Annotated in this window: 44 protein-coding genes; 23 read left to right on the top strand and 21 right to left on the bottom strand. The window is 56.4% G+C overall.

Translation table 11 applies throughout. The annotated features are described in order from the left end of the window. Positions 1-137: 137 nt before the first annotated feature. The 10 genes from GGR27_RS15980 to ruvA form a co-directional block, all read right to left on the bottom strand. Complete coding sequence (locus GGR27_RS15980; RefSeq protein WP_168039150.1) at positions 138-743, bottom strand: transposase; 606 nt, start codon at positions 741-743, stop codon at positions 138-140. A gap of 417 nt (positions 744-1,160) precedes the next feature. Further along, a complete protein-coding gene (locus GGR27_RS15975) occupies positions 1,161-1,712 on the bottom strand; it encodes a hypothetical protein (RefSeq protein ID WP_168039148.1) in 552 nt (183 codons plus the stop codon). 29 nt (positions 1,713-1,741) lie between these two features. Beyond that, a complete protein-coding gene (locus GGR27_RS15970) occupies positions 1,742-2,941 on the bottom strand; it encodes a restriction endonuclease subunit S (RefSeq protein ID WP_245184713.1) in 1,200 nt (399 codons plus the stop codon). Next, positions 2,941-5,751, bottom strand: a complete 2,811-nt coding sequence (locus GGR27_RS15965; RefSeq protein ID WP_209037965.1) for a type I restriction endonuclease subunit R — start codon at positions 5,749-5,751, stop codon at positions 2,941-2,943. Before GGR27_RS15965 ends, GGR27_RS15970 begins: the two co-directional genes overlap by 1 nt. Positions 5,752-5,977: 226 nt before the next feature. After that, a complete protein-coding gene (locus tag GGR27_RS15960; protein WP_168039142.1) occupies positions 5,978-6,712 on the bottom strand; it encodes a hypothetical protein in 735 nt (244 codons plus the stop codon). A gap of 359 nt (positions 6,713-7,071) precedes the next feature. Beyond that, positions 7,072-9,888 carry a M16 family metallopeptidase gene (locus tag GGR27_RS15955; RefSeq protein WP_168039140.1) on the bottom strand — a complete coding sequence of 939 codons (2,817 nt, stop codon included), beginning with the start codon at positions 9,886-9,888 and terminating at the stop codon, positions 7,072-7,074. Between the two features lie 180 nt (positions 9,889-10,068). Then, complete coding sequence (locus tag GGR27_RS15950; RefSeq protein WP_168039138.1) at positions 10,069-12,177, bottom strand: OmpA family protein; 2,109 nt, start codon at positions 12,175-12,177, stop codon at positions 10,069-10,071. 244 nt (positions 12,178-12,421) lie between these two features. Next, a complete protein-coding gene (locus GGR27_RS15945; protein WP_168039136.1) occupies positions 12,422-13,537 on the bottom strand; it encodes a ferredoxin--NADP reductase in 1,116 nt (371 codons plus the stop codon). A 267-nt stretch (positions 13,538-13,804) separates the two neighbouring features. Next, the gene (sov, locus tag GGR27_RS15940; protein WP_168039134.1) at positions 13,805-21,463 is read right to left on the bottom strand and encodes a T9SS outer membrane translocon Sov/SprA; all 7,659 of its coding nucleotides are present in this window, start codon (positions 21,461-21,463) and stop codon (positions 13,805-13,807) included. A gap of 147 nt (positions 21,464-21,610) precedes the next feature. Beyond that, positions 21,611-22,201 carry a Holliday junction branch migration protein RuvA gene (gene ruvA, locus GGR27_RS15935; protein WP_168039132.1) on the bottom strand — a complete coding sequence of 197 codons (591 nt, stop codon included), beginning with the start codon at positions 22,199-22,201 and terminating at the stop codon, positions 21,611-21,613. Between the two features lie 492 nt (positions 22,202-22,693). Here ruvA and GGR27_RS15930 point away from each other — a divergent pair, with 492 nt between their 5' ends. Both GGR27_RS15930 and GGR27_RS15925 read left to right on the top strand, forming a co-directional pair. After that, positions 22,694-24,463 carry a glycosyltransferase family 39 protein gene (locus tag GGR27_RS15930; RefSeq protein WP_245184704.1) on the top strand — a complete coding sequence of 590 codons (1,770 nt, stop codon included), beginning with the start codon at positions 22,694-22,696 and terminating at the stop codon, positions 24,461-24,463. After that, complete coding sequence (locus GGR27_RS15925; RefSeq protein WP_168039130.1) at positions 24,456-25,184, top strand: glycosyltransferase family 2 protein; 729 nt, start codon at positions 24,456-24,458, stop codon at positions 25,182-25,184. The genes GGR27_RS15930 and GGR27_RS15925 overlap by 8 nt, the downstream gene beginning before the upstream one ends. A gap of 180 nt (positions 25,185-25,364) precedes the next feature. On the opposite strand, the gene GGR27_RS15920 is transcribed toward GGR27_RS15925, so the two are convergent. The 3 genes from GGR27_RS15920 to GGR27_RS15910 all read right to left on the bottom strand — a co-directional run bounded on the left by GGR27_RS15920 (position 25,365) and on the right by GGR27_RS15910 (position 30,192). After that, entirely contained in the window at positions 25,365-25,946 is a 582-nt protein-coding gene (locus tag GGR27_RS15920) for a Uma2 family endonuclease (protein WP_168039128.1), read from the bottom strand. A 188-nt stretch (positions 25,947-26,134) separates the two neighbouring features. Next, positions 26,135-28,759, bottom strand: a complete 2,625-nt coding sequence (gene clpB / locus GGR27_RS15915; RefSeq protein WP_168039127.1) for an ATP-dependent chaperone ClpB — start codon at positions 28,757-28,759, stop codon at positions 26,135-26,137. Between the two features lie 218 nt (positions 28,760-28,977). Further along, positions 28,978-30,192, bottom strand: coding sequence for a hypothetical protein (locus tag GGR27_RS15910; protein WP_168039125.1), 1,215 nt, complete (start codon positions 30,190-30,192; stop codon positions 28,978-28,980). Between the two features lie 193 nt (positions 30,193-30,385). Here GGR27_RS15910 and GGR27_RS15905 point away from each other — a divergent pair, with 193 nt between their 5' ends. Together GGR27_RS15905 and GGR27_RS15900 are read left to right on the top strand one after the other, a co-directional pair. Next, a complete protein-coding gene (locus GGR27_RS15905) occupies positions 30,386-31,654 on the top strand; it encodes a carboxypeptidase-like regulatory domain-containing protein (protein ID WP_168039123.1) in 1,269 nt (422 codons plus the stop codon). A 76-nt stretch (positions 31,655-31,730) separates the two neighbouring features. Then, a complete protein-coding gene (locus tag GGR27_RS15900; RefSeq protein ID WP_168039122.1) occupies positions 31,731-32,831 on the top strand; it encodes a Fic family protein in 1,101 nt (366 codons plus the stop codon). Positions 32,832-32,904: 73 nt separating this feature from the next. On the opposite strand, the gene bshA is transcribed toward GGR27_RS15900, so the two are convergent. Both bshA and GGR27_RS15890 read right to left on the bottom strand, forming a co-directional pair. After that, the gene (gene bshA / locus GGR27_RS15895) at positions 32,905-34,071 is read right to left on the bottom strand and encodes an N-acetyl-alpha-D-glucosaminyl L-malate synthase BshA (RefSeq protein ID WP_168039119.1); all 1,167 of its coding nucleotides are present in this window, start codon (positions 34,069-34,071) and stop codon (positions 32,905-32,907) included. A gap of 176 nt (positions 34,072-34,247) precedes the next feature. Further along, on the bottom strand, positions 34,248-37,016 hold the full coding sequence (locus GGR27_RS15890; protein ID WP_168039117.1) for a T9SS type A sorting domain-containing protein: 2,769 nt from the start codon (positions 37,014-37,016) through the stop codon (positions 34,248-34,250). A gap of 307 nt (positions 37,017-37,323) precedes the next feature. Here GGR27_RS15890 and GGR27_RS15885 point away from each other — a divergent pair, with 307 nt between their 5' ends. Beyond that, positions 37,324-38,259: a MerR family transcriptional regulator gene (locus tag GGR27_RS15885; protein ID WP_209037964.1), complete on the top strand. Its 936-nt coding sequence runs from the start codon at positions 37,324-37,326 to the stop codon at positions 38,257-38,259. Between the two features lie 95 nt (positions 38,260-38,354). Then, positions 38,355-38,891 (top strand): hypothetical protein, encoded by a 537-nt coding sequence (locus GGR27_RS15880; protein ID WP_168039115.1) that lies wholly within the window; start codon positions 38,355-38,357, stop codon positions 38,889-38,891. A 227-nt stretch (positions 38,892-39,118) separates the two neighbouring features. On the opposite strand, the gene GGR27_RS15875 is transcribed toward GGR27_RS15880, so the two are convergent. Continuing rightward, complete coding sequence (locus GGR27_RS15875) at positions 39,119-39,619, bottom strand: OmpH family outer membrane protein (protein WP_168039113.1); 501 nt, start codon at positions 39,617-39,619, stop codon at positions 39,119-39,121. Between the two features lie 144 nt (positions 39,620-39,763). Between GGR27_RS15875 and GGR27_RS15870 the strand changes: the two genes are divergently transcribed. Continuing rightward, positions 39,764-40,519, top strand: coding sequence for a glycoside hydrolase family 73 protein (locus GGR27_RS15870; protein ID WP_168039111.1), 756 nt, complete (start codon positions 39,764-39,766; stop codon positions 40,517-40,519). 315 nt (positions 40,520-40,834) lie between these two features. On the opposite strand, the gene GGR27_RS15865 is transcribed toward GGR27_RS15870, so the two are convergent. Next, on the bottom strand, positions 40,835-42,019 hold the full coding sequence (locus GGR27_RS15865; protein WP_168039109.1) for an acyl-CoA dehydrogenase family protein: 1,185 nt from the start codon (positions 42,017-42,019) through the stop codon (positions 40,835-40,837). 143 nt (positions 42,020-42,162) lie between these two features. Then, positions 42,163-43,248, bottom strand: a complete 1,086-nt coding sequence (locus GGR27_RS15860) for an alkane 1-monooxygenase (protein ID WP_168039107.1) — start codon at positions 43,246-43,248, stop codon at positions 42,163-42,165. A gap of 300 nt (positions 43,249-43,548) precedes the next feature. Between GGR27_RS15860 and era the strand changes: the two genes are divergently transcribed. From era to GGR27_RS15830, 6 genes are all read left to right on the top strand, one after another. Next, complete coding sequence (gene era, locus GGR27_RS15855; protein WP_168039105.1) at positions 43,549-44,445, top strand: GTPase Era; 897 nt, start codon at positions 43,549-43,551, stop codon at positions 44,443-44,445. Positions 44,446-44,709: 264 nt separating this feature from the next. Further along, a complete protein-coding gene (locus GGR27_RS15850; RefSeq protein ID WP_168039103.1) occupies positions 44,710-45,435 on the top strand; it encodes a hypothetical protein in 726 nt (241 codons plus the stop codon). A 402-nt stretch (positions 45,436-45,837) separates the two neighbouring features. Next, a complete protein-coding gene (locus GGR27_RS15845; protein WP_168039101.1) occupies positions 45,838-47,091 on the top strand; it encodes a competence/damage-inducible protein A in 1,254 nt (417 codons plus the stop codon). A gap of 69 nt (positions 47,092-47,160) precedes the next feature. Further along, on the top strand, positions 47,161-48,561 hold the full coding sequence (locus GGR27_RS15840; RefSeq protein WP_168039099.1) for a dihydrolipoamide acetyltransferase family protein: 1,401 nt from the start codon (positions 47,161-47,163) through the stop codon (positions 48,559-48,561). 137 nt (positions 48,562-48,698) lie between these two features. Then, a complete protein-coding gene (locus GGR27_RS15835; protein WP_168039097.1) occupies positions 48,699-49,967 on the top strand; it encodes a PD40 domain-containing protein in 1,269 nt (422 codons plus the stop codon). Positions 49,968-49,999: 32 nt separating this feature from the next. Next, the gene (locus GGR27_RS15830) at positions 50,000-50,518 is read left to right on the top strand and encodes a DUF6155 family protein (protein WP_168039095.1); all 519 of its coding nucleotides are present in this window, start codon (positions 50,000-50,002) and stop codon (positions 50,516-50,518) included. Between the two features lie 269 nt (positions 50,519-50,787). Here GGR27_RS15830 and GGR27_RS15825 read toward each other — a convergent pair whose 3' ends face one another. Together GGR27_RS15825 and GGR27_RS15820 are read right to left on the bottom strand one after the other, a co-directional pair. Beyond that, positions 50,788-51,369, bottom strand: a complete 582-nt coding sequence (locus tag GGR27_RS15825; RefSeq protein WP_245184703.1) for a DUF2911 domain-containing protein — start codon at positions 51,367-51,369, stop codon at positions 50,788-50,790. Between the two features lie 118 nt (positions 51,370-51,487). Further along, a complete protein-coding gene (locus tag GGR27_RS15820; RefSeq protein WP_168039093.1) occupies positions 51,488-52,315 on the bottom strand; it encodes an alpha/beta hydrolase in 828 nt (275 codons plus the stop codon). Positions 52,316-52,471: 156 nt separating this feature from the next. Here GGR27_RS15820 and GGR27_RS15815 point away from each other — a divergent pair, with 156 nt between their 5' ends. Together GGR27_RS15815 and GGR27_RS15810 are read left to right on the top strand one after the other, a co-directional pair. Further along, a complete protein-coding gene (locus tag GGR27_RS15815; RefSeq protein WP_168039091.1) occupies positions 52,472-53,176 on the top strand; it encodes an alpha/beta hydrolase-fold protein in 705 nt (234 codons plus the stop codon). Positions 53,177-53,426: 250 nt separating this feature from the next. Beyond that, complete coding sequence (locus tag GGR27_RS15810) at positions 53,427-53,930, top strand: DUF1572 family protein (RefSeq protein WP_168039089.1); 504 nt, start codon at positions 53,427-53,429, stop codon at positions 53,928-53,930. Positions 53,931-54,115: 185 nt separating this feature from the next. On the opposite strand, the gene GGR27_RS15805 is transcribed toward GGR27_RS15810, so the two are convergent. Beyond that, the gene (locus GGR27_RS15805; protein WP_168039087.1) at positions 54,116-54,898 is read right to left on the bottom strand and encodes an SAM hydrolase/SAM-dependent halogenase family protein; all 783 of its coding nucleotides are present in this window, start codon (positions 54,896-54,898) and stop codon (positions 54,116-54,118) included. Between the two features lie 230 nt (positions 54,899-55,128). Here GGR27_RS15805 and GGR27_RS15800 point away from each other — a divergent pair, with 230 nt between their 5' ends. The 8 genes from GGR27_RS15800 (at position 55,129) to GGR27_RS15765 (ending at position 57,560) form a co-directional block, all read left to right on the top strand. Beyond that, positions 55,129-56,181, top strand: a complete 1,053-nt coding sequence (locus GGR27_RS15800) for a PhoH family protein (RefSeq protein WP_245184702.1) — start codon at positions 55,129-55,131, stop codon at positions 56,179-56,181. A 215-nt stretch (positions 56,182-56,396) separates the two neighbouring features. Then, positions 56,397-56,543, top strand: a complete 147-nt coding sequence (locus tag GGR27_RS15795; RefSeq protein ID WP_168039085.1) for a hypothetical protein — start codon at positions 56,397-56,399, stop codon at positions 56,541-56,543. 23 nt (positions 56,544-56,566) lie between these two features. Beyond that, entirely contained in the window at positions 56,567-56,713 is a 147-nt protein-coding gene (locus GGR27_RS15790) for a hypothetical protein (protein ID WP_168039083.1), read from the top strand. Positions 56,714-56,733: 20 nt separating this feature from the next. Further along, positions 56,734-56,880 (top strand): hypothetical protein, encoded by a 147-nt coding sequence (locus tag GGR27_RS15785; RefSeq protein ID WP_168039081.1) that lies wholly within the window; start codon positions 56,734-56,736, stop codon positions 56,878-56,880. Positions 56,881-56,904: 24 nt separating this feature from the next. Continuing rightward, entirely contained in the window at positions 56,905-57,051 is a 147-nt protein-coding gene (locus tag GGR27_RS15780) for a hypothetical protein (RefSeq protein WP_168039079.1), read from the top strand. Positions 57,052-57,075: 24 nt separating this feature from the next. Then, positions 57,076-57,222 (top strand): hypothetical protein, encoded by a 147-nt coding sequence (locus GGR27_RS15775; RefSeq protein WP_168039079.1) that lies wholly within the window; start codon positions 57,076-57,078, stop codon positions 57,220-57,222. 22 nt (positions 57,223-57,244) lie between these two features. After that, entirely contained in the window at positions 57,245-57,391 is a 147-nt protein-coding gene (locus tag GGR27_RS15770) for a hypothetical protein (RefSeq protein WP_168039077.1), read from the top strand. A gap of 22 nt (positions 57,392-57,413) precedes the next feature. Continuing rightward, positions 57,414-57,560, top strand: a complete 147-nt coding sequence (locus GGR27_RS15765; protein WP_168039077.1) for a hypothetical protein — start codon at positions 57,414-57,416, stop codon at positions 57,558-57,560. Positions 57,561-57,671: the final 111 nt, after the last annotated feature.

The raw sequence follows: 57,671 nt of genomic DNA, 5'->3' as shown, positions 1-57,671 counted from the left end.
AGCAAGCTCACTTGTTGATCGACAGAATGCCTTGGGTCGTAAGTTGGCTTGATTTGCGTGAACGTCACCGGGCGCTCGGAGAACCTCCGTTCGTCTACTCGCTGCGCTGTTGGATGGGCGGCCCCGCTCTGAGACCCTTAAACTTCGAAAGCAAATTCAAAATTCGCCATCGCAAAAGGAACTTCCGTATCATGCGCGGCAAAGAAAGCTTGAGGGCCGCCGAATTTCGCCAGCGTCAGTTCTTTGGCTACGTGGCACGTCACGAGCGGGTTGGCAAACTCCTGGTAAGACGTCCAGAAATAAGACCGATAATCGTCCACCACGCCATGCTTTCTCGGGTTGCGGTGCTGGTAAACGATTAAGTCCAGTAGGTACCGCAGCGAGTCAACTTCCTTACGTTCAAATCTCGCTTCGAATAGTCCACTTACCGTCCCGTATTTGAAATTAAAGTAATTCGCGTAAGCATTCTGCAAATGCCCGAACGTCCGACCCAGTGTGTGCTCGGTTCGCAACAGCTTCGGCGGGATGTCCGCGGCGGGGTTCATCAACACCGTCAGGTGAAAATGATCACGCATCAGCGCATAAGACAATAGCTGACCCGCCTGCGCCAGGTATTTATCACAGAGCATCAAGAAATGCAGAAAATCGCTGTCCTTTCTAAAGATCGTCCGCCGGTTGACACCCCGGTTGTAAATGTGGTAATAAGCGTTGGGCCGAATCACGGGCCGGGGAGCTTGCGGCATGGCGGGGAGTATTGAGTCCTGCTCAAGATAACGGATAATCTCTAGGGTCTCGGAGCGGCCCCTGGGTTTTCGCCAGCGCAGCCAGCGAGGGCCCGGGGGTTCTCTGAGCGCCCGGGTTCCTGGCAGCACTCAACCCCAATCACCCACCACCCACCCGGGCGCTCGGAGAACCCCCACCCGCCAACTCGCTACGCGAGTGCGCGCGCGGGGGCCGCTCCGAGACCCTAAACCCTCCCCCACCGCCGGAGGTAGCAACGTGGCTAAACCAACGCTCCCAAAAAAGTCCGCCGCAAAACCTTAATGTTTAAATGCCTATCGGTGATGACTTCAACGCAGTTCATATGCGCGAATCTGACCGTGGCGCTACCCCCTTAGGGGACTTTTACCCACCCGCCCGTCATGGCCACGTAAGCCTTTTTACTCATTTTCGAAATTTTTTATCGTTTCATAAATCGCTTCCGCCGTAGCGTATGCCCCTTCCTGATTGCTAAAGTGTATTTCATTCTGGTAAGCAGGCCACTTACCATCATTAGCTCGGATGATGTGCACCAGATCACCCTCTACTCCTTCGATAACACATCTGTAATCAGCATCATTGAAGTCCGCGCCGAACATAAATGCGTCGACGGTTAGACTATTGGCATCTTCTGGTTCAATAAGATCAATCCACTTATAACCTTTGTATCCACCTCTTGCATGCCCTGTTCTAGCGTAATGCCTTCTTGGCACAAAGCCTCGGCTCATTCTGGTTTTGAGGTCGGTGTACGCTTCTCCGACGTAGACCACTTCGGTTTCAGTACTGACAACATAAACCATTCGTGTTTCACTTTCCAACGCGACTTGCCTCTCTGAATCAACTGGCATAAGTATAAAATTTATACGCTGAGCATCCGTATGATGCTCATTTGCTTTTGTAGGTCTTGTTAGTGCTCGCGATAAGGTGTATCGCTCGTGTATGTATTCAATCATAAGTTTCGTATTTTAAAGATCACATTTTTTCAAACCAACGCCCCCAAAAAAGCCCGCTTCAAAATCCCCATCCGCAACCCCGCCGCCCGCAACAACCCAGCCCGCAACCCCCGCTCCAACACCTCCGCCACCGAAAAACGCGACTCGATCTCGGCTACGATCTGCTGCTGCTCGGGGAGGGAGGGGAGCGGGATCTGAAGTTTTTTAAATCGATTCTGAGTTAGGTTGAGCCCGCTATCACTGCCGCCTGTTTTAATCTTATCCAGAGCGTTGAGGAGTTTAGGAGAATTCAGTACATATTGAAAATAATCTCCAGTAATTAAATCTTCTTGAACCTTTATGCGATAAACCTTGTCGCAATTAATCAACTTCACAGCAGTAGTCTTGACTTTACAACAAACACCCACGCGGGGCCGGGGACCTGCACGGGTTATTAGAATATCTCCATTTTCAATTTCGTGCTGAAATCTAGGTTCAAGATTATTTGGCAATTCTTTGTTCTGGTCCGCAACGAACGCCATAGCTTGAATAGCTGATGTTTTGATCACCGCCCAATCATTCTCATTCGTTCGCTGAGTACGTTTGCATTTTGGACTCCATCCTTGTGACAGATCTGCAATTACGGTCGACACTGTGACTTTCTTAAATCCATCAGTTAACTCATCCAAAACCCCCATCCGATAAACCCCCACCTTCCCCAACGCCACCTCCAGCTCCACAACACTCCGGTCCAACTCCGAAAACAACGCCTCCAACTTCGCTACGATGGCGCGCTGCTCGGGGAGGGGTGGAGCAGGAAACTCAATTTCTTTTAAATTATTTAACCGTACACCCAAGACAGTAGTACCACTAGATATTTTTATTATTTCTCGTTCCAAAGATTGAAAAGCATATAGCATGAATTTAGTATCCATTTCAATTTTAGGCGTGACAATCTTTAAATCTTGGTTAATTGCGGTTCTAATGTTCGTCAAGATTGGACGTCCAGGAGTTATACGTGTAGCAAGAATTAGGCTGCCCGCCTCGGCAATGTTCGTTGAACTTTCTTGGACTGCCGTTTCTGTGATTGAATCAATGGTCGAGTTAAGAACATCTCCCTTTATATCTTTTATAGATGCCCAGGGTATGTCGCCAGTCCAATAAGCCTTATTTGCTTTACTTGGAGTTCCACCACCTTTGAAGTCGCATACTTCTCCAAGTGGCAAAGTTTTTAGTTTAATAGTTCCCATCACGCCACCAATATTTCATTCATTTCCAAAATAACCCCCGCATACCCCTTCCCAAACGCCGCATAAAACCCACCGATCCCACCCTTCCCGTCAAACGGGTGCAAGTCGAAATCGTCCCGTTCCAAATGAAAGGATTGTTTGACGTGGTCGCGGATCATCCGCAGCCACGTCAGTTGTTCTTCGCTGAATTTCTCGGCGGCCGTGTTGTTGTGGTTGAAGATCCAGGTCTGGAAATTGCGGTCCACGCGGCCGGCGTAGTTCGTCAGGCGCTCGTCGAGGCCGGCGACGCGGCGGACGAGGCTGACCAGCGCGATCAGCTCGCTTTCGGGGCGGGCGTCGCTGACGTCCTCCAGTTTGTTGTAGGCTTCCCAGACGTAGTGCGGGGCCATCGCCGGGCGGTCGACCTTCAGCCGCTCGACGAGGCTTTTGACCATCCGGAAGGTGACCTCGCGGCGGCGGTGGGGCTCGTTGAAGTAAATGGCCAGGGCGGTGAACTCGTCCGTATTTTCCCGCAGGTAGGCTTCGAAACCGGCCACGACTTCGCGGCTCCGCTCGGTGCTGAAGCTGTCGGCTTCACTACGCAGGACGGTGTCGCGGCTCACGTTGTCGATCACTTGGCTGTGGACTTTGCGGACGTTCTCTACGTAATCCGCCAAAGCCCCGTTGAAAATACGGGCGGCGTCGATCTGCAAGTCGTTTTCGGCTTCGTCCATCGCGGTCTCGATCGCGGCGGGGCTTTGCCCCACTAACTCCCTTTGCACCCGCGACCGCGCCCCTTCAATCACGTCCGGGTCGAAGGCGGCCAGTAGCTTGCGGACGGTTTGCTTGATGTCGCGGCCCTTGGCCAGTTCCTTAAAGCCCTCTTTTTCGGCGGGCGTGATCTGCTTGTCGAGCCGGATCAGCCGGTTGGCGAGCGACGAAAATAAGTCCTCGTCGCGCGCGCCCATTTTGATGGCGTGCAGGAGATCTTTAAGCGGCACGCCGGGCTTGCGTTCGAGGGGCCGACTGAGGGTTTTCTTAGACTTCGTGGCCCCGACGGCGTCGACGATCACGAAGTGGGTCTTGGTACTCTTGGCCGTGTTGCTCGTCCGTTTGAGGTCGTCGAGCGAGATGGTGCGGGTGCCGCGGCCCTTCATCTGCTCGAAGTAGTTGGCGCTCTTGACGTCGCGCAGGAACAGCAGCACTTCGAGGGGTTTGACGTCGGTGCCGGTGGCGATCATGTCGACCGTTACGGCGATGCGCGGCGCCCAGCCGTTGCGGAACTGGTTGAGGATGCTCTTCGGGTCTTCCTCGACCTTGTAGGTCACCTTTTTGCAAAAGTCGTTGCCCTCCCCCATTTCCTCGCGGACGATCTGGATGATGTCGTCGGCGTGGCTGTCCGTCTTGGCGAACACCAGTGTTTTGGGGACCTCGAACTCGCCGCGCGCGTCGTGCCGGTCCGGGAACAGCCCGGGCAGGATGCGGCGGTATTCGCGGATGATGGTGCGGATCTGGTCGGGCGTCACCACGTCGCGGTCCAGCTGACGGGCTTCGTATTCGAGGTCTTCGTCGAGCTGTTCCCAGCGTTTGCGGCGGCTCAGCTTTTCGCGGTGCTCCACGCCCCGGGCGCTCTTGGGGATGATCGCTCCGCCGGCCGTGATGGCCGTCTCGATGGTGTACACGTCGAAGGGCACGTTGACGCCGTCGGCCACCGATTCTTCGTAGGTGTATTCGCTCACCACGTTACCGTTGAAAAACCCGTAGGTGCGGCTGTCGGGCGTGGCGGTGAGGCCGATCAAATAGGCATCGTAGTATTCGAGCACCTGCCGCCAGAGGTTGTAAATGCTGCGGTGGGCTTCGTCGATGACGATAAAATCGAACTGGCCGACGGGGTTGGCGGGGTTGTACACGACGGGCAGCGGTTCCTTCCTTTGCCAGCGGTCGTTTTCGTGTGGGTTGTCGTCTTCCGCCCCCTCGGCGAGCTCCTCCCCCTTCAGGATGGAATACAGCCGCTGTATCGTGGAGATGCACACCTGGCAGTCGTTCGGGATGTGGCTGCTCGTGAGCCGTTGCACGCCGTAGAGCTCGGTGAATTTTCGGTTATCGTCGCGCGGCTGGTAGCTCATGAATTCCTGCTCGGCCTGTTCGCCGAGGTTCTTGGTGTCCACCAGAAACAGGATGCGGCGGGCGCGGGCGTGCTTCAGCAGACGGTAAGCGAAGGTGCAGGCGGTAAAGGTTTTGCCCGCCCCGGTGGCCATCTGGATGAGCGCGCGCGGCTTATTGTCGGCGAAGCTTTTTTCCAGGTTGTGGATGGCTTCGATTTGCGCGGGGCGGAGGCCGGTCTCGTCGAGCGGCGGCAAGTTATTTAGGCGCTGACGCAGGGATGCAGAGTTTCTCTGGAGAGCGAGCAGTGTTAGTGGGCGGTGAAAACTGAAGACTTCGCGGCTGCGCGGTTTGGGGTCGCGGTGGTCCGTAAAACGGGTAATGACGCCGGTGCTTTCGTAGGTAAAATCGAGCCGGGTGGTGTCGACAAATTTGATCTCGGCCCGCGCGTAGCCCAGGCTCTGTTCTTCGACTTCCGTGATCTTGTGTCCTAAATCCTCCCGCTTGGCCTCGATGATGCCGATTGGTTGCGTCTTAACGAACAGCACGTAGTCGGCCGGCCCCACCGAAGTGTGGTGTTCGCGCACCGCGACGCCATCGTTTTCGTAGAGGTCGACTTCTCCTTTGCCCTGCACCGCCCAGCCGGCGGCGCGGAGTTGGGCGTCGATCTGGTCGCGGGCGAGTTGTTCGGGGTGTTGGTTGTTCGAGGGGCGGGCTAAGGTAGCCAATGTCAGAATAACCGGAGGTGCGCCTAACGTTAGTGCGGGGTGCAGCCCCATACTTTTGTTGTGTAACGCTGATGATTAACTACGGGATAATCCGTCACATGAGCTAACAAAAACAGGAACACAGAATGAAGAATAAAAGAAGGGGCACACATACTTTAACTTGTATTCTTTCTTGTGCTTTTCCGTTTCTTTTGTGCTTTGTGTGTTCAAAATCTGACGTGCGTGCCTAAACCAAAAAATCCTCATCATAAAGCACCTGCTTCACGTCCGCATTGATTTGGTCGCGGCTCGTTAGGTCCAGCGTATCTATCCGCTGGTAAGCCTCCATTAGTACGTACTGCTTGTAGCTATCGCCCGGCCGTTTGATGTACACGACGTCGATGATGCCCTGCTCCCGGAAGTGCTTCATTTCGCGCGACAGCAGTTCCCAGGTTAGGCCCGTCGTCACCATCAGTTTGTGGGGGCTCACTTTGTAGTCGTAGGCGATGAAGATTTCTTGCAAGTCCTCAATGGTCAGGTAGGCCTCGCCGGAAAGACGCAGTTCGGGAGCGGCCTCCAGCGGGGCGGAAAGCTCGAAGAAGCGGCGCGCGCCACCGGGGTTCGACCCCGCCCGGAGTAAGCCGCCGATGTTTAAGGTATTGAGCCGCACCCCGGCTTCGAGCGGGGTCAGGCCGGTTTTCCGCACGACCATTTCTTTCGACAACAAGCCCCCGGGTTGGCGCTCGAACAGACGCAGCAGGTCCAGGTCGTGGATCACGCTTTGCGTGTCGCGACCGCCGTGGACACCACTGGGGTCCGTCAGTGATGCATTGGCCGCTACGAGCGAGAATACACCCATGCCGCTCATCATCACCGCCACCTTATAAAAGATAGGGTCGTGCATGCCGAGCATGGACGTGATGAACAGCATGAAGGTGCCCAGTAGGATCAACGCGATGGGACCTGCTTTCTGTGGATTCATGTAAAGAAAATAGAGTTTAGGGGGATTCGGTTCTGTCTTTTTGCCGTCAATGCGGGGGGGAACGTGTTTTAATTTCGGTCCGTACTTTTTTTCGCTCGGTGGCGAGTGGCAGCGGTAATTTGGGAACGAGAATTGGCGACCGAGTATGCGGGCAAATACCGGCAAAAATCCTCGAAAGCTCACGGTAATCTCGCTTCTTCGTCGCACCACACCATGCAGTGCCGCCCACGTCTAAATCCCGGTCGTAGCGAGCAAAGTCACGTAGCTGGCGGGCTAATTAACCCTATACCCGCGACGCGATAGCTAGTCCCGCACTTAGTCGGGACGACCGCGCCCCGCTATCTAATTAAATCCCCTACTTACTCCAGCAAAACCACCTCCCCGTACCCCAATTCCCTCATCCGCCCCAACTGCGTAGCCGCGTCCCCGACCACCAGCCAAATCATCTTCTCCGGCCGCAAGTACTGATTGGCGATCCGCTTCACATCCTCGACCTCGGTGTTCCGAACCACGTCTTCCCGCTCCCGCACGTAATCGGCCGACCAGCCGTATTCCGCCATGTCGTCCAGCAGGCCGAGTTTGGCGCCGGCCGTCTCGAAAGCGCGGGCATTGCTTTTGGTCAGGTAGCTACGGGTCGTTTCCAGGTCCTGCTCCGAAAAGGTCTCCGGGTAGGCTTCCAGGATTTGCTTGATCGCCTGCGCGGATTCCAGGGTAACGTTACTCCGCACGCTGGTGCTGATGGCAAAAACACCCGTTTCCTTACCGCCGTTGAAACCGGAATTGATCCCGTACGTATAGCCTTTCCCCTCCCGCAACTCTTGCGTCAGGCGCGAAGCGAAACCGCCGCCGCCCAGGATGTAGTTCATGATCTGCGTGGGGTAGTAGTCGCGGTCGGTCGCGGCCAGGGAGGGGTTGCCGACGTACAGCACGGATTGCTTGGCACCGGGGACGTCGTAAAAGTAAACCTTCGCCGCGTCGATCTCCCGCGCTAGCGGCCACTGCGGGGCGGTCGTCTCGCGGGCGGACCAGCCGTCGGTCAGGCGGTCGAAGGGGGCAAGAACATCCGCTTGATTCAGTGCCCCGACCACGTTCAGGTTAGCCTCGCTGGGGGAAATAAAGGATTCGTAGTAATCCTTCAGGTCGTCCATGGTGATGTTCGCTACCGTCTCCGCCGTGCCCAGGCGGGAGTAAGCGCGGATATTGTCTTCTCCGTAAAGCAATTCGTCAAAAGCTTTGTCGGCGATGGCGTTCGGGGAGGCGGCGTTCTGCTCGATCCGGCTGAGAACTCCCCGGCGGGCGATGGCCAGTTCTTCCTCATCCCAGCGGGGTTCCAGCATAATCTCCGTCAGCAGCGCAATCGTGGCGGGGTAATTACGGGCGAGCGTGTTACCGGATACGCGGATGTCGGTGCCCGTCGCGTACACGTTGATGCGCGCGCCGAGTTGCTGAATGGCGTCTTCCAGCTCTTCGGGGCTTTTGTTTTTGGTGCCCTTGGTGAGTAGCGTAGCCATCAGGTTGGCCACGCCGGCCTTACCGAGCGTCTCGTTGAGTTGGCCGCCGGGGATGGCCAGGTTGAAATTGATCAGCGGGACTTCGTTGTTCTCGATGCCCCGGACGGTCACGCCGTTGGCGAGCTCTTCCGTCCAGACGGTCGGGGGAACGGTACTGATTTCCGCGCCGTAATTCGGCTCCGCCGCCCGGTCGAAGGAGGAAGCCGTCCGCTCGTATTCGGCAGCAATACCGGCGTCGAATTCTTCTTCCGCACCCTGCTCGATGGGCTCTTCCACCACGTCCGCTTTGGTGCTACCCGTGAGGATCAGGTCCGTTTGCCCCTTCGGTACGAAGCTAGTCGCCACGAAAGGTTGCCCTTTTAAGTATTGATCGTAAACCCGCATCACGTCCGCCGTCGTCACCGCCAGGATGTTCTCGATGTCCTGTTCCACGAAGCCCGGGTCACCGGCGAAGATGTTGTACTGCGCCAGGTTGAAGCCTTTACCCAGCACGCTGGACAAACCGTTGTAGAAATTCGTTTCCTGGCCGGCTTTGATTCGGTCCAGGTCCTTTTCGGAAATTCCCGCTGTCTCGAATCGTTTAAACCCTTCCACGATGGCCGCCGCTACGGTATCCAACGGCGTGTCCGGAAAGGCGCGCACGGAGATGTAGGCCGTCCCCGCTAACTCGGAACCGTAGTTATAGGCCTGCACGTTCGCGGCCAGTTCTTTTTGCTCGACGATCACTTTGTACAGGGGCGCGCGTTTGCCGTTGCTGAGGTAGTCCAGCAGTACGTCCAGCGCGTAACCGTCTGAGTTATACTGCTCCACCGTCGGCCAGGCCATCGTCAGTTCGGGGAGGCGGGCGAAATTATCTTCGTGGTAGAGCTTTTTTGTGGTGGCGAGAGTGACCGGCGCCAGGTCCATCCGCTCCACCGCTTCGCCGCGGGGAATCTCGTCAAAATACTTTTTCACCAACCTCTTAACTTCCACCGGGTCGAAGTTGCCGGAGATCGTCAGCGTCACGTTGTTCGGTACGTACCAGCGGCGAAAAAATTCTTTTACGTCGGGCAGGGTCGCCGCGTCCAGGTCTTCCAGCGAGCCGATGACCTGCCAGTTGTAGGGGTGGTCGGCGGGGTACAGCGCCTTGTCGATCACGTAGCGCGTGTGGCCGTAGGGCCTATTATCGACACCCTGCCGTTTCTCGTTTTTGACGACTTGCTTCTCCTTGGCCAGCACCGGCTCGGTCACCGTATTGATGAAGTAACCCAGTTTGTCAGCCTCGGCCCAGATCATTTTTTCCAGCGCATCCTGCGGGACGGTCTGGAAGTAGTTCGTCCGGTCCCGGCTGGTGGAGCCGTTCGCGCCGGAGCCGCCGATGCGGGCGCTCATGGCGTCGAGGCCGCCCTTACCTAAGTTTTCGGATTCGAGGAAAAGCAGGTGCTCGAAGAGGTGGGCAAAGCCCGTTCGCCCTTCCTTTTCCCGGGCGCTGCCCACGTGGGCGGTCAACGCCACGGCCACCACGGGGTCGGATTCGTCGACGTGCAGCACGACGTCCAGGCCGTTTTCCAGTTCAAATTTTTCGAAGGGGACGGAGAATTTACCCTGGGCTACGGAAGGCTCCCGATCACCGTTACAGGCGGCCAGGCTGAGGAAAGTAAGGCAAACAAGAATTCTGGAGATCATGGGTAGCGCGGGTTTTGGTCACGAAAGGTAATCATGCACAAAGAATACCAGCTTTAGCCTGGGCGTGAACCCACTAAATGCGAAGTACGGCTTTGGTTTGTTTTAACCAAAAAGCCTGCCCGTTTCTTGTCTTCTTAAGAATTAAGTGTTGCCCTCAGACGGAAATCAGCGATCGCCCCGTCACCAAATCTCTACCCTTTCCCCACCCTTCCCGGTCAGGTTATTGCCGTAGCCGAGCACGTGAAAATGCCGCTCCGCAATGCCCCGCTCCCGTAAATAATTGCCAATCTTCACCGCTCGCTCCTCACTCAGCAGTTGCGCCGGGCGCTTTTCCAGGTCGGCCCGCGTGTGCACCACGATGGTTACCGGGGCGCGGGCAGCCTCCACGGCGCGGCAGATCTGCTCCAGGCCGTCGTAGCCGCCCCCGTCGACGTAGGCCGTATTCGGGATAAAGGTCACGTCCGTCCGCGTTTTTTGGCCGGATCTTTTGGCGGCGGGGGGCGCGGTCGCGGGTGCCGGGTTGGTGGGATATGCGGTGTTCATGGGCGCTTCCGCGGTGCTCGGTGCGGGCGTCCGGGAAGTCCAGTCCCGATCGGCCGGGGGTACGTAGCCGGAAGGAGTACCGTACGCCTCGGGAGCCGGGGCGGGGCGCTCGGTATCCTGTTGCGTACGCAGACGAACGACTTCTTCCCGTAAGGCCGCTAACTCCGCGAGTTGCTGGTCGTACCGTGCGTCGCTTTGGTTAGTGGCCGACGTTGGTTCGGAGTTATTGACCGGCAGATCACGCTGGGCGGCGTATTCCCAGGCTTGCTTTTTTTGTTTACGCTCGCCGTCGGAGCGCCGGGTGGCCGCGCGGTCCAGGCTATCCCGCCGCTGTCTTTCCCTAATTTCCGCTAAATAACCAGTTTGGTCGGAAGAGCCACCGCGCGGGCGGGCACTCCCATCAGTGGTAGCTTTCTCGCGCGACGACCGCCGGCCCCGGGAGGCATCCTGCGTGGAGGACGTTCGCGCGGATTTCCGGGAGCCACCGGCCGCCACCCGCTGGCGTTCTTCCTGTTGGCGACGGAATTTTTCCTTCAGTATCTCCAGCTCGGATAAGTCTTCCGCGTACCGGTCGCGCGTGCCGGAGCCCTTCGGTAAAGTATCCAGTTGTGCCGGACCTAATTCGGACGTCCGTGACCCAGCCAGTTGCGCCCCGTCGGACACGTACCGTTGCTCTTCGATCAACTTCCGCAACGCGGATTCCCGCTCGGCAACCTGGCTTTCCAACTGATTAATTTTTTGCTCCGGGCGGGCAACCATACTTACGGCGGTTGTTCCCCCGACGGGGACGCCGATTTGGTTGAGGTCCGCTAACTCTTGCCCGTCAACCAATCGCTCGTCAGATCTGAGGAACAGCCCGATTTTACTACCGTCCGGCGACAGACCGTCGATCCTCACCCCGGTAGTCGTCATCACGGGCAAATCACCGGGCGCAACGCGCACCACCCGCCCGGGGGCGGGGTGATCGTTCTCCGCAACCAGCATCCCCCGTAGCTCCCCGCGCTTACCCGGGCCGGGAAGTTCCACCACGGACTGCATCCGGCGGGCGTCTCCGTTCAGACCTACGGCAAACCGTTTGCTAAAAATCGGTACGCGCGTCAGCGTGGGCTCGACTGCGCGGTCGACTTGCTTAAACCAGCCTGCGTTTGCCCGGAAGAAGTAGAGCGTCCGCCCGTCGGAACCGAAGCTCGATCGGCTTTCGTTGGCGGCTGTGTTTAACTTGGTGAGTGGCTGGGCGGCGGACCATTCTCCGTCCGTGCCTAATTGCGTGAGGTACAAATCTTGGTCGTCGGTACCGGAGCCCCGCACGAAGATGAGCTCACCCGTCAGAACGTTGTACCCGATGTCCTTGCTCTCACCCACTTCCCCCGGCACCCGCGACAGCGCCACCCTGACCCAGCTACGGCCGTTGCGCTGCAGGGTTTCGATCTCCAGGTGGTCGCCCGCCCGCAAAACGGCGAGCGTATTCCCGTCCGGACTGAGGCCCAGCGCGCGGTCGGCGGCGTACGAATTGATGGGAGAACCCGGGTTAATGGCCCGGTTCCAGCGGCCGTTGGCGGCGCGCGTCCGTAGCCAAATGTCGGCGGCGTCGTCCCGTCCCTGATTATTCCTGTGGTCCGGGCGCGTGAAGTACAACTCCGAGCCATCCGGGCTCAGCACCGGGCCCGTTTCGATCGACTTACCCGTGCCGATGCGCCCGTCCGCCGCCGACTGCGCCCGTCCGAACTGCACCTGCAGTAAGACCAAAAAAATTAAAAAAGTAAGCGATTTTGCACAATAGTTCACGACCGAAGCTTTATCCGTTTGACGGTAAAAGATACGGATAGTAACCTTACCGCGCGGAAACGAGCGAAGTAATTAAGTACTTGGATAAATTTGTTATCACTTCTTTCTTGCTCCAACGGCTATCGCGTCCCCCCTCTACCTTCGGAGAGGGGCCGGGGGAGAGGATGGCTTGGCAAGACCAACCCGGACTATGCCGTGCGAAATCTTATTCCGCCGCATCGAAGTCCACGTACACCTCGGCCGTCGTCGCGTGCGACTGGCACGTGAGCACGAAGCCGTTGGCTACCTCATCGTCGTCGAGCGCAAAGCAGACTTCCATCTTGACGCCACCTTTATTGACTTTGGCGATGCAGGTGCTACACGCACCGGCCAGGCAGCTATAGGGCGGCTGCGATCCATTTTCCAGCAGCGCGTCGAGAATCGTTTGTCCCGGTTTAAGGTCAACGACGTGTTCCTTACCACTGATTTTGGCCGTTACCGTGGCCGCTACCACCTCGCCACTCACGGGTGCCTTGGCCTTAGTGCTGCTCGCACTGGCGAAGCGCTCCGTGTGCACGTGCTTTTTCAGTACGCCGAGGCCCAACAGGGCTTGCTCCACGTCGTCGATCATCTGACCGGGGCCGCAGATGTAGTACGCTCGGTCTTCCACCAGCGCCGGGTGGCGTTGCATGAATTCCTGAACGGCCTTGATGCTGATTCGCCCCGTCGCGCCGCGCCACTGCGGCTTCCCGCGCGAGAACAGCCCCCGCAGACCGCTCTGCTTAAATTTCTCCGGCCGGGACAGCGTGTGTTCCACTTCTAGCTGCCCTTCGTAGCGCTCCTGCAGCGACTCGAGTTTTTTCTCAAAGATGATGTTCTTCTCGTCCCGATTACCGTAAAACAGGTGCACTTTCGACTGCGGCTCCCGCTCCAGCACGGACTGCAGAATCGACATCAACGGTGTGATGCCACTGCCGGCGCCGAACAGGAAATATTCGCGGCGGCGGGCGTGGTCCGTGTCCACCAGGAAGCGTCCCTGGGGCGGCATCACTTCCACGGTATCCCCCGCTTTTAGTTGATCGGCGATGTAGTTACTCACTACCCCACCCCGCACGCGTTTGACCGTCACGGCGATCTCGTCCTCGTGCGGCGCGGAACACATGCTGTACGCGCGGCGCTCTTCCTTGCCGTTGACGGTAAACTTCAGCGTCAGGTACTGCCCGGCTTTGTATGCAAACTGGTCGGCGAGTTCCTCGGGGACGTCGAAGGCAACGGTGGCGGCGCTATCGGTTTCCGGGGTGATGGAAGCGACGGGAAGGGAATAAAAAGTAGGTTGGCTCATGCTGGTTCTTTCGCGACACAAAGGTCTGCAAGGGGAAGGGGTTTTTCCCGGTCTGGGTTCTGTTCCCGGCTTAAATATGACTTTTGGGGGACTAGGGAGGTTAGGCGGTAGGGAAGGTAGGCGGTAGGCTGGTAGGCGGTAGGCGGTAGGCTGGTAGGCTGGTAGGCTGGTAGGCGGTAGGCGGTAGATACTGTGGCTAGAACCTACCGCCTACAAGCCTACCGCCTAATTCTTCCTACCGCCTACCAGCCTACCGCCTAATTCTTCCTAATTAAGCTGAAAGCGAACCACCACCCCACCGCTAGCCGCCGTCTGCGGGAACCCGAGGGGGTTGAACGGCGTCGTCTTGCGGTAATCGAAAAAGGCGCGCAGCCCGAGCAGGTTGTTGACCTGGTACTCCACGGAGGGCGCGAAGCTGAACACGCGGCTACCTTCCACGATCTCCCGGATTTGCGGGTTGAGGCGCGTTGCGTACGTCTTGCCGTCCCGGATACTGAAGTTCAGTTGGATGTCCATGTCGCTGATGTTCAGGCGGCCACCGGAGCGACTGTTGCCCCGCCCCGCACCCCGCGTGACGTTGTCACCCGCTTCCCCGTCGGAACGGGCCCGCCGCTTGTTGCGGCCTCCCTGGAGAAACCCGATCTCGATGCCCTCCAGGACGATGCCGAAACCACCCACTATTTCTTTAGAAACCTGCTCACTTTGCAGCTTGGAAACAATGTTGAGGCTCCGGTTATCCGTGAGCTGGTAGGCGAAGTTGAAGCTAAGGCCGTTTTGCAACTCCGCTTCAATGGAGATCAGCGGTGCGAAGCTCTTCGATTCGGAAATATTGGGAATTTCGATGCGGGGGAAGAAGTTCAGGCCGACGGTATCGTAGCCTTCGCTCAGGTCCGGGTTCGAAAGTTCCGTAATGGCGGCCAGGTAGTCGAGGCTGGTACCGTAACTACTGATCGAGAAGCTCGATTGGTAGCCGTGAGTGATGTTGATCCGGCGAAATATTTCGCTGAGCTTACCGATTTTATCGAGTCCGTTGTAGGTCAGGCGCCAGTTCGGGCTGGCCTTGAGGTCGAAGGGATCCAAGTTAGCCGTCGCGGCGTCTTCCCCGCGGTAGGCGGCGAGGAAGGCGGTCAGTAATACATTCTGCTGGTTGGGTCCGTAGCCGAATGAATAACCCTGTTCGGCTAGTTCTTCGTCGGAGTGCAGGCGGCCGTCGCCCAGTCGCTGGGAAACGATCAGGCGATTGTTGTCGAATTCTTCAAACAGCGCGTTGAGGGAAGTCGTGTCCTGATTAAACAGGCTACTGGCGCCACCGTTGGAGAACGTCAGGGCACCGTCCCGCACGGGGATCGCGTGCTCGAAGGGCGCACCCACGTCCTTCGAATTGATCTTAAAGGTCTCCGTATAATTCTGACTGAAGGAGCGGTTTATCGTCAGCTCCAGACGGAAATCCCGGAAGGGCTCGATCGTCGCGCTGCCGTCCCATTCCCTGGTGTAGTTCTGAATCACGTCCTGGCTAAGGAGTGGGTTAATCGAGATGTTACCCTCGTTGGCGAGGTTATACAGGAAATCGTCCGGGCCGCGCCGGTCGGCCACGTCGAGCTCACGGATGTTGGGTTGCAGGCCGGCAACGAAGCCCCAGCCGGGGGAACTGAAGCCATCCGAAAGGCCGAAGAAATTGGGCTCGGGTAGGAAGCCGGGGATGACCGTCCGGAAGTCCTCGGAGTAGTTTCCGCGCACGCTCCGTAGCGCCATCAGTGGCCGGAGGATGGCCCGGGTGGCGGCACTGGGTTCGGAATTTTTCTTCTTTTTCTTTTTCTTCTTGTCGTCGCCCTCCGCTTCTTCGGTTTTGGCGCTGTCGCGGGTGCGGGGTTTTGGGTTACGGCCACGGCGCTGGGGCCGGTTGATGCTCTTCAAGATTGCGAACTGGTCGTAAAATTTCTCGAAGTTCAGGTTGGCCGTCAGTTGGCGCGTCTGGCTGTTCTGGATCAAGTTACCGAGGCTGCTCCCCCCCGGTATCTCATCCCCATCACGCAGCGACAGCGGCGCGGCGTTCCAGGAATAGTTACCGAGGTAATTGGCGCGCACGTCGAGAAAATCCAGAAACGGAATATACCGCAGCGGAAGCTGGTAGCTGGCGTTGACACCCTGCGTGTAGAGCTTCGGCCGCCCCCCGTTCTGTAGGCCTTCCCAGATGACGTCTCTTGCCGTCTGGTCCCGTTCCGGGTTACCGACGAAGTCACTCTCGTTGATCTCGTCGATCGTGGTGGCCATGTTGGCGTTGTAGCCGAGTTTGAGCGACCGCGTCAGGTCCCAGCGCAGGTCGTACGCCCGCGTCCAGGTAAAACGCTTGTTGTAAAAGGTGTTGAACTCCTCCTCCACCCCCGCAAACCGGTAGCGAGTAGTCGCAAAACTCCGGTCGAGCACGTTCGTGAACGAAAAGGTGTTCGGCAGTGGGTTCAGGTTGATCTCCTTGATGAGGCGCAAGTACTTACTCTCGATGCCCTTGAAGGGCTCCAGACTGCCGCCCCGACCCCGGGAATAGGTATAATCGATCGCCCCGGTATAATCCTTGATGAGTTCCTGCTCGATGAAGGGGTCGGACCGTTCCGTTTTCGTGTAGCCGTAGCTCACGCTCACGTTGGCCGGATTGAGGGGGTTCTTAGGGCTGATGCCCGCCGGCGCGATGCGGATGTTGTTGAAGTTGACCGCCGAGATCGTGTTGATCTCCTGGGCCTGTTCCCGGATCGAGTCCCGCGTCTGCCGGTCGTCCGCCGCCGCGGTTTTCTCCTTCACCCGGATGTCCAGATCGTAAGGGTCGTACTCGGGCGTGGACACGGTTTTGCTGTGCTGCAAATACACCGGCAACTGCAAGCCCCAGGTCTGCGGGAAAAAACGGTCTACGCTGATGTTGGCCGCCAGGTCATAACCGGTGGTGCTTTCCCGGCTTCGTTCGGTGACGGAGTTATCCAACTGACCGAAGCCGATACTGCTGTGGTTAACCGCCGCGGTGAGCGTACCGAGGTCCGCCAGCTGAATGTCCGCCCGGGCGATGGCCGCCACGCCGCCACGCTCGTCCAGCCCCTCCAGCCGGAGTTCGTTCACCCAGATTTCCGCGCTCACGCCGTTAGTGTTCAGGTCGTCTTCGTGCTTTACGCCAATCATGAAAACTTTGACGAAACCCAGGTTCGGGTTGCCCTTTACGCGGATGGTGTGCGTAGTGTTAATGTCGTCGTTATCGGGCTTGGGATTAAACGTCGTACTGTAAGTCTCGGTGATGGATACGCCCTGCTGGTTACGGTCGAGCTTCAATTCCCGGAGCAAATCCAGCGGTAGGTCGACTTCGTTGACGGCCAGCCACACGGAGTCGGCGTACTCGGTGGAGTTGGTGTTGAGGCCCACGAGACCCGTAGTGTCCGACAGGCGGAGGGGCACTTCGTACTCGTAGTAGTTCTGCTCGAAGTCAGAACCCAGCCGCATGAATAGTTTTAACTGTCCGTCCCTCGGTCGCTCGAACCGGCTTTCCCCAAGCGCCTCGGCGTGGACGAACATCTTCAGCTCGTCGTACACCCGCAGGTCGGTATCCGTGTACTTGAACACCGCCCGCCGGTCGCTCGGCAGGAGGTTCTGTACTTTGAGGACCAGCGACTGCTCGTTCTGAAGCGTATTGATGGCGCCCAAACTCTGCTCGCGGCGGATGCCGCTGGGCAGCACGTAATTAAAGGGCTCCCGCGAGGAGTTCTCCTCGATGTTGATGGCGTCGACGTTGAACTCCGTATTGTCCTCACCACCGATCTGGGGCGGGGTATCGCGAAAATCCCGGTTGTAGCGGCGCCAGCTGTTGCGGACGAGCTCGAACTCGGCAAAACGAAGCACGGTCGTGGCTTCGAAATCTTTGAGGTACATACGCATGAAGCGGATGGACCGGAAATCCTGAATGCCCCCGACGGCTACGCGCTGGTCATCGTTCAACGGTACGCGGAAGCGGTACCAGAGCCGGCCATTCGGTGCCTCGACCTGGTCGGTGATGTAGGGCGTCTCGTCGGTGTCGAACTCCCGGGGGTTGCTGCGGCTACGGACGAAAGGGATTTCGTACTGGAAGTAGCTTTCCGCCTCGTTCAGCGTGTTATCCTGGTTGAGGTCTTCCGCGTCGGGGAGGTTCGTCGTGCTCTCACGGGTGTTGCTACGGGTGTCGGTGTTCGCGGCGCTGTTGCCCTCCATACCGTTCCACCCCTGGAAACGGGTAAGCAGGTCGTTAACTCCGTCGTAGCGCTCGTCGTTGTAGTAAGAAAAGTTGTCGTTGGCCGGGTCCCGTAGCAGGGCTTGGCGACCGCCTTCGTTGAGGCCGTCGAAGTTTGTCAGGTAGTCCGCAAATTTGGTGACTTCCGCCGCGTCGTTGGAGCCATCCAGGCCAACGTCCTGCAGCGCGCGTGTTTCCGGATCGTTATCGAAACCCCGCGTGATCTGCTGGGAAACGGGGACGCGCGACCAGACCGTGTTGTCGACCGGCCGGTTGGGGTTGACCGGGCCGGGTAGTCCGTTCTCGAAGAACTTACGGCTGTCGGGGAGGATGTCTTCACTCACGTTACCGAAGTTAAGGTAGAGCGTACCCTGTTTTTGGTCACCATTGTCGGCGGCCAGACGGGCGTTTTCCCCGTCCAGAAACGGAGAAAGCATCCAGAACTCGACGAACTCGATGTTGGCAGACTGGAAATCCGGCGTCGTCATCTCCCGCATGATGCCGGCCCACCGCGTTTCGGGCGCGGCTAGCTTGACGGGGTTGAGGGGGTCATTCTCGAGGAAGACCCCGCGCGTCAGGCCAGGCGTACCGTTCGGTGTGTCGAAGTTGTAAGGACCGCGCAGGCCGGGGTTGTAGACCACGTCGAAGGTCGTAAACGGGTTACGCTGCCGCAGCGCGATGGGGATGTCGACGTTCGGGAACACCTCCTGCTGGGGGACGGCGCTTCCGTAGACGCCACCGTCGGCGTTGATGCCGTCGAGCTCACGGGCCCGCGGTTCTACCCGGAACCAGTTCAACTTCGCCCGGTTAGCCCCCGCCACCAGGTCGCGCCGGTCGCCCTCGGGGAAGAGCGGGTTGTTGTTAGCCGCGTCGTTTTTGGGAATGGACGACAGGTACCAGCGCTGCACCGGGACCATCAGGTCGATCGGGCTGGCCGTGCCCTCGAAGTCATCGAGGTAGACGATGCCGGATTTGTCGTTGCGGCTGTTGTTGATCGCGTTGCTGTGACCGGGGCGGAGCCAGGCCGTTTCCGCCGTCAGGCTAATGCTCGAAGGGGCGGTCGTGCTGTAGAAAGGTAGTTTATCCACCATTCGGGTGAGGAAGCCGGATTCCCGCTGGAAGGTGGCGTCCAGCCCGTAAATGGTGTTGTTAATGGGGTCTTCCCCCAGATTGACCTTCTGCGTGAAGGGCCGCTCGAAAAGCTTCATGTACGTACCGCCGACGCTCAGGTTGCTATTCACTTCGTAATCCGCCCGCAGCCCGATCATCGTCTTGGTCTGTAGGCTGAAGATCGTATTGTCCTCAAAGCTGACGTCGATCGGCACGCCGGAAGTCAGGAGGGCATCGTTCAGAATCCGCACGCGGCCGGTGGAATAGTCAACGGAATAGTCCCGCCCCTCCACGAGTAAAGCTCCACCCGCCGTTACGCGGACGGAGCCCGGGGGGATGTTGAAAGCACCGAGGCTAATCTCGGATTGCACGGCTGATTTATAAGAACCCCGGATGGCAAAACGGTTCTTTTCGGGGAATTCCCGCGCCTGGAAGATCGTCGAATCGTACAGCTCCTGGTAGACGAAGCGGGCCCGGTCCTCGGGTGCCAGCCGCTCGGCCAGGTCGCTACCGAAGGGCTCCAACACGGGGAAATAGATGCGGCCCGAAGTCGGGTCGATCGTGATGCCCGGAACGAAGTCAAAAATTCCGTCCGGAATGGGGTCGTTCTGGGTGTTCAGGCGGTCCAGGTTTAGCGCCCGAATGAGGGGGACGCCGGGCACCGGGTCAACGGCATTAAGCGTAGGCCTAACGGGGACCGGCAAAAAGCGCTTGAAGCCCTCCCCCGGGTCTTCGTACTGAATATCCAACCGGAAGTCCTCCTGGTTCACCTGGTAGGCACCGATGGAGTAGACATTCTTCATCATCAAATCCCAGGAAGGCTCCCCGACCCGCTGGGTGGAGGATTTGAGCATCTTGGTGATGAGCACTTTGTTGGCGAACGTGCTGGAGTCCTGCGGCTGGCCTGGTTGGCCCGGCTGGCCGGCCTGCCCCTGACCGGGTAGCACGCCGGAAGCATTCTCGGTGTTGACGGACAGCTCACCGACGCGGAACACGTTGCCGTTGTACTTGTAGCGGTAGGAAACGGCGACTACCTGGTCCGGCTGCACGTTAATGTTCAGCGAGATGAAGCCGAGCTCGGGGTGCACGGTGTATTCTCGGGGCTGAAGCTTACGGGCCGATACTTTTTCGAAGTCCCGGATCTGTTCCAGGCCGAAGCGGGCGGATTGGAGCGTGGAAACGGCCCGGTCGATATTGCGGACGGCATCCTCGGCGGCGATGAGTTTGCTGTACAGATTGTTCGCTCCGTTGTCCGGCAGGCGGACGTCGCTGGGGCAGAGTGGATCGTAGCGTGGGTCCCTTATGTCAGTGTTGACGGAACTAGGGTTCGTAAGATTTTCAGGGTTAGCAACCGCAAGGTCGGCAAAGGCGATGATGTCGCGAACTTCGAAGACTTCGTTCCGGTCGTTCGTGATCCAGACTTCCATGTTTTCCGCGTGAAAAAGACTGTTGATCTGGGGGAGGTTCCGGAGTGCTTCCTCATAAACGGAGCGGTTGAAGTGGCTCATGAAAAAGTGACGGTTCTCGTCGTAGCTATCGGCGTAGACCTGGAATTCGGCGAGTTGGCTACCGCCTTCGGTGGTCACTTTCTCGCGCTCGCTCCGCTGCTGGGAAGCGATGGCCGTCACGCGGAGGTGACCGAACTTGAGCTCGGTACTAATGCCGAACAGGGACTGCGCGCCCTCGATTAGGGTACCCTTCAGGGGCAGGCTTACGTTACCGGCTTCAATGTTGCGGATGATGTCGTCGTCGGAAAAGGCTTCCGAGTTATAGTCCAGGTTGATCTGGTCATCAAAATTAAAGGTGGCTCCGGTGTTGTAGCTGGTGTTCAACTTGAGCTTGTCGCCGATCTGACCGGTGACGTTCAGGTTGATGTCCATGTCGAAATCAAAAATCGTATTGCTCCGGAATTGCTCGACGATGAAGGGGTTGTCCTGAAACTGGTAGTTCGCGCCGAAGCTAAGGTCCACCCCACCCTGGGGCTGGATGGAGATCTCCGTACCACCAAAAAGATTGTTGATCAGGTTGGGGTCGAGCTCGATGTCGGCCAGTGGATCGCCGATGCTAACGGCATCTTCGGGGTTGCCCAGGCCGGCGAGGTTCCTGAAGTACTGGTCGCGCTGCTGGCGGTTCTGGTATTCGAGGTATTCCTCGAAAGTAAGGTAGGTGGGTGGGCGAAAATCGAAGGCGCCCATGCGTTCGCGGACGATGTAGGTGCCGCTTTCGGGGTCGTACTCTACTTCGCGGGTGACGCCGGCGGGGTCGGCCAGGTCGACGGCGTTGCGGTTGGGGTCGGTGATGAAGTCCCTTTGGCGGTCCTGTATTGGGGGGAGGGTATCTAGGCGGTAGGTGGTAGGCGGTAGGTTGGTAGCCGCTGCTCTTCCCGTATTTTTCTTTGCACCCGCGACCACGCCCTTGTCCGCGTAAAGCACCGGGGATTTCACAAAGGTGAGGGCCTCGAACACGGCGCGCGATGGGTCCGTTACGCCACCGTCGGCCACGGCGTTGGGCGCGTAGGGGACGGACGTAAAATTGAGAAACACCAGCGCAAAGCCAAAAAGTAGTAACGTCTTCTTCATAGAAACTGCATCGAAGGCCCGTGGTGAGGAAACGGGCACCCACCGGGAACGCAGACGGGGTCGCGAAAACGTCTGCGTCGGTTGATATTTAAGAGTTGCCGGCCGGACTGACGGAGCCCGGATGACGAAAAGCAATACAAAGCTACCTTAAGACGACAATGCCCGCAGCGCGAGCTTGATCATCTCTTCGGTGCCGGCGTCGGCCTTTTTAGCGAGTACTTTGTTGAGTGCCCGCTGCACGGCCGGCCGGGCGAAGCCGAGGTTAACCAAGGCTGATAACGCCTCCATCCGGGTTGTATTGCTTGCCGGCGAGAGCATTGTGGGGCCGCCGATATTTTCTTTGAGGAGCTTGTCTTTCAGGTCGAGAATGATGCGCTGGGCCGTCTTCGGGCCGATGCCCTTGACCTTGCGAATCGACGCGACGTCCTCCCCGATGATGGCCTGGCTAACCTCGTCGGGGTTCATGGTCGAGAGCACGATGAGCGCCGTCGTCGGCCCCACGCCACTCACGCCGATGAGCAGCCGGAAAAGCGTGCGCTCCGCCTCGTCGTAGAAACCGAAAAGCGTCTGCTGGTCCTCCTTCACGTGGAAGTGCGTCAACAACTTAGCCTCCGATGCGCCCTCGATCTTCGTGTAGGTAAACAGGCTGATGTTGATGTGGTAGCCCAGGCCGCCGGCTTCGATGACGACGAAGCTGGGATTTTTGTGGGTCAGGGGGCCTTTTACGTAGGTGATCATTTTTGGTCTTTGGTCTGGGGTGCTTGATCGCTAGCCTGGGGTCTTCGGTCTAGGGTCTTCAGTCCTTAGTGTTTGGGCTAGCGGGTGGCCGGTACGGACGGGAGCTATTTGGGGGGCGGCGCGCAAAGATAAGATTATGAGGGAATTGAGGGGTAGGGCTAATTTTAATTGATCAGACACCGGGGGCGCTGACTTCGAAGTTGCCTTGAAGTTTCACCAAAAGTAGCTGGCCCGCCGGCTCGGGCTCGGCGTGTCTGTCCCGATAGCGTGGGTGGGCTTCCCCACGTTTTTGTTGCTGCGGGTGTTTTGTAAAATCCTTGACCGCGACTACGTGATCCATTATAAACTAACCACGGCCCCGCTTTCTTCCCGTAACGCAACCTAATTCCCGACAACAAAAGCCACCTTTGCCAGCCAAATAGCTACCCAGCAAGGAAACACCCGGCACCCGCGGAGTTGCGCCGACTTCCGAATATCCCAACAACGCCCCCTTTGTCCACCCCCTCAAAAATCACCACCCTCCTGTTGGCCACCGTCATCGTGACCACCCACTTCCTCTGCCTGCCCCGCTGGCAACAGGGCACGTCGAAGGCCACCATCGGCTGGGACGTAAGCGGCTACTACGCATACCTGCCGGCGATCTTTATCTACGACGACCTGGAGCAGGTCGCTTTCCTGCCGGAAATCATCGAGAAGTACCAACCCACGCCGAATTTGCAACAAGCTTTCCTCCACGAAGCTTCGGGGAATTACGTTATGAAATATTCGGCGGGGCAGGCCGTTTTTTTCGCCCCGTTTTTCCTGGTGGCCCACGCCTGGGCGACGGCCAGCCCCACCTACTTAGCCGACGGCTACACTTTCCCCTACCAACTGTTGATTTCGCTCGGCGGGCTCCTGTACACTTTTATTGGGCTATTCCTGATGCGCAAGGTCTTGCGCCGGTACTTCGACGAGTGGCCGACCGCGCTGGGCCTCGTCGGTTTAGTCCTGGGCAGCAACTACCTTAACTATACGGCCGTGGACGGGGCCATGACGCACAACACGCTCTTCACGGTTTACGCGGCACTGATTTACGCCACGATCAAATATTACGAAAAACCCGCGCTGCTCAAAGGAGCGGCCATCGGTGCGCTCGTCGGGCTGGCGGCCCTCACGCGGCCGACGGAGATTTTGTCGTGCCTCATCCCCTTGCTGTGGGGGCTCGACCTGACCTCCCGCGCGGCCAGCGACGAGCGACTACGAGTGTGGAAAACGAACCTACCGAGCCTGGCCGTAGCCATCGTCGTTACCGTGGCCGTCGGCAGCACGCAACTTTTTTACTGGCACCACGTCACGGGCGACTGGATCGTCTATTCCTACCAGGACGAAGGCTTCAGCTGGCTCCGGCCCCACCTGCTCGAAGGCTTTTTTAGCTACCGCAGCGGCTGGCTGACTTACTCGCCGCTGATGGTGTTTTCCCTAATTGGTTTTTATCCTTTATACCAAAAAAATCGTTCCGTTTTCTTCCCCACCGTCATTTTCGCGGTCCTGTTTATGTACGTCGCCTTCGCCTGGGACATCTGGTGGTACGGCGGCTCCCTCGGGCAGAGAACGATGGTGCAATGTTACCCAATCCTGGTGTTTCCATTATGCGCGGCCGCAGGTGCCGTGAGCAAATGGAAGAAGCCGGGTAGATGGGCGGTGACGGCCGTGGCGGTCTTGTTCATCTACGCTAACCTCTGGTTCACCCACCAGGCGCAACGGGGTGAGCTACTTCACGTGGGCCAGATGACCGGGCCTTATTACTGGGCAACGCTTTTTCGCTACGAGCACGACACGAACCGCTTAAAACTCCTTGACGGGCAGCGCCACCTCTACCCCAAAATCCCCGCCCGCTCGGAAATAATTTTTCGGGATACGGCTTACCGGCACACCATCGACCGGGAACACCAGTGGGCACCGGAGACGATCGTTGCCGCTAAAGACCTCCCCAAAGACTACGACTGGCTCCGCGTTTCCGCCACCTGCGCGACTAGACAGAAGGAGTGGAACCACTGGAGGATGGCCCAGTTCATCGCCATAACTCGCAACGGTGCCGAAGTACTGGAGCACGACTCCTACCGCATTCACCGCCACGTCGATCACGGCGGCACCAAGCGCCTCTACCTGGACGTTGCCAAACCCACCGAAGATTTTACCGACATCCTCGTTAACTTCTGGAACGCCGACGGCGACAAACCCCTCACCATCACCGACCTAAGCATCGAAGCCTGTTATGAGTAACCGCGCGCCCCAACTACTGAGCATCGTCATCCCGATGTACAACGAAGAAGCCACGCTCGTGAGCGTCCTCGATAAAATTGCCGGCGTCGACCTGATCGCCTCGATTAAAACGGAGATCGTCGTCGTCGATGACTGTTCCACCGACGCTTCCCTCCGGATACTTCAGGACTACATGATGCGTTACCCCGACCGGAACATCCGCAACGAAGCCCACCGGATGAACCAGGGTAAGGGCGCGGCCCTGCGCACCGGCATCCGCGCCGCTTCCGGCGACTACATCATCATTCAGGACGCCGATCTTGAGTACAACCCGGAAGAATTCAACCTCCTCCTCCAGCCCGTCGTGGATGGGCTCGCGGACGTCGTCTACGGCTCCCGCTTCATCGGTGGCAAGCCCCACTGGATTCTGTTCTTTTGGCACTCGATCGGCAACAAGGTGCTCACCTTTCTCTGCAATGCCGTTGCCAACCTCAACCTGACGGACATGGAGACCTGCTACAAACTCTTCCCGGCGGACGTTTTAAAATCTATTGATATTAAAGAGAACCGCTTCGGCTTCGAGCCGGAGGTGACGATTAAGATGTCCGCCGTTCCGAATATTCGGATTTATGAAGTCGGTATTTCTTACTACGGGCGGACTTATGCGGAGGGTAAGAAGATTAGTTATAAGGATGGGTTCCGGGCTATTTATTGTATTTTGAAGTATGGGGTGTTTAAGTGATTTTGTTATTACATAACTGATGTTACGCAGATTATTTCGCCACATAAACACAAAAGCACAAAAATCGGTGTACGGCTACGCCGAAGCACCGTTTACTTACTCTTGTCTGTTTTTGTGTTTATGTGGCATAATCCGGTTGCGTAAGGTCAGTTACATAACTGTCCGGGTAGATTGTGGTCTCTAGCCCGGTATCAAATCTTTCACCTTCACTTCACCCACGAACGGACTCCTTAACTGCTCTCCTACTTTATAACGAATAACCTGTCCGTAGATGCCTTCCGTTACGTCGGGGTCAGTATAGACTTCGACCTGTCGCTGCCGCAAATTTACTATCCAGTATTCCTGAACGCCGGCAAAAGCATAAATAGCTGCCTTATGTGAACGGTCGCGTTGTAAACTATTGTCGGCTACTTCTACGATGAGCCTCACCTCACTTGGTATGGGGTGCTGATGAAAGTATTCATCTTCACTCAGGTCACACAGCGCGAAATCGGGCTCTGGCTCAGAGTCATCGAGGAAAGTAACGGGGTTTTCAGCGCGTAATTCAAATTTGCCGAAGTAACGCTCGGTAAAAAATTTGGTGACTCGGGTGACCCCGGCGGCGTGGGGTGGATTTATCGATGCTTTCTTTACCAATTTTCCGTTCAGCAGCTCCAGGTTATCCTCCGGCCCGAGAACGCCGCTGGCGATGGCTTTGTGGTAGCGTTCCAACGGCCAGTTAAAGTCGGAGATAAGCCCGGGCTGTTCCAGCTTATTCGTCATGTACATAAAGGTAAGGTTTCTAAAAAATACAAACCCTACCGGGTCAGCCTTGCGCTTCCCGTTTTCCCCGGCACCCGCGTCCGCGCAAAAAAAGCGGCAGCCAGCCCTAAGGACCAACTGCCGCACTAATTTACTCACTAATTATTATCGTACTTAATTCGTTCCGAATGGTGTTACCCCGGTTCGATTTAAGCAATCTCCAGCGCCCCCTCATTCTCCCGCGCCTTGCGGAACACGACGACGTTGTCGAACACGTCCAGCACTAACTCACTCCCCGGCTGAATACTGCCGGCCAGCATTTGCTTGGACAGTTGCCGCAGTACACGCTTCTTGATGACTCGCTTCAGCGGCCGCGCGCCGAATTCCGGACTGTAACCTTCCGCGGCCAACCAGTCCATCGCTTCGTGCGACATCGTCAGGTGAATATCCTGCTCGGCGAGCTGTACGGAGACTTCGTGGAGTTGTAGTTCCACGATCTCGCGAATATTTCCCCGGCTGAGGGGGCGGAACATAACCACGTCGTCGATTCGGTTGAGAAATTCGGGGCGGACGGTCTGCTTCAGGATATTAAACAACTGCTCCTTCGTCTCTTCCACGATCTCCTCCTCATTGTTCCCGTCGATTTGGGAAAACTTCTCCCGAATCACCTCCGAACCAATGTTGGAGGTCATGATGATGATGGTGTTCTTGAAGTTGGCAACGCGACCTTTGTTATCGGTCAGGCGACCGTCGTCGAGGACTTGTAATAGGATGTTAAACACGTCCGGGTGTGCCTTTTCGATCTCGTCGAGCAACACCACACTGTAGGGCTTCCGCCGCACGGCTTCGGTCAATTGACCACCTTCGTCGTAGCCTACGTAGCCGGGAGGCGCGCCGACGAGCCGGCTCACCGCGTGGCGCTCCTGGTACTCGCTCATGTCGATGCGCGTCATCATGTCGGCATCGTTAAACAGGTTTTCGGCGAGTGCCTTGGCCAGCTCGGTCTTGCCCACCCCGGTCGTGCCGAGGAACAGGAAGGAGCCAATTGGTCGGTCCTGGCTACTCAGCCCGGTGCGGTTGAGGCGAATTGCGTCGGCGACGGCTTCCACCGCTTCTTCCTGGCCGACGACCTTTTTGTGTAGCTCGTCCTCCAGGCTCAGCAGTTTCTCCCGTTCGGACTGCAGCATCCGCGTGACGGGAATGCCCGTCCAGCGGGCCACGATCTCGGCAATGTCTTCGGCGTCAACTTCTTCCTTCACCAACATTTTGGCGTTGGTTTGCATCTCGACCATTCGCGCGGTAAAGCTGGCTTGTTCTTGTTCGATTTCGGGGATGAGCCCGTACCTAATCTCGGCCACGCGGCTAAAGTCACCGGCGCGTTCGGCCTGCTTGGCGTCGTTCTTCAGGTTCTCGATCCTTTCTTTCGTCTGCTGGATACCGAGCACAACCTCCCGCTCCGATTCCCACTGGGCGCGGAGTTCGTTACGGCGGTCCTCCAGGTTGGCGATATCGGCGGCGAGGCGGTCGAGCTTGAGCGTGTCATTCTCCCGCTTGACGGCTTCGCGCTCGATCTCGAGCTGGCGAATCTGGCGTTCGGCCTGGTCCAGCTCTTCGGGCATGGAGTTCATTTCCAAACGCAAGCGGGCGGCGGCTTCGTCAATCAAATCAATTGCCTTGTCCGGCAGGAAACGGTCGCTAATGTACCGTTCGGAAAGCTGTACGGCGGCCACGACGGCTTCGTCGAGGATGTTGATTTTGTGGTGGGTCTCGTAGCGTTCTTTAAGGCCGCGGAGAATACTGATTGCATCTTCTTCGGAGGGCTCGTCGACCTTCACTTGCTGGAAACGGCGCTCCAAAGCTTTGTCGGCCTCGAAGTATTTCTGGTATTCCGCGAGCGTCGTCGCACCGATGGCACGGAGTTCCCCCCGGGCCAGGGCCGGCTTCAAAATATTGGCGGCGTCCATCGCACCCTGGCCCTTCCCGGCACCAACGAGCGTGTGGATTTCGTCAATAAACAAGAATATCTTTCCGTCGGCCTGGGTAACTTCGTTAATGACGGCTTTAAGCCGTTCCTCGAATTCCCCCTGGTACTTGGCACCCGCGATGAGCGCGCCCATGTCGAGACTAAAAATATCGATTTCGCGCAGGTCTTCCGGCACGTCGCCGTTGACGATCCGGTGGGCGAGACCCTCGACGATGGCCGTTTTGCCGACGCCGGGCTCCCCGATCAGGATGGGATTGTTCTTACTCCGGCGTGCGAGAATGTGGAGTACGCGGCGAATCTCCTCGTCGCGGCCGATCACTGGGTCGAGCTTGCCCTTCCGGGCGCGGTCGTTAAGGTTGATGGCGTACTTATTCAGCGAATTATAGCTGTTCTCGGCGGAGTTGCTGGTCACGTTCTTTCCCTGGCGCAGCTCGTTAATGGCCTTACCAAGAAGTTTGGGGTTTACCCCCGCGTCGCGCAGCAGGTTAGCCGTCTGGTCGTTGATTTTTAAGGTAGCCAGTAGTAAGTGCTCGACGGAAACGAATTCGTCGTTCATGTCTTTAGCCACGACGTTAGCGTGCTGGGCGAGCTCGGCGAATCGGCGGCTGAATACTTGCTCGGCACCCGTTACTTTTGGGAACCCGGCCACGATGGCGTCGGTCGCCTGCTTGACGGCGTTCAGATTCGCACCCATTTTTTTGAATAGAAACGGCGCGACGCTGTCGTCGACTTCAAAAATAGCCTTTAGTAAGTGCGCCGGCTCGACGCTCTGCTGCTGGTTACCGAGGGCAATCTCCCCCGCCCGTTGTACGGCCTCCTGGCTTTTGATGGTGAAATTATTGGCGTTCAATTTGTTATGTTTTGCGGTCCTTTACTAAAGGATCGGTATGATTAGTTTGACGTTCTAACGGATTGACCCTGCGGCAATTACCGCAAGCCCCCTCCGTAGTGACAACCAACCATTGCAAAGTAAATGCCCAACACCAGACGTGAAATTATGTCAGGCTAAATTCAGGAAGTACTGACATTTTTTCATACCCAAACTAGCACAGTTATGTATGCCGCTGTCTAGAACCGAATGCCGAAGTTAATTCCTAGCTCTTCGTAAAGAAATGTTTGCTCCTTAATCACCCCTTGTCCATTATTGTAACGGGCTTCTAAGTAGGGCGCAATTTTACCCAGCTCGAATTGTACGCCAGCCCCAACGACTACCTGGACAAAATCCGATGGCGCCTGATCGCTCTCCCCCGCCTTGTACGTTCTCCGTTCAATACTGCGGTTACTTAACCGGCGAGCGTAGGTTGTTTCCCCACTGAGCGTTAAAGCATAACGAAGTCCGCCCCGCACGTAAAGGGAAGTCGCCGATCTACCCAGCGGCACGTAATAATTTAAGTAAAGGCCGGGTGCGAGCACCGTCTGCTTTATCGTGGTGGCGGCGTACGTAGTATCGAGCGGGGCGAAATTAATAATAATGCGCTCCGAGATGGTGGCTTCAGCATCGTAGCTCGCCACGGTCAAACCCAACAGCAGGTGCAGACGGGGTATTATCTCCCGGCCTAAGTGCAAGGAAAAGTCCAGGCGGTTGCTCTGTTGGAAAACCTGGTTCTGAAAAAACCCCAAAAAATTTGGTGACCAAGTATAACTATAGTAGCCAGCATCAACGTAGATACGCAAGCGTTGACTGACGGAATTAATACGTATTTCATCCTCCAGCAACCGCGCTTTATCGCCGGCGCACTCCGTGGCGGCGACGAAATAATAACTGACCGAAGCATCTTCGAATGCGTAAGAAAGATCCGGGAGTGGGCATGCAGTCTGCTGGCGGTAAGCCCGCAACTCCGCTTGGCTTTGGAACAGATCGATGTCTCCACCTTGCGCCACTAAGTAGGCCTTCCAGTAATTGTACTCGTCGCCGGTGGCGAGCTTCTCAATTTTCCGCAAGCGCACGCTGTACACTTCCGCATCCCCCGTCACGAGGGGTTTTAAAAAGTACTGTTTATTGGAAAATACTTGGGCGGCACTGGGTAGGAATGCAGTAGATACGTAAGTTCCGGTCTTTTTACTTCGGAATTCCCGTACCCCGGGCGGCAGGTAGAGTTGTTGAAATTCCGATCCTTCCGGTCTGAAGTAGACACCGTGGTTGATGTCCTCCAAATCCCGCTTAATCAGTTTTCCAAAGATGGTATCGCGAGCCGCGGTGATCAGGTAGTCGCCCGTCTGGCCGGTAAGGGCGAACGGTAGGGCGAGCGCAAAGGCAAGCCAGTAGCAGCGAATATTTTTCAAGGAGAGGGTATTTTTTTAGGTCTTTACCCTGGCAATAATAAGCATTCGTACGGGAACTGGTTTTGGGCGCGGCCGCGGGTGCAGTGTGGACGGGAGATAGGAGCCGAGCGATTAAGTATGCAGTTTAAATATCCTGAATTCTCTTCAACTTAATTGATCTTTTGCTACCTTAGAATCGACTAAATAGTTTCGGATGATACGCCTAATATTGCTCCTCGCCCTCTTCCCCGGCACCTGCTTTAGCCAATACCTAATTGAAGGCTACGTGCTCGACGACCAGAGCGGCGACCCCCTGCCCTTCGTCAGCGTCGTCCTCACCACCGACCAGCAAAAAGGCGTACTGACCAACGAGCTCGGTCAGTACCGCATCGAGCTGGATAGTTTGCAGCGCCGCCGTGGAACGCTGAGCTTCAGCTTACTCTCTTTTGCGGCGAAAGAAATCTATCTGGGTGACGACAATGCGCCGGGCGGGGCCGACCCTTTTACCCTCAACGTGCGGTTGGCTTCCAGCTTTTTGGAGTTGCCGGAAATTGTCGTGCTCTCCGATTTAGCCCTGCGTGGCATCGTCAGGCGAGCGGTGGAACGTATTCCCCAAAATTATGGAGCCGATAACTACTTGTTGCGGGCTTACAGTCGCGCTTACGCAGTTAATGACGCCACTTTCTCCAGCCTGAGTGAGGCTTACGTAACGGTCGAGGACCATCCCTACGGACGGCGAGCGGACGATAAATGGCGCGATACGAAAGCGTGGATCGATCAGCTCAGGACTTCTGGCGGTAGCCCCGGCCAACCCGCCCGTCTCCACCCCTTTTTCGACCGGCAGAGTTTCCTCGTCGCCCCCTATACCTGGATGAGCAACCCCTTGCGGAAGGGCAGTATCGGGACGTTCAGCTTCAAAGCAAAAGACGACCTGAGTCACCTCACCTTCCGCCGCCTCGGTGAGTACGTCAGCGGTCCGGACACCCTCGTCCGCATCCGCTGCGATATTCACCCGGACCTGGACGACGGAGCCTGGCCCGGCCCCGGCGACGTCGTTACCGAGCTCCTCATTAACCGCACGGACTTCGCCATCGTCGAATACCGCAACTGGACGCGCGGTAAATCCATCTACAAAGACGCTACGTACCGTAAAGTGCGGGGTAACTACTACCTGGAGCGCGCCAGTTTCAGCTGGGAGATGGAATCGGATTTTTACGGTGACATCCCACACGTTTACAGCACCCTTTTTTACGTGACTGACGTGATCACCGACCGTAAAGAAATCCGAAAAATCAAGCGCGGCCGTCGCTTGGTCCCGAGTGAACAATTAACCACCCTCAACCTAAAGCACCGTCCGGAATACTGGCGGGGTGAAGAGCGTATGGTGCAACTTCCCGCCAGGGATAATTTACGGATTCAACTGAAAAAGATTTTGGCCCCGGGGGTGGAGCGGGCGGACAGTTTGTCTAAGCATAAAAAATGATGCTTTGAGGTAAGTTAAGCAACTTTTCGGCTCAAAAAGCGAGTATCTTGAGCCGTAAATCAACCTTAATCGGCTCATGTACAACTGGCAACACCAAGATTGGCCCAATTACACATTTGATGAGAAGGCGGTCTCAGAGCGTCTCGCCATCTTGAGTACGGTTATGCGGCCGCTACTTGAAAGAGTCAGAAGTTTGCCAGAAGGGCAGCGGCGTAAATATTTCCTGGAGGTGCTCATTGAGGAAGCCCAAAAAACCTCCAACATCGAAGGGGAATTCATGAGTCGAGAAGATTTGCGATCCTCCATACTCAATCACCTCTATTTTGGTAATTACGATAAAAGCTCTCGTGACGTACGCGCGATTGGTATTGGAAAACTACTATCCGTAGTAGCTGCCAACTTTATGGATGACATCAGTGAGGCAACCATAAAGTATTATCATCAGCTACTTTTCAGTAGTGTTCCATCTATCGACATAATTGGTGATTATCGAAGCGGAACGGAACCAATGCGTATCGTTAGCGGGCCAGACTATGATCTGACCGTGCACTACGAAGCTCCACCGGCCAAACTCGTTCCAACTAACATGAGGCAGTTAGTAGCTTCGATTTCGCGTTCTTACTCTCCGGACCAGTTATCTGATTATATAATTAGAGCGGGTGTATCTCATGCCTATTTTGAAAGCATACATCCCTTTCAGGACGGTAACGGACGAGTTGGTAGGGCACTCATTAATCACCTACTCTCGCGGGGGATTGGATTCGCGGTTCCTTTTAGCTTATCGGGCGTATTTGCTGCGGGCCAGGATGAATATTACGCTCAATTAAAAACGGCTTCACATCGTCTTGACCTCACTCATTGGTTGCAATACTTTATTGATTCGTTAGCTTCAGCGATAAGTAATGCCGACACGGAAATTCAATTTCTTCTGGCAAAAACTAGATTCTTCGACCAATTCGACAGCCAATTAAGTGATCGCCAAAGAAAAGTTATTCTGCGCCTTTTTGACGCGGGACCCGCAGGTTTCGACGGAGGGTTATCGGCAAAGAACTACGAGCGACTAACCAGAACTTCAAAAGCAACCGCTACTCGTGAACTAACGGATTTAATGGATCTAGGTGCCTTGGTTCGTACGGGAATAGGCCGCAGTACCCGCTACGCCCTAAAGCTAAACTAACGCAGTGCCTCCCGCCATGCGCAATTTGTGCATTCGTGCTTCGGTAGTAAAAAACTCGGTGTACATCCTAGTTTCAACAATCCACTACCGGCTCCTCCCCCGCCCGGATCTTACTTTTCGCCAGCACGGACTCGTAGTAGGCTTCGTACTTAACGATGATTTCCTCAATGTCAAAGCGCGCGGCCTGCACCAGGGCGGCGGAGCGAAATTCGTTCAGCACTTTATCGTCCGTAAGGATCTTCAGGGCATCTTCCGCCATCTTGTCCACCATGCCGACGCCGGAAAGGTAGCCCGTTTGACCATCGATGTTGACCTCGGGGATGCCACCGACGTCGCTGGAGACGACCGGTACTTCGCAGGCCATGGCTTCCAGGGCCGCCAGCCCAAAACTTTCGCTGGAGGAAGGGAGCAAGAATAAATCAGCCACGGCGAGTAATTCCTCTACCGCGTCCTGCTTACCGAGGAAGCGAATGTCTTTGGTCAGGCCCAGGCGGCGGCTGAGGTCTTCGCACTTGGCCCGCTCCGGCCCGTCACCGATCAGGAGTAACTTACTCGGGATGGCCTCGTTGACGATTTTGAAGATGAAGATCACGTCGTCCACCCGCTTGACCGGGCGGAAGTTGGAGACGTGGATCAGAATCCGTTCCCCGTTCGGTGCGATGGCCTGCTTGAAATGGTTCTTGTTCGTGCGCTGGAAACGTTTGAAGTCGATGAAGTTGTAGATGACTTCGATGGGGTTACAGATCTCGAAGTTGGCCAGCGTATCTCGCCTCAGGCTCTGGGAAACGGCGGTTACCCCGTCCGATTTGTTGATGGCAAAAGTGATCGTAGCCTCGTAGGCGGGGTTCGTACCGACCAGCGTGATGTCCGTGCCGTGCAGCGTAGTGACGAAAGGAACGTAGCGACCCCGGCTGATCAAGATCTTACGTGCCATGTAGGCGACCGAGGCGTGGGGCACGGCGTAGTGCACGTGCAGCAGATCGATCTCGTAGTGCTCGATGACGTCCACCAGCTTGGAAGCCAGCGCCGTTTCGTAGGGTGCGTACTCAAAGAGTGGGTAATCCGCCCCGCTGTCTACTTCGTGGTAGAAAACATTAGCTTGGTAGCCACCCAACCGGGCCGGGCGGCGGTAAGTGATGAAGTGGATTTCGTGGCCGCGCCGCGCCAGGCCCAGGCCCAGTTCCGTCGCCAGTACCCCACTCCCCCCGTACGTCGGGTAACACACCACACCAATCTTCATAGTCAATCTTTCAGTCTAAGGCAAAGCAATTAACCGGCGTTATAGTTCGCCGGTAAATTGTCGCGAGGCGGCGTTAGCAGCAAAGGTTCCGGCAAGGTATTTTCGCGGGGCCGGGGCCCATCAACCCGGCACCCGCGACCACGCCCTTCTCTCTGTATATATACTACCGAACAGCGCTACCGCCGCAGCACCCGGATTGACCGGGCCGCCCCGTCCGCCCGGACGCGCACCAGATAAATGCCCGGCACGAAAGCACTCAGGTCGAGTACTTCCCGCAGGCTCCGCGTGCGCCCGAACGAACGCGACACCAAGCGCCGGCCGGTGGCGTCGTACACTTCGGCCGTCACCTCGCTCAGCTCAGCCAGTTCGAGGCTAAGCCGAAGGGCTCCGGACGTCGGGTTGGGGTGAGCTTCCAGCGACCGCAGTAAACCCGCGGGGTCCTCCGTATCGAGGAAATTACGGACGACGACGTCCTTCACGTCCTGGCAGCCAAAGCGATCGGTTACCGTAACGGTATAATCATCGAAACCGAGGCCAGTAATTGTCTGGCCCACGTCGCCCGTCGACCAGGCGTACGTGTAGGGGGCCGTGCCCGCGGATGGTGTTGCCGTTGCCCGGGCGTCCATCGCGCCGCGGGTGGTGGTGGGGATTACGTCAACGGATACGCCGAGGTCTTCGGGGCAGCGAGCTACGTTGATGTTATCGAAACTAGCGGTAGCACTCCCGCTCACGTGGACCAGCGTAAACTCGAAGAAACCAGCTTCTGGCGTAGACGTGCCAAAATCGAAAGCGTAGGTACCGGACACCACGTTGGTTTCAGTAAATGTGGCCACTTCAACGTCACAGGCAACTAACCGTACCTCTAGGTTGAACGTATCGGCTACCGCTAACGTAGAAAAATCCAGGTCAAAACGCAGCACGTCGTCCGCTCGGTAGGGACCACCGTAAAAAGCCGTTGCGAATGAGTAGGCGGCGCTGGAACTGGCTTCTCCCACGATGGCCGGGCTACCGTCGACCGAGCCAACCGCAACGCCTAAACCAGCACCGAGTACCCACCGGGGTGGTAGTTTTTTGTCGTTAAAATCTGCGTAAAATGGAAGTGACGTAGTGACCCGTGGTGTTACGAAGGCCGTGTCGTTGGCTGCTTGGGCGTCGCCGGGAGCAGTCACGCTGATCGCCGTTGGCCGCGTATTCCCCCCTGCTGCGTTCTGGGCGAACATAAAACTACGCGTATTTCCCGGGGCAAGTCGGCCAATAATGGTGTCCGTCACGGTGGCCCCATCGGTGGGGATGCTAGCGTAGATGGTATCGATTACACTGGTACCCACGTTGGTGTAGCTCACTTCATACTCGGCCGGGGCACAGGTGCCCTCGCCATTTACGGCCAGCACGGCGACATCCACCAACTCCCTGGAGCCGATCGTCACGGCATCCACCAAAATCCCCTCCCGTGTATCGTCCGAGTTAGAAGTGAAGACAAAGCGTAGCTTGACGACTTCCCCCGCGGCGCCCGCGAGCAGGTTCGCCACGATGCGCGGTCCGTTACTAAAGCCACCGTCGCCTTCCCAGACTTGGTCCGGCCGGTTGTTGTACCAATTAATGTCGGCCGGGCTGATATCAACTTCATTCCAATTTTCGCCGTCGTCGGTGGTCATTTCGAGGGAAAGGTTATCGAAATCGGTTTCCGTATCCACAACGAGGGCGCAGGAGAAGTAAGGGTCGTCCTCCATGTCGGTAAAGTCGAAACACGGGGAGATGAGGTAGCTTTCCTCGCCGTTGAAGTAGTCGCCGAACAGGCTCGTTACCCAGGCTTTCTCGCCCTGGGGGGCGCGGTCGATGAGCGAATTACGCGGCTCGCCCCAGGCCCAGCTGACGGCCCCGCGGCCGGCGCGGCCGGTTACCCAGAGACCGTTGTTGGCCTCGAAGTTCTCCGTGTAGGGGAAGTCGGTGATCGTGGGTTGGTTGACGACGGAGATCGTGAGGGTATCGTTGGATGGGTCCTGGTCACCCTCGATGCGCGTGTAGAGCTTGAGCCGGTAGCTGCCGGGTTGCCGCAGGGCGGGCACGTCGTCGAAAGTGAATGATTCGGTGGAGTCCACGTTAACGATGCCGGTGAAGATGCCGTCGTTGGGGTAGTTAATTGCTACCTCCTTACTGTTGATGGCGTAGCCAACGCGGAAAAACTGCTGGGGGGCACCGCCGTAGTTCGTGATGCCGATCGTGAGCGGGGCGCCGGCGACGTTGCAGCCCGTAACGGGAGATTGCAGAAGCGTGACGCCGAGGTCGATTTCCTGCTGGGTGGTGATCACGAAGGGGCCACGGCGGTCGGAGGTAGTGCCCGAAGCATCGCAAATAGTGGAGACGAAGAAAGCGTAGGTGCGTTCCTGCTCCAGGCCGGTGATGCGAAAAGAATTATCGCCCGTGATGAACTCTTCGCCGTCCTGCGTGGTCGGGTCGAAGTTGCGCGGGCCGTATTCTACGCGGTAGCGAGCCTGGTCGGCGGCGGGGTTGCGGCGCAGGCGGACGTCGACGGAGTTGAAGCGAACGCGGAAGAAGTCGATGCTACTCAGCGGCGGTGCGGCGCAGGCCACGCAGGCGGCGGTGGTTTGGAAAATATTAGTGCCGGTGGTGGGTGAGACGGCCCGGTAGACGAGGCTGTCGTTATTGTCAAGCAACTGAAAACTTACTTCCCCGGGGGCGGCCCCGCGGCGGTAATCCAGTTCGATCGACTGGCCTTCGCGCACGCTGAGGAAAACGGACTGGTTGCCGCCGCTGGCGAGGGTGTAGACGCTCGGCGTGCCGGCGATGCGGACGGTCAGCTGGCCGCCGTTCCAGCCATCGCCGCTAACGGTATCGCGCAGGATGAGTTGGTAGTCGCAGCTCTGGGCGGCGAGGGGGGCGGTGAGGAGAAAGAAGAACGTGTAAATAAGGTAGCGGTGCAGCATCGGTCGGGGGTTATGGCGTTCGGGAGCGTAAAAGTAAGGCGTATGCGTGGTCGCGGGTGCAAAGTAAGTCGGGGAGGAGCAAAATTGAATTGGTCCGGTCGGACTGGCTGACCCAGCCAAACCACTTTGCTCTTCTCGTTAAGACCAGGCACCGGCGCCCGCGCCCCGAAATGCTAAGCTAACGAAAGCTACGCGGCCCGGCGGCTAAACATAAAATGAAAGCCCGTGTTAGTCCCCCGCAAGCCACAAATGGACCGCCCTGAGTCCGGTGGCCTTTCCGAAACACCCCGTAAAACCGGCCTCTCTTTTGCCGATTACCCTAAAACGCTCTCCCCCAACCGTGGCCGTCTACTCCATCAGCGACCTGGAAAAACTTACCGGCATCAAAGCCGCGACGCTGCGTGCCTGGGAGCAACGCTACGGCATCGTCACGCCGAAGCGCACGGAAACGAACATTCGTTACTACCTCGACGCGGACCTGCGCAAGCTGCTCAACGTTGCTCTCCTCAATAAGAACGGCGTCAAGATTTCCAAGATCGCCAAAATGTCGGGGGAAGAGCGCACCGAAAAAGTTGCTTCCCTGAGCCCCATTAGCGTCAGTTCCAACGCCGAGTTGGACACGATGACGCTGGCCACGGTGGAAATGGACGAATTCAAGATCGGCCACATTCTCGACACGAACATCAAGCAGCGGGGCATCGAGGCGACGATGCTCGAAGTCGTGTATCCGTTTCTGGAGAAGCTCGGCGTGCTGTACTTCACCGGCTCGGTGACGCCCGTCCAGGAATCCTTCATCGCCAGCATCATCCGCCAGAAGATCATCGCGGCGATCGACAAAATCACGCCGCCCCGCAGGAAGAGAGGCCCCGTTTTCGCGCTTTACCTCCCCGACGGGGAGCGCCAGGAGTTGAGCCTGTTGTTCATGAACTACCTTTTGCGCAAGCGCAACTTCCGCACGATTTACCTCGGCGGCAACATCAGCATTTCCGACCTGAATGACTTTTACCGCCACCAGCAACCGGACTACCTGTTCACCATCATCAGCAATGCTTTCATCTACGAGCCGGTGGAGCAGCACGTCACCAACGTGCTGGAGGCCTGCCCGGAAAGCACCCTGCTCCTGACCGGCTACCAAGCCTCCATGCATGACTTTACGGACATCGGGCGCCTGCGGGTTATGCAGGGCCTGGAAGCGACGCTCGATTTTGTGGACGGGCTCGCTCACGCGGCAGTGCACGCCTAATCGGGGCGGTGACCAAACCACGGCACGGTCTTAACCCTTCCATAACCAATGCCCCACCTAGTGCGCCTACCTTTGCCGCTTACTAACCCGGTTACGTGAAACAGTACTTTCCTTTCTTGTGTATCGCCACTACCCTACTGGTGGCTTTTTTCGCCATCAGCGCCTACCGCCAGGCTGCGCCGGGTGCGCGCCTGTACAACCAATACTTTACCGCTAATTCCCCCATCGGTTACACGACCGACCGGGCCCTCGGCCTCACCGCGTTGGCCGGCGATGCCGCTATTTTGGAGCAGGGTAAACGCTACCACCAGGATACCGACTACGACCTGGCACTGGTCTCTTTACGTACTTACCTCGACCACAACCCCGTGCCCAACGACTACCTCCCCGAACTCCTGGCCGGCACCGCCGCCATGGCAACTGGTAACTACGCGGAGGCCCGCAGTCATTTGTGGCAGCTACCCGAATCGGATAGTGACGCCGACGGCGCGGCACTCTGGTATTTGAGCTTGCTGGATCTGCGGGAGGAGAACCTGGTTGCCGCGCGGGGGAAACTGCGGTTGCTGGCCGGGTCGCCGGCGGGGCGGCAGTACCCAGTGGAAGAGGTTCTGGGGGAGTTGGGGCTTGAGTAGGTGAAGAGCCCTCTCCCTCCCGTCCCTCTCCAGAAGAGGAGAGAGATGATTTGACTACATAGATAGACTAGGCTAGGTTAGGTTAGCACCATATTGTAATGATGGATGCATTGTCTAATTTTTCTCCGGCAGTAATATAAAATACTAGTCAAAGCAGTTGATCCCCGACTGCAAAGCTGGATCGCAAAACAGACAATTTCTCTTCTTTGCCATCGGAGCAGGTTTTCTTACAACCCTAATTCCTTACGAACCAGCGGCCCCAGATCGACAGCGTCGTCACCAAACAGCACGAAATTAAAGATGGACGAATCCACCACCAGTTCGTAGCCGTTTGCTTTAGCCACATTCTCGATTACTTCCCGGGTGTTGCGAATGATGGGATCGAGTAGCACGCGCCGCCTCGCATTGACCTGGTCGGCGATTTCCTGCTGAAACTTAGTGATGGCTTGCTGATCCTTCTGCAGCTTGGTCCGTAATTTTTTCAGTTCAACCGGTGCCAGGTCTTCGACCTTTGCTTCCGCCTCCGCGTAGTCGGCTTTGAACTTATCGGTCATCGCTCTGCCCCGCAGGCCGAGTTCGTCGTTAAAGATCTTTAACTCCGCATCTGCGGCCGTAGTGTTGGGGAGGTCGTTGAGTAAATTACCAAAGTTGACGTGCCCGATTTTTTGGGCGGTAGCCGTGCCGACGGTACCCAGGGCTAGCAGGAGAAACAGGCAAATACGTGACATTTCGAAATAATTTAGGCACAAAGCTAAGGCTCCGTACAGCGGCGCGCACCCACGGAAGGGTTAAATTAAAATACCAACAATTTGTGTTTTCGCTTGCGGAACCTAAAACAAATAGTGTATCTTTGTTGGGAAATCAAACGGAACATGGCACGAACAAATCTACCGATCCCCACTGGCTGGAAACTTCTTTTTCGGGAGTTGTACCGGCGGGTTCACCAGCAAGTGACGAGCCCCTACACCAAGGTGGTTTTCCTCGCGGCGCTGTTCTTCGTCTGTACCCAGAAAGAAATTAGCTTCAACCTTTCGATCGCTGGTCACGACCTGTTTAGCATCTCCCAGCAGTCCGTTTTTAGCCACGGCATCGGTGGCCCGGTCATTTCCGGGGGGGCCGGCAAGGCACTGTTTACCTCCGTAGCGCGGCCCAGCGATAAAAACTGGACCAAAAAGCAACGCACCCAACTAGCTTACGTAGAAAAATTTGAGGCCGCCGCCCTCTCCGAAGCACGGAAGCACGGCATCCCCGCCAGCATCACGCTCGCCCAGGGGCTCCTCGAAAGTGGCCACGGCACCTCCACCCTCGCCAAGCGCAACAAGAATCACTTTGGCATCAAATGCTTCAGCAAGCAGTGCCGTAAAGGACACTGCTCCAACCACAGCGACGACCACCACAAAGACTTTTTCCGCGTCTTCGAAGACGCACACGGTAGTTACGCCGCGCACAGTCAGGTACTACTGAAGAATCGGTACAAGCCACTCTTCAAACTCGCCAAGCGTGATTACAAAGGGTGGTCGCATGGCCTCCGCAAGGCCGGTTACGCCACCGACCCCCGTTACGGCGACAAGCTCGTCGCGCTGATCGAGACGCTGGAGCTCTGGCGCTACGATCGGGTGAGTGCGTAGGTGTCGTTATCCGGGCGCTTACGTCGGGCGGTAGCCTCGTGGGAACCAATCCCACTCCCGCCACCAAGAATTAAAGTTTGACGTTTTGAGTGTATTATCGCCCGTTTCCGATTAGGAACGGGCTTTTTTATTGAAGCTAGATTCCTAAATCAGTTGGCCGTTGATTTTAAATAGAAAAACCCGGGGGACGAACTGGCCGCGCCACGTCCGTACCCCGGGTTAGTTACTTTAGTGCGGTGGCTTCTTTTCAAGCCACCGCCGTAGGAATACCGTACTGCTGTTAAATACCGCCACGCCAGTTATTCAACTCGCTGGTTAGACCAGCTCGCCAACTTCCTCCTCAATGGGCACGTACAGTTGGCCCTTCAGCAGGCCCCGCGAGATGACGATTTGCTGGACCTCGCTGGTTCCTTCGTAGATCTGGGTAATCTTAGCGTCCCGCATCAAGCGCTCCACGTGGTACTCCTTTACGAAACCATAACCGCCGTGAATCTGGACGGCCTCCACGCTGTGCTTCATGGCAACCGCGCTGGCGAATAATTTGGCCATGGCACCGGCCTGATTGTAGTCCATGTCGGCGTCTTTCAACCACGCGGCACGGTAGACAAGTAGCTTCGCTGCTTCGATATCGGTGGCCATTTGGGCCAGCTTGAAAGCAATGGCTTGGTGGTTAGCGATCGGCTTGCCAAACGCGGCGCGCTCCTTGGCGTATTCGACCGACAGTTCATAGCCACCACCGGCAATGCCGAGGGCCTGAGCGGCGATGCCGATCCGACCACCCGCAAGGGTTTTCATGGCGAACTTAAAACCGGTACCGTTTTCACCCAGCATGTTTTCCTTTGGCACCTTTACGTCGTTGTACATGATCGTGTGCGTATCCGAGCTGCGAATGCCAAGCTTGTCTTCCTTAGCGCCGATGACAACGCCTTTCCAGCCCGCTTCGACGATGAAGCAATTAATGCCGCGGTGACCTTCCTTCACGTTGCTTTGCGCGATGACGAGGTGAATCTTGCTCGTGCCGCCGTTCGTGATCCAGTTTTTAGTGCCGTTGAGAAGGAAGTGGTCGCCCTGGTCGATGGCCGTCGTGCGTTGCTCGGTGGCGTCGGAGCCGGCTTCGGGCTCGCTGAGGCAAAAAGAACCGATCGTCTCTCCGCTGGCTAGTTTGGGGAGGTACTTCCGCTTTTGCTCTTCCGATCCGTACTGCTCGATGCCGTAGCACACCAGGCTATTATTGACGGACATGATGACTGAGCAACTATTGTCGACCTTCGAAATCTCTTCGAGGGCCAGGATATAGCTGATGTAATCCATGCCGCTACCGCCGTATTCGGGGCTCACGGTCATGCCCATGAAGCCTAGTTCTCCCATTTGCCGGATCTCGTCCAGGGGGTAGGTCATGTGCGTATCCCGTTCGATAACGCCGGGCTTGAGGACGTTTTGCGCAAATTCACGGGCGGCGTCGCGGACGGCCAGTTGTTCTTCGTTGAGGGTAAAATTCATGATCGATAGCTTTAAATGCGAAGTTAGCGAATTTTCGCTAACGTGGGTTCTGGTAGGGGACCGCACTGGTTTCCTTACAATCGGATGGCGCGGTCGCGGGTGCAAAGGTTTCCCGTAATTAACCTGATAACTGCCCGGTAGGTTTATCCTGGAGATGCTAGTCGAACGCCACCCGTACTGGAAGGAAGTTGCCGGGTGAAGGCATCCACCCGCGGGTTCATCACCGCAAACCAGGCCGGCGGGAAAAGTGAGAGAATCATACAGGCCGGATAGCCACTCGGCAGCTGAGGGCTCTGCTCAAAAACGCGCAGTACTTGGTATTTTCGGGTAGCGCGGTAATGGTGGTCGCTGTGGCGGGTTAGTTCGTAGAGAAAAATCCGACCGAGCTCGTGGTCGGAATTCCAGCTGTGGATGGGGAGGACTGGCTCGTAGCGGCCACTATTGCTTTTGCGCCGAACGAGGCCATAGTGCTCAATGTAATTAACTGTTTCTAGCATCAAAAAGCCAAAAACGGCGGCGGCGATCGCTACCCAGACGCCGGTGAAGCCGAAGAATAGCGCGATCAATGAAAGATAGGCTACTTGCACCAGTTGAAAAACTAACATTTGATTGTGGTGGCTTACTACCGGCTTATCCTCTTTACCCAAGCGCTCCGCCTCCAGTTCCCAAGCGTGCCACCAACTAAGGGCGACGCTACGCACCCAGAAAGTATAAATGGACTGATTGCGCCGACTCGTTGCGGGGTCGAGCGGGGTGGCGACGTGCCGGTGGTGACCGCGGTTGTGCTCGATGTAGAAGTGGGTGTAGAGACCGAAAAGCAGCAAGGCTTGAGCGATGCGCTGCTCGTAACGCTCCGTTCGGTGACCCAGCTCGTGGCCGACGTTGATGCCCATCGTACCGATCATTAGCCCGACGTTGACAATCATTCCGACGAGTTCGTACGTAGCTAGCTCCCGGGTAGTGACGACGTGCAGTAGGTAAATCACCGCGCCGGCCAGCAGTGGCAGGTTGAGGTAGAGCATTAGATCGAAGAGTCGCATTTTAGTCCGGGCGGCTTCCTCTTCCGGGGCGTGGGTATCCCCACGGGTGGGGAGGATGAACTCGAGCAAGGGAAGGAATACGAAGGCTACGTAGATACTCCCGAAAGACCACACCCCCCCGAAGTAGAGCCCCAGGTAACCGGCGAGTGGGAGGAGGTAAGCAATGAGGTATTTTAAATCTCGGTACATACGTCTTAAGTATTTATATCAATTGATGGCTGATGATCGGCGTATTGCTAAAGTTAAGGGGAAGCTAGCAATTATGGAAAGTGACTTTCATCGTAACCCCATACGGACCAGTCTTAACGTCAGGTAAAGGTCAACCTACCCGTGCTCCGGTGAGGGTACACTAGCTAGCTTTGGGTACAAATTTGCGAGGTTTATGTCCAAGATTTTCGTCAAAAGCCGAGCTTCTCTTCTCCTCCCATAAAAACCTGGCACCCGCGGCCGCGCCTCCCCCACTACCATCCCGCACCGTAACTTCGCGCCATGCACAGAAGCGGTTTCGTTAACATCATCGGCCGGCCCAACGCCGGAAAATCCACCCTCATGAACGGCCTCGTGGGCGAGCGAATGAGCATCATCACGGCCAAACCACAGACGACGCGCCACCGCATCTTCGGCATCGTCACCGCCGAAGATTATCAGATTGTATTTTCGGACACACCCGGCGCGATCGAAGAGCCGCACTACAAGATGCAGGAGATGATGAACCGCTACGTCAACTCTAGTTTTGAGGATGCCGACGTGATGATCTACCTCGTGGACCCGCTCGAAGAATACGCCGAGGACGACATGCTCGTCAGCAAGATGCGGCGGGCGGAATTTCCGCTTTACCTCGTTTTCAATAAGGTCGATCTGGTGAGCAATAAGGTATTGAATAAGCAGCGGAAGCTCTTCAAGCACTGGATCAAACCCACCAAGATCTTCGAGATTTCCGCCCTCTCCGGCGACGGCGTCCCGGATCTTCTCGCAGCCATCGTCGAGACCCTCCCCGAAGGGCCTAAATATTTTCCCGACGACCAATTAACGGACCGTAGCGAGCGCTTTTTCGTCTCCGAAATTATCCGCGAGCAGATCCTCGAGCAGTACCACCAGGAAATCCCCTACTCCGTCGAAATCGACATTGAAAGCTTTGAAGAAACGGAAACGAAAGATGGCCTGGAACTCGCCCGCATCACCGCGCTAATCTACGTGTCCCGCAAGACCCAAAAGCCCATCATGATCGGTAAGGGCGGCCAGGCCATTAAGAAACTCGGGATGAACGCCCGTAAGCGGATGGAGGATTTTCTCCAGCGCCGCGTTTACCTGGAACTACACGTGAAAGTCAAGGAGGATTGGCGGGATGATGAGGGGGCTTTGAAGCGATTTGGGTATGAACGGTAAGTAGATTATTAGGCGGTAGGCTGGTAGGCGGTAGGTGATCTAAGTATGGGTCGAGATTTCGGGCGCGGGCTGGCTGCCAGCTAGTCCCGTACTTTGTCGGGATGCAATTAAAATTACCCGGAAGAGCAGCGAAGCGAGTCGTCGGCCGCTATTTGCCGCCACTTCTGCGGTTAGCAACCTACATCTTTGGTAATACAAACAATACGACCGGCCATTCGTACGGTACTTACCGCTGTACCAGCACCACTATTGTACCAAATACACATGAAACCCATCTTCACCCTCCTGATCTTAATCGTTACCTTAACTGCCTGCTCTGACCGCCGCGACATCCGTGAATACTACTTCCCCGCCCGCGAACTCGTCAACACCGACGGTAAGGTCTACGCCTACGAAAACACCGGCACCCTCCCCGGGCCGGATACGATCTACTGGTATTACCTCGGCGTCGACCTCGACACGGCGCTCTACCTCTCCGTTACTCGCTACGGCCCCGACCTTAGCCCCCAGCAACTAGCACGGGAGGAAGTGACCAATGAAGGAATTAGAATGCGCAAACTCACCGTCCTGGGCCAGGATTCCCTTGGCGTTGCCATCCCCACCGAAGTAGAAATGCTTTTTAACCGATCCTTCCCGTTCTACCTCGATAAGGTGCCAACTACTTACGGCTACCGAATGCGCGGAAAATTCACCCCGGGGTCAGAAATAGTAACGTACGTCTCCCTCGAACGGAAATACCGAAAGGACACGACCGTCACCGTACTGGGTGAAGAACGTGACGCCCTGGTCTTCGACCTAGCCGGCGAAGTCAGCGTACGCGACCCTGAAGACGGCGACATCAGCCCCCAGTTCACCGGCTACGAAATTTACGCCCGGGGCGTCGGCCTAGCCGAATACTACCGCGACCTCGGAGCAGCCGGAGCCCTCGGTGGTCGGTTGCAGCGGCTAATTCCAATGAATGATTTTGCGCTGGAGCGGTTACCTAAATAGTAAGTAATTGATGTTACGCAGATTCTATAGCCACATAAATACAAAACCACAGAAAATCTCTTCTTGGCTACGCCGAAGCACCTTTGTCTACGCTTTTGTGATTTGCTTTGCAGTATTTCATACGCTATGGTTATGTAGCAAAATCTGGTCGGGTAAGGTCAGTGAGTAATCCAAAAAGATTAAGCTTACCACCTAACGACCCGCCGCCCCCGTAAATGCAAACAATCATTAGCGAACCCACTTCACAATCAAGCTTAGCGAAATGTGATATCCGCAACCACTCAAGCCTATCGCCCCACAACTCACCAGCCACCAACCGAGTTAACTCAACCCGTACCTTCGCCCGTCAAAAGCCGCAAGCAGCCTAAAAGCGAAGCGCCCCTAAAAGCAAAGCTTAAAAAAATGAAAGCATACATCCTAACCATCGGGGACGAGATCCTCATCGGGCAGGTAACCGACACCAACGCCACCTACATGGCCGCCGCCCTGAGCGCGGAAGGTTATCAAGTCGTCGAGCACCTCTCCGTCGCCGACAGCCGGGAGGGCATTACCTACGGGCTCGACCGGGCGATGCAATCGGCTGATTTGGTATTAATTACCGGCGGCCTCGGGCCGACTAAAGACGACATCACGAAAAAAGTCCTGGCCGACTACTTCGACACCGAGCTCGTTTTCCACCAGGAATCTTTCGACCGCCTCACCAAAGTCTACCAGCGCTTCGGCCGCGAGCCCGACGCCAGCCACCGCGTGCAGTGCGAATTACCCGCGGCAGCTGAAATACTGACCAACAAGCGCGGCACCGCGCCCGGCATGTGGCTGGAAGAGAACGGCCGGATCGTCGTCTCCATGCCCGGCGTCCCCTACGAAATGCGCTACCTCGTCAAGCATGAAGTGTTGCCCCGCCTGCGCGAACGCTTTGCGGCCGACGACAAAACCCGCTCCCTGACCATCCTCACCGCTGGCGCCGGCGAGAGTACTATTGCCGAGCAGATTGCTTCGGTAGAAGATAGTTTGCCGGAGCACATGTCGCTCGCCTACCTCCCCAATCTCGGCACCGTCCGCCTCCGCCTCACCATCCGTGGTGACGATGAGGATAAGATGCAAGCCGAAATCCGGGAGTACCGGGACAAAATCGAGCAAATCATTGGCGACCTCGTGTTCGGCTACGGTGAGGAGGATATTGCGGGGGCCGTCGGCCGCCGCCTGCTGGAAAGGAAGCAAACACTGGTCACCGCGGAATCCTGCACGGGCGGCACGATGGCCAGTATGCTAACGGGTAACGCCGGCAGCAGCGCTTATTTCCTGGGCGGTGCCGTGACTTACTCCAACGCGCTAAAAAATGCGCTGCTCGGCGTCCAGCTCTCGACGATAGAGGAATTCGGGGCCGTGAGCGAACAGACCGTCCGGGAGATGGCCGAAGGCGCGCGGAAGAATTTGCGGGCCGACTACGCCATTGCCGCTTCCGGCATCGCCGGGCCGGACGGGGGCACCGAGGAAAAGCCCGTCGGCACCATCTGGCTGGCCGTTGCCGGGCCCGACGGCACACAAACTAAACTACTGCGCGCGGGTAAAGACCGTAAACGGAACATCACCTTTACGGCGTTGCAGGGCCTTAATACGCTACGTCGTATCCTGGACGGTCTGCCAATTGACTAAGCTCTCGCGCGTAACCGTTATCTTGCGCCTTTTCTACTTCAAGCCCACCACCACCACAAAAGATCAATCATGGCCCAAATAGAGCTCATCATGCCCAAAATGGGCGAATCCATCATCGAAGCGACCATCCTTAACTGGGTCAAAAAGGTTGGTGACGAAGTTGAGATGGACGACACCATCCTGGAAATCGCAACCGACAAGGTCGACTCGGAGGTGCCATCTCCGGTCGACGGGAAAATCGCCAAGATTCTTTTTGACGTGGATGCCGTCGTGGCCGTCGGTGACGTCATCGCACTGATTGAAACCGATGCGGAGGCCGAAGTTATGGCCAGCCCGGCTACCGGCCAGGCAGTTTCTGATTCCGGAACGGCTCCTGCTCCTACCCCGGCGCCTCCCGTCCCCACTGCTCCTATGCCTACTTCCCCCGCACCCGCGACAGCGCAAAATACAGTGCAAAAAGAGGTGGCGCAAACGCGGGTGCAAGCGAATTCGGAAGGAGCGACGTCTGGTGAATCCGACCGCTTCTACAGCCCACTCGTCCGCACGATGGCCGCGAAAGAGAAGATCGGCACGGCCGAGCTCGACAGCATCCCCGGCTCCGGAAAGGACGGGCGCGTGAATAAATCCGACATGCTCGCTTACCTAAAACGGCGGGACAACAGCTTCCTGATCGGCAACGTAGCCAAAGCTCCGCAACCGGAACCACAAGCGACGGCACGCGTGGAAACGAGTAAGCCAGCTACCACCAGCGTCTCCGGCGGCGACGAGATCATTGCCATGGGCCGCATGCGCAAACTGATCGCCCAGCACATGGTCGACAGCAAAAAGACCTCGCCACACGTCACGAGTTTTATCGAAGTAGACGTGACCGACATCGTCAACTGGCGCAACAAGATTAAGGGTGGCTTCCAGCAAAAGCACGGGCAAAAGATCACCTTCACGCCGATCTTCGTCGAGGCGGTCGCCAAGGCGATCAAAGACTTCCCGCTGGTGAACGTCAGCGTCGACGGGGACAACATCATCAAAAAGGGTAACATCAACGTGGGCATGGCCGCCGCGCTGCCGACGGGTAACCTGATCGTGCCCGTCATCAAAAATGCCGACCAGTTGAACCTGCTGGGCATCACCAAAGCCGTCAATGACCTGGCCAGCCGCGCCCGCGCGGGCAAACTCAAGCCCGACGACACCCAGGGCGGCACGTTCACGCTGACTAACGTCGGCACCTTCGGTAACGTCATGGGCACGCCCATCATCAACCAGCCGCAGGCGGCGATTTTGGCCGTCGGGGCAATTCAGAAAAAACCGGCCGTGGTGGAAACGGAATACGGGGATCTGATCGCCGTGCGCCAACTGATGTTCATGTCCCTGAGCTACGACCACCGGGTGGTAGATGGCGCCCTGGGCGGCAGCTTCTTGCGGCGGATCGGCGACTACCTGGAAGCCTTCGACGTGAACCGGACGGACGTTTAAAACAATTGACCGGTTACTTTAGGGCACCGTCCGTACTGCCGATTATTAACCCACAAGCTCAACCATTACGGTGGGTTAAACTGGTTTAACCCGCCGTAATGTTGAGCTAACGCGGTGGCCACGTTACCTTGTCCCGTATGCGACTGCTGTTTATCCTGTTAATACTCCCTAATCTGCTGTGCGGGCAAGATCGTAGTCGCCTGGAAAGCGCACGACTTCAGTACGCGGCGGGAGAATACGCGGCCGTGGTACAAACATTACGGCTGGGTCGGGGGCTAGCAAAGGAAGACACCGAAGCGGCACTCTTACTGGCGGTCAGCTTGTTCCACGTCAATGATTTGACGGCGGCCAAGACCGAGTTGGATAATTTGATCGCACGGGGCGGCGGCGACCTCCCACTCGCCCGCTTCTACCGCGGCCGGGTCTACCACGCCCAAAACCTCTTCACCGAGGCGATGGTAGAATACAAGAAATTTGCCCGCACTCTCGACCAGAGCGGAGAGACTTGGCTAACCATAACCACTTTACTCCGCAACGTCGACAACGGTCTGCGGGCAAGTGGCGGTACCGAACAAATCCTGGTCGATAATCTCGGCCCGGCGGTAAATACGCCGGGGGACGAGTTCGGCCCCATCCCCAGCCCTTCCGGGAATGGCCGCGTGTACTTTACCGCACATTCATCCGGCCTCGGTGGACCCGAAGGCAACACCGACATTCTGGTCACCTCCGCCTCCGGCGATGGGTGGGTGAGCCGCACTTCTCTCAACCCCTTACTCAACACCCCCCTCAACGAGAACTTGGTGGACATCAGCCAAAACGGGAACCGGCTGTACTACTTCCGGGGGGAAACGATGATGAACGGTGACTACCTGGTGGACACCTTTCGCCAGGACAACACCACGGAATTAGTTACCCTCGCCGTCGAAGTTCCTTTCTCCGGCCGTACCCGCGACGTGACCCCTTTTTTCAGTGCCGACGACGCAGTTTACTTCGCCAGTGACCGCCCGGATGGTTACGGGGGGCTAGATCTCTACCGCCGCGAGCGCTTAGCCGACGGAACCTTCGGCCCCTCCACGAACCTGGGGCCTACCGTCAACGGCCCGTACGATGAGATCTGCCCGTTCGTCGCCCGCAACGGTCGCACGCTCTACTTCAGCACGAACGACCCTGAGTTTAGCATTGGCGGTTTCGACGTCGTGAAGTCCTTTCGGGTCATCAACGGAGACGGTCAGTTCACCCTACCGGAAAACGTGGGCTTACCCATCAACTCCGCCGGAGACGACACCCACTTCCGGTTGGCTCCGGACACCTTTACCGGCTTCTTAGCTAGCGACCGCAAGGATGGCTACGGGCAGCGAGATATTTATGCCATCTACTACCCCACCGCCCGGTTAGAGATGCAGTGATGCCCGTCCATCAATTCAACCTCCTCCAATTCATGAAAAAAGATTTTAACCGTCTCCTCAAGGAAATCGACGCCGACGACATGCGGGAAGAGCTACGCGTCTTGTACGATCGCTTTCCGGTCGTGCGGGAGTACTACAAAATGGAGTTGGGGGAAAGTACGAAGGCAGTCGTCGACAAATACAAAGCGGATTTGCGCAAGGCCTTCTTTTCGAGCAAGCGGCGGGTGAGCCGGCGGGGGCGGAGTGAGTCCAAGAAAGTTTTGAAGGCCTTTTCGCTGGTCTCCATCCACCCGCGTGACCTGGTGGAACTCTATTTCTACCGCGCGGAAGTGATGGCCGAAGCCGTCGTTCATTACCGCATCGAAAATGATTCCTTCTTACTGGCTACGGTCAAGGCCTTTGAGGAAGCTTTGGTGCTGGCGGAGAAAGAACTGCTGATAGAATCATACCACCCGCAAATTGAGCAACTATCGCAGTACTTTGGCGACCACGTGCGGTACGGAGATTATTCTTTTTGGCCCTTGTTTCGGGAATATTTTGGGGAGGGGTGAGGGATCAAATGTGTTTTGTCGCTATTTACACATAAGATAAACTTTCGCGGATCAACGCTGCGCATTAATCCACGAAAGATGCATTCGATAGGAAATGACTAACCTAAAGCTGCGAGAATTTAAACGGGTACTTCGGCTACAAACTAGATGCGTCTACTTCAGACCACCGCTGTGCGATGATTCAAAGTAGACGCATCAGATGATTGCCGTTGGCAGTAACTTAGCTAAAGTAGCTTGAGACTGTGGGTCCGAATGCTAAATACGGCTGTTTACAATAACTCAATGGGCACTTCCACAAAAGTCTTATCCCAGCCCATTTTCAGGTGGACCATGCCGGAGTCCGCTTCGAACATCGTGATGGAAAAATTCTCCATGCTATCAGCCATCGTTTGCGTGGGCACGGTGGTGGTAGCCACGTTGTGTTCTGGCTTGTAGGCGTATACGCCCCAGCCGTCCAGGTCGAGACTGAAGAACACTTCCCACTCGTCGGCGGTGGGGATGGCACCGAAAGAATAACGACCGGCGGGGAGAACTTGGTCGCCGATCTTCACGGGGACGAGGAACTGGATCTCGGCCGTCTCGTTGGCACCTAATCGGTAAGCATCACCGTAGGGAGCTAAGTCACCACCCCACACCTCGCGGTCTTTCTTGTAGGGGCGACTGTAGAGGACGCGAATTTTTGGCTCCAGAGCCACGGCGGCGCTGTCCGTTTTAGCGAACGAGCGAAAAGCGGCGCGGGCGGGGTAGTAGACGGCGTCGAGTGGGCTCTTGTCCAATTCGGCAAAATCTTGCGCGGATAAGGTAAAGGCGGACCCGATGAGGGCCATGGAGAGCAATAGTTTCTTAAGCATGTTTGGAATGTTGTTGGTTAGATAGATAGCTGTTAGTTAGGGCTGAGTAGTGTTTCTTAAGGTACGACTTGGTGGCTAGAAAAGCCATATTTTGCAAGCGAGTGTCGCATTCCAGCGCTTAAACCCACCGCAAGAAATCCACCACCACCTTGCCCCAGGTTTCCGGTTCGTGCTTGCCGCCGTCTACCTCGGTATACACAAAATCGGTCCCTTCGGCCATACCCTTCTCCGTGAGGGCAGCCATTAACTGCAGGGTGTCGTCGATGGCGTCGATGATGCCGTTGTTGTTGCGGTCTGCCCGTTCGTCTTCCGTGCCGGCCATGAACCAGAATTTGACGGGTGGGGCTTTTTTCGCGCGGCGGACGTAATCGTGGACGATCAGGTTCGCGTCAGGATGGTTGGCGTCGAACTCCTTTTTCCGCCACCAGAAAGAACCGCTGAAGGCACCCGCGCTTCCGAACTCGGAGGGGTTGCGCCAGGCCACGTCGAAGGCGTTAAGGCCGCCGAGGCTGAAGCCGGCAATGGCGCGCTTACCGGGGTTGTGGTAAATATTGTAACGGTCTTCCAACCAAGGAATGAGTTCTTTAAGCAGGAACGTTTCGTATTCTTTGGCTTGGTCACCGCGGTTGAGGTAGTCGGGCCGGCCGGCGGTTCCGTATTCCCGCATCCGGTCGCCGGCGTGAATGCCCACGATCAGGGTATTGCCCAGCGTGTCCTCTTCGTACGCGCCGCGTAATTTGTTTTCGAGGTCCATTTCCTTCAGGTCCTGGCCATCGTTAAAGAGCACGAGCGACAGCAGGCGCCACGGTGGCACGGCCGGGCGGTACACGTCGATCATCACGTCCCGATCTAGCGCGCCCGCGGGCATGAGGAAGGAGCGTTTGATGACTTGGCGGCGCCGGGAAAGGACGCTGCCAAAGATTTGCCGGACGTAAGAAAAAGCCATTCGGGGAGGTAGTTAAAGTAAACTATAACGGCTAGTACCTAACGGAGTTGAGTTTTTTGCCGGAACAAATTACGGGCCGCAAAAGTCGCCCGCCGGCATTGTTGGGGTAGATTTTTGTCGGCCTTGCTTACCTTGCGTACAAACCACCCCCAGCAGATGCAGGAAACTTATACTGAGTTCTACAGCCACCACCTTGGCCACAACGTCAAGATGCTCACCTTTGGCACCAAGGGATATCCCCTCGTCATTTTCCCCACTACCCTCGGCAGCTACTCTGAGGCGAAGGATCGGGGCATGGTCGAGACCCTGCGCTGGTTCGTCGAGCGGGGGTTTCTCCAGGTTTTCTGCCCGGATAGCATCAACAACTACAGCTGGTACGCGAAAATCCACCCGAAGCACAAAGTGGAGCGACACCTGCAATACGATCGGTTTTTGGCTGAAGAGTTCATCCCCCAAATTCGCTGGAACACCGGCACCGGTCGCGTCGCCTGTTGCGGCATCAGTTTCGGTGGGTTCAGCGCGGCCAACTTCGCCTTTCGCCACCCGGAAATGGTCAGTCACCTGATTTGCCTGAGTGGGGCGTTCAGCATCAAGTCCTTCCTACACGGTTACTACGACGACAACGTTTACTTCAACAACCCGGTAGACTTCATACCCAATGCGAATAATCCTTATCTCTGGGACATGAAGATTATTCTCGGAACAAGCAATTGGGATATTTGCCTGGATAACAATCTGAAATTCAGTGAAATTCTACGGGCCAAGCAAATCCCGCACTGGCTCGACGTGCTGGGGGACGTAGAGCACGACTGGCCCCTCTGGTTGGAAATGTTGCCACGGTACGCGGGCCACATTAAGTAGAGTTGGCGCGGTCGCGGGTGCGGGGTTTTTCAGGGAGAGCAGGTGGTAGGCGGTAGGCGGTAGGTACTCAGTTTTGAAGTTCGGGATGTATTGATGAGTATGGTTAAGGTTTCTGTGCGAGGTTGGTAGTGACCTATTATGTTATTGATGCATCGTGAGGATTTGTTCCTGGCGGTTTCGAGTCCTGGCGTTTGGCACGCTTAAACTACGGGTAGAATTCCCTTCTTTAAACCACCGAATACTCCACCCCGTGAACCTCCTGGCCAATTACCGTAAGCAGTTCGCGTTCTACCGGTCGCTCGGTGAAAGAGCGATGGAGCAGCTCGGTGAGGAGGAGCTATTTTTCGACGACGCAGCGGGGTCTAACTCGATCGCCGTAATTGTCAAACACCTGGCGGGGAACATGCACAGCCGCTGGACGGACTTGCTAACGAGCGACGGAGAGAAGCCGTGGCGAGATCGGGACCAAGAGTTTGTTGACGATTTCGCCGACCGGGCGGCGCTGGAAAACGCCTGGAACCTGCTGGAAGCTGCCCTCCTTAGCCTGAACGAGACCGATCTCGACCGGACCGTCTACATCCGCGCCGAAGCCCATACCGTTTACGAGGCAATTAACCGTCAACTGGCGCATTACGCTTACCACGTGGGGCAGATCGTGCTCCTGGCGAAACAGTGCAAGGGAGAAAATTGGGTTTCTCTTTCCATTGCCAAAGGTCAGTCTGAAGCCTTCAACGCTAGTAAATTCGGCAGGTAGAACGAGCGTAGTTATGGTAGTTTGTCGGTAGGCTCCTCCTCCAAAAACCTTTGCACCCGCGACCGCGCCCTGCTTAAATAAGCAATCCACCCGAGCAAAATCTAAGAGCAAAGTCAGACACAATAAGTAGCAGGGATACTAACTCGCTCGATCTTTACTCTCTATTCTTACTTCTATACTCTTCTTCACTCCCTAAATTCCACCTGCACCATATCTTCCTCCTGAATACTCAACAGCGACGCCGCCCGGCCCATGTTGATGGCGACTTCGAGGTAGCCGTCCGAATTAAAGCGGCACAGCGCCTCGCCCTGGGGGACGTCGTGGTAGCGCACGCTGAGTTGGTCGAGTGGCTTCATACGCTTGATGAGTAGCTGAAAAGGGCGGCCCCGACCGATTTCTTCGAACCGGCCGCGGGTAACGTTGGTGGTCACGTTGTCGTAGCGGTCCACGAAAGAAACCGTGCCACGGATGTAGTCGGGGCCGATGACGGGTTGAAAAGTGAGGCGCTCCGTGAATTTGGTGGTGGGCAAACCAACTTCGTAGAAAGGTTTGTCGGCCGCAACGTGGGCCACGGCGCGGGCGTAGATCTCCGGCAGGCTCGTGCTTGATTTGAGTCCGTCGAGGACGTACGTTTCTTCGGGCAACTTACCGAAGATGAGACTGAAAATACCGTTATCCGGGCCAATGAAGTACTGGCGCTCGTGCAGGATGGCCAGGAACCGGCTCTTGGGTTGGTAGAAGTCGTTGACGCTCACGACGTGGATCGTTCCCGCCGGATAGTGTTGCCAAACACGTTTAAAGATAAAGGAGGCGCGCACGATGTCGTAAGGGGGAATATCGTGCGTCAGGTCGACGAGTTGAATCGCGCGACCCGACCCGAGCAGGTGGGCTTTGAGGCGGGGCAGGTGAAAATCTCCCTGGCCAAAATCAGTGGTGAGGGTGACGATGGGGGGGCTAGATTGTGCCATGGTGGTGGTTGCGGTCGGTCTTAAGAGCCCGTTATAACAACAAGCTACGGCTAGGATCAGTAGGGCGAAGGTAGAATTTTCGGCTGGTTATTTAGCTCCGCTAAGCTGATGGGAAGAGCACGGTAGCCTTTTTTATGGCGCCCTTAACGATGCGCAACTTTTGCGCCCACTTTCCGGTTCATCTAACCCACGTCAATTCCCAGTTCAGGGAGCGACCAAAACCCTTTCGTTTGAGCGAAATCGAAGTATCCATCAGCGGCGTCGACCCCCTGGCCCTGCTGGGCGGCAACAATAAGAAGTTGAATATTATCCGGGAAGGATTCCCGGACGTAAAGGTCACCCAGCGCGGGACGACCGTTAAGATCAAAGGCAGTAAGGAGGACTCCCAGAAGGTAAAGCACCACCTCGAACTCATGATGCGCCTCCTGCAGGACAACCGCGAACTGACGACCCAGACCGTGGAAGATATTCTGGCCGGGGAAAATCCGTTCGTCACCAAGCTTGGGCCCGGTGTCTCTAACAAGACCATATTATATGGTCTCAGTGGTAAGCCCATCAAAGCCCGCACGGCGAATCAGGCTAGATTGGTGGAAGCCGCCGGTAAGAATGATATTGTCTTCGCCGTTGGCCCGGCCGGTACTGGTAAAACATATACCGCCGTAGCATTAGCCGTCCGTGCCCTTAAGACGAAAGCCGTAAAAAAAATCATTCTTACCCGTCCGGCCGTTGAAGCTGGGGAAAGCCTTGGTTTCTTGCCCGGTGACCTTCAGGACAAGATTGATCCCTACCTTCGTCCGTTGTACGATGCCCTTGACGACATGATCCCGGCCGACCGCCAGGCGAAATTTCGGGAGGAGCGCATTATTGAAATAGCCCCCCTCGCTTACATGCGTGGTCGGACTTTAGATAATTGTTTCGTAATCATGGACGAAGCACAGAATACGACCACCAGTCAACTCAAGATGTTCCTCACCCGCCTGGGCCCCTCCGCCAAGGCCATCGTTACTGGAGACCTGAGTCAGGTCGATTTGCCGCGCAATCAGCAGTCGGGCTTACGCCGGGCGGTGAGCATCCTCGGCAAGATTAAGGGAATCGGCGTCATTAAGCTTACGGCGGATGACGTAGTGCGGCACCGTTTGGTTAAGTCCATTATCAAGGCTTACGAAGCCGAAGATGATGCGCAGGGACGCGACGGGAATGGAACGCGCGAATCCGGTACTTTTGAACGGCTGGGCGCGCCAGCACGAAGCCGTTCACGGGATGAACCCAGGACAGATAATTAGACGATCTAACTTTTTTTGCCGCTAAAAGGCCTGTGCGAGCACCACAATCGGGGACACAATATACAAGAATGCCAGCTACGTAAGTAGCTGGCATTCTTGTGTTTATTAGATAATATTTTGTATCAAGGCACTTATATGGGGTAACAGCGACTTTAATACTGTTTTGAGAAGCAGGCCGTGCTGGCCCCACCTTTACGGTACAATAAGCAACCAATATGAGCAATATCTTTTCCCTCCTGTCCGCCGAGCAAGTCGATTCACTCCTCAGCGTCTACGACTTCGCCGCCACCTCCTTCAGCCAGGTAGCAATTTTCATCACCGATGCGCTTGACTACATCGTCGTCGAAGACGTCATCCTTTAATTAACTCCCCAAAATAAACAACCGTGAATAATATCCTTTCCCTCCTATCCACCGAGCAAGTCGATTCACTCCTCAGCGTCTACGACTTCGCCGCCACCTCCTTCAACCAGGTAGCAATTTTCATCACCGATGCGCTTGACTACATCGTCGTCGAAGACGTCATCCTTTAATCCCCCAAAAAAAAGTAATCATGAATAATATCATTTCCCTCCTGTCCGCCGAGCAAGTCGATTCACTCCTCAGCGTCTACAACTTCGCCGCTACTTCCTTCAACCAGGTAGCCCTTTTCGTAACCGATGCGCTTGATTACATCGTTGTCGAAGATGTCGTCCTTTAATTAATCTCCCTAAAATAAACAACCATGAATAATATCTTTTCCCTCCTGTCCGCCGAGCAAGTCGATTCACTCCTCAGCGTCTACGACTTCGCCGCCACCTCCTTCAACCAAGTAGCACTTTTCATCACCGATGCGCTTGATTACATCGTTGTCGAAGATGTCGTCCTTTAATTAATCTCCCCAAAATAAACAACCATGAATAATATCTTTTCCCTCCTGTCCGCCGAGCAAGTCGATTCACTCCTCAGCGTCTACGACTTCGCCGCCACTTCTTTCAACCAAGTAGCCCTTTTCATCACCGATGCGCTTGATTACATCGTTGTCGAAGATGTCGTCCTTTAATTAATCCCCCAAACAAATAACCATGAATAACATTCTTTCCCTCCTGTCCGCCGAGCAAGTCGATTCACTCCTCAGCGTTTACGACTTCGCCGCCACCTCTTTCAACCAGGTAGCCCTTTTCATCACCGATGCGCTTGATTACATCGTTGTCGAAGATGTCGTCCTTTAATTAATCCCCCAAACAAACAACCATGAATAACATTCTTTCCCTCCTGTCCGCCGAGCAAGTCGATTCACTCCTCAGTGTCTACGACTTCGCCGCCACCTCTTTCAACCAGGTAGCCCTTTTCATCACCGATGCGCTTGATTACATCGTTGTTGAAGATGTCGTCCTTTAATTAATCCCCAAAATAAACAACCATGAATAACATTCTTTCCCTCCTGTCCGCCGAGCAAGTCGATTCACTCCTCAGTGTCTACGACTTCGCCGCCACCTCTTTCAACCAGGT

This window comes from Neolewinella antarctica, assembly GCF_011927835.1.
GTDB classification, from domain to species: domain Bacteria; phylum Bacteroidota; class Bacteroidia; order Chitinophagales; family Saprospiraceae; genus Neolewinella; species Neolewinella antarctica.
This window is presented reverse-complemented; position numbering and strand designations above follow the sequence as displayed.

Coding starts and splice junctions, on each gene's coding strand:
- GGR27_RS15765 (WP_168039077.1), top strand. CDS start 57,414: ATGAATAACATTCTTTCCCTCCTGTCCGCCGAGCAAGTCGATTCACTC.
- GGR27_RS15960 (WP_168039142.1), bottom strand. CDS start 6,712: ATGAATCCACAGAAAGCAGGTCCCATCGCGTTGATCCTACTGGGCACC.
- GGR27_RS15825 (WP_245184703.1), bottom strand. CDS start 51,369: ATGCTTAAGAAACTATTGCTCTCCATGGCCCTCATCGGGTCCGCCTTT.
- GGR27_RS15845 (WP_168039101.1), top strand. CDS start 45,838: ATGAAAGCATACATCCTAACCATCGGGGACGAGATCCTCATCGGGCAG.
- GGR27_RS15870 (WP_168039111.1), top strand. CDS start 39,764: ATGGCACGAACAAATCTACCGATCCCCACTGGCTGGAAACTTCTTTTT.
- ruvA (WP_168039132.1), bottom strand. CDS start 22,201: ATGATCACCTACGTAAAAGGCCCCCTGACCCACAAAAATCCCAGCTTC.
- sov (WP_168039134.1), bottom strand. CDS start 21,463: ATGAAGAAGACGTTACTACTTTTTGGCTTTGCGCTGGTGTTTCTCAAT.
- GGR27_RS15815 (WP_168039091.1), top strand. CDS start 52,472: ATGCAGGAAACTTATACTGAGTTCTACAGCCACCACCTTGGCCACAAC.
- GGR27_RS15840 (WP_168039099.1), top strand. CDS start 47,161: ATGGCCCAAATAGAGCTCATCATGCCCAAAATGGGCGAATCCATCATC.
- GGR27_RS15955 (WP_168039140.1), bottom strand. CDS start 9,888: ATGATCTCCAGAATTCTTGTTTGCCTTACTTTCCTCAGCCTGGCCGCC.
- era (WP_168039105.1), top strand. CDS start 43,549: ATGCACAGAAGCGGTTTCGTTAACATCATCGGCCGGCCCAACGCCGGA.
- GGR27_RS15775 (WP_168039079.1), top strand. CDS start 57,076: ATGAATAATATCTTTTCCCTCCTGTCCGCCGAGCAAGTCGATTCACTC.
- GGR27_RS15945 (WP_168039136.1), bottom strand. CDS start 13,537: ATGAGCCAACCTACTTTTTATTCCCTTCCCGTCGCTTCCATCACCCCG.
- GGR27_RS15865 (WP_168039109.1), bottom strand. CDS start 42,019: ATGAATTTTACCCTCAACGAAGAACAACTGGCCGTCCGCGACGCCGCC.
- GGR27_RS15835 (WP_168039097.1), top strand. CDS start 48,699: ATGCGACTGCTGTTTATCCTGTTAATACTCCCTAATCTGCTGTGCGGG.
- GGR27_RS15890 (WP_168039117.1), bottom strand. CDS start 37,016: ATGCTGCACCGCTACCTTATTTACACGTTCTTCTTTCTCCTCACCGCC.
- GGR27_RS15875 (WP_168039113.1), bottom strand. CDS start 39,619: ATGTCACGTATTTGCCTGTTTCTCCTGCTAGCCCTGGGTACCGTCGGC.
- GGR27_RS15980 (WP_168039150.1), bottom strand. CDS start 743: ATGCCGCAAGCTCCCCGGCCCGTGATTCGGCCCAACGCTTATTACCAC.
- GGR27_RS15770 (WP_168039077.1), top strand. CDS start 57,245: ATGAATAACATTCTTTCCCTCCTGTCCGCCGAGCAAGTCGATTCACTC.
- GGR27_RS15925 (WP_168039130.1), top strand. CDS start 24,456: ATGAGTAACCGCGCGCCCCAACTACTGAGCATCGTCATCCCGATGTAC.
- GGR27_RS15785 (WP_168039081.1), top strand. CDS start 56,734: ATGAATAATATCATTTCCCTCCTGTCCGCCGAGCAAGTCGATTCACTC.
- GGR27_RS15920 (WP_168039128.1), bottom strand. CDS start 25,946: ATGACGAATAAGCTGGAACAGCCCGGGCTTATCTCCGACTTTAACTGG.
- GGR27_RS15970 (WP_245184713.1), bottom strand. CDS start 2,941: ATGGGAACTATTAAACTAAAAACTTTGCCACTTGGAGAAGTATGCGAC.
- GGR27_RS15780 (WP_168039079.1), top strand. CDS start 56,905: ATGAATAATATCTTTTCCCTCCTGTCCGCCGAGCAAGTCGATTCACTC.
- GGR27_RS15805 (WP_168039087.1), bottom strand. CDS start 54,898: ATGGCACAATCTAGCCCCCCCATCGTCACCCTCACCACTGATTTTGGC.
- GGR27_RS15850 (WP_168039103.1), top strand. CDS start 44,710: ATGAAACCCATCTTCACCCTCCTGATCTTAATCGTTACCTTAACTGCC.
- GGR27_RS15900 (WP_168039122.1), top strand. CDS start 31,731: ATGTACAACTGGCAACACCAAGATTGGCCCAATTACACATTTGATGAG.
- GGR27_RS15860 (WP_168039107.1), bottom strand. CDS start 43,248: ATGTACCGAGATTTAAAATACCTCATTGCTTACCTCCTCCCACTCGCC.
- GGR27_RS15795 (WP_168039085.1), top strand. CDS start 56,397: ATGAGCAATATCTTTTCCCTCCTGTCCGCCGAGCAAGTCGATTCACTC.
- GGR27_RS15830 (WP_168039095.1), top strand. CDS start 50,000: ATGAAAAAAGATTTTAACCGTCTCCTCAAGGAAATCGACGCCGACGAC.
- GGR27_RS15820 (WP_168039093.1), bottom strand. CDS start 52,315: ATGGCTTTTTCTTACGTCCGGCAAATCTTTGGCAGCGTCCTTTCCCGG.
- GGR27_RS15905 (WP_168039123.1), top strand. CDS start 30,386: ATGATACGCCTAATATTGCTCCTCGCCCTCTTCCCCGGCACCTGCTTT.
- GGR27_RS15975 (WP_168039148.1), bottom strand. CDS start 1,712: ATGATTGAATACATACACGAGCGATACACCTTATCGCGAGCACTAACA.
- bshA (WP_168039119.1), bottom strand. CDS start 34,071: ATGAAGATTGGTGTGGTGTGTTACCCGACGTACGGGGGGAGTGGGGTA.